The sequence below is a fragment of the Tessaracoccus yangjingae genome, from assembly GCF_055326235.1.
Map to the genome: position 1 here is coordinate 454825 of NZ_JBUZNN010000001.1, position 55174 is coordinate 509998.

Here is a 55174-nt window from a genome sequence, read left to right on the forward strand (position 1 = left end):
GATACCAACAAGCGAAAACACCCCCTCCCCCTCCCCCTTTCTTTTTCCCCCCCCCCCGGTGCTGTGTGCGCTCAGGTGTGCGTCGGCTCAGGCGCCTGTGGCGGGGAGGCCCGGGCGGGGGTGGGCAGGCGGGACAGGCACCATCACGGCGGGAGGGGGAGTCCGCGTCGGTGGGGGCGCCGGGCTGGTGCTCGGGCGAGCGGTCGGCTCAGGCGTGGGCGTGGGTGTGGGTGTGGGTGTGGGCAGGGGGGCCTCGGTGATGAGAACGGTCTGGGACGGATGCCCCACCGCGTGCTCCACGATGACGGGGTCCAAGCTGTCGTGCGTGAGGCTGACCGTCGTCTCCGCCGAGTAGCAGCCGGGCGCGCTCAGCCTCGCCGCGGCCAGGCCCGCGAGCTCCAGCCCCTGCGTCCCCCAGGGCAGGTCCAGGTCCCGGTAGCTCCCCACGACGGGGGCGCCGGTCCAGTCCACGCCAGCACAGGTGGCGGCCCCGTCGGCCTCGCGGGGGCGGACGGGCCCGACGAGGCTGCCGGAGACGCGCACCCGCAGCTGTGATCCGTCAGGCACCTCGAGCCCCGGCACGCCGGCCAGGCGGACGGTGTCCGAGGCCTCGACCCCCTGCGCGGCGAAGCCGTTCGGGCTCAGCTCGGTGCTGACCTCGGGAGCGACCACGAGGCTGGTCTCGGGCAGCTGGGGCCAGGACGGGGGCGGGGGAGTGGTGACGAACTCCGCCGGCTCCAGGGTCTCGACCCACGTGTAGTACCCCGCCCCCGGGAAGCTCAGCTCCTCGCTGTGCACCTCGGCGCCGCCGTCGTCGCCGTAGCGGCCCGTGAAGCGGGCGGTGCCGACGCGTGGGGCGTGTGCCGGGTCGGCCGCGGTGAGCTCATCGAGCGAGGCGAAGGGCCCGTACAGCGTGGTCGTGCCCGCGAACGGCGCGCCGGGGCGACCGCCCGACACCGTCACGATGTCCACCGCCGGCCGTCCCGCCACCGCGACCACGTCGCGGGTCCGCGTGGTGACCATCGGGGTGAAGAGGGGCTCCAGGGTGGCGGTCTCCGACGCCGACACCGTCCGAGTGGGCGGTGCCACCAGGAGGCGCTGCACGGTGCGCTCCGCGGGCACGAAGACCCGGGGGGCCGGGCCGGCGAGGCCTGCGAAGGAGATCTCCACACCGCCCGAGGTGGGGTCCGCCCCGGGGAGCGGAAGCGCCACGTCTATGGAGACGACGTCTCCTCCCGTGCGGGCCGGGGACGAGACGACCGACATCGAGCCCGTGCCCCGCGCGCTCAGGGCGACTCCCGGCACGCTGTTGCCCGACCGCGACACCACCGAGGCGAGCAGCCGTCCGGTGGGGTCCTCAAGGGTGGGGAGCCTGTCCCACACGAGCCTGGCTGTGTAGGGGCCGGCGTAGAGCGACGCCTCGCGGGTCAGCCGGTCGAACTCGGCGCGGGCCGACGGATGGGCGGCCACCACCGCAGCCCACCGGGCCCCCTCCCGTGCGGTCTGCTCCGCCCCGCCGACGGTCCGGAGCCGGACGAAGTGCTCGACGGCCGAGCCGGTGTCCGCCGAGGGCGCCTGACCGGTCTGCATGAGGACCCAGGCCAGGTCCGCCAGCTCGTCGGCGCTCGCGGCGACGGTGCCGTTCCCGTGCGGGAGGAGGGACCCGGCGGCCAGCCCCGTCTGCTTGATCAGCGGGCCGCCCACGGCGGCCTCGGTCCATCCGGTTGCCCGGCGTGGGGGAGCCGACATCAGGTCGGCGCAGTAGGCGGTGGTCTGGCCCATGCGATAGGCCCCGTACCAGTCGCGGCCCGTCCTCGGCATCGTCACGGTGTGGCCGGAGCCCTCCCGTGGACCGTCCTGTGGGCCGGCGAGGGCGGGGTCCGGCCGGATGAGCGCCATGAGCAGCAGGGAGATGAGGAGGACGGGGGCGAGGTACCGGCGCATGTCGTGGGCTTCCTGGGAGTCTGGGGATGTCGGCCCCACTGTGGTCACCGGCCGACGCGATTTCCCGTGCGGCAGGCAACCTGTGGACAACCACCCAAGGCGTTACAGATGCCGTCCTGATAAGGGACGATGCTGGCACCCCCCCCGTGAGACCGGTGCTCGCCGCCGGCGCGATGCGGGCATCGCGCCGAGCCTGGGGTAGACTCCTCCCCAGCACTCGGATCGTTCTGCTTCGAGTCCCCGAGCTTCATTTTCCTGATGCCATCGCGCTGCGGACCTTTCCGCGCCGGGCAGAACCGCTGCATCGCCCCCACATGGGAGTACCTTTCATGACCACCCTGTCCTTCGGCGCGCTCGGCGTGCCCTCCTCTCTCAGCGCAGTCCTCGAGGGCCGCGACATCACCACCCCCACGCCGATCCAGGCCGCGACCCTGCCGGATTCGCTCAGCGGCCGCGACGTCCTCGGCCGCGGACGCACCGGCTCCGGCAAGACCTACGCGTTCCTGCTGCCCCTGGTGGCACGCCTCGCCGCGTCGTCGACCCGTCGCGCGCCCAAGCGTCCCCGGGCCATGATCCTGGCGCCCACCCGCGAGCTCGCGATCCAGATCGACGAGGCCCTCGCGCCGCTCGCCCTGACCGCCGGCCTCACCTCGCGCACCATCTTCGGCGGCGTGAACCAGAAGCCGCAGGCGGCCGCCCTGACCAGGGGCGTCGACGTCATCGTCGCGTGCCCCGGCCGGCTCGAGGACCTGATCGCCCAGGGCGTCGCCTCGCTGGCCGGCGTCGAGATCACCATCATCGACGAGGCCGACCACATGGCCGACCTCGGCTTCCTCCCGTCCGTGCGGCGCCTGCTCGCGCAGACCCCGAAGACGGGGCAGCGGATGCTCTTCTCCGCCACCCTGGACAACGCCGTGGGCACCCTGGTGAACCAGTTCATGCACGACCCGGTGGTTCACGAGGCGGACTCAGCCGAGTCGCCGGTGGCCACCATGACGCACCACGTGCTGCACGTGGCGGACGCGCAGCACCTGCCGGTGCTCATCGACCTCGCCGCCGCGCCCGGACGCTCCGTGGTGTTCACCCGCACCAAGCACCGCGCCAAGAAGATCGCCCGGCAGCTCAACGCCGCCGGGATCCCCGCCGTCGAGCTGCAGGGCAACATGAGCCAGAACGCGCGCGAGCGCTCGATGGCCGCCTTCCATTCGGGGACGGCGCAGACCCTGGTCGCCACCGATGTCGCGGCCCGCGGCATCCACGTCGACGACGTGGGCCTCGTCATCCACGCGGACCCGCCGGTGGAGCACAAGGCCTACACGCACCGCTCGGGCCGCACCGCCCGCGCCGGGGCGGAGGGCACCGTCGTGACGCTCATGCTCGACGAGCAGCGCTCCGACGTGCGGACCCTCACCCGCAAGGCCGGCGTGAACCCCACCGTCACGCGCGCCGACGAGCGCCACCCGGTGCTGCAGGAGATCGCGCCCGGCGAGCGGTCGTTCCCCGGCGGCATCGTGAAGCCCGAGGTCCCGCAGCAGCAGGGCGGGGGAGGCCGACGTGGCGCGGCCGCGCCCCGTCCGCGCACCGGATCCGAGCGTCCCCAGGGTGGCCGCGGTCAGCGCCCCCAGGGCCAGCGCGGCGAGCGCCCCTCGGAGGGCCGGTCCCGGCGGCCTGCCGCGGCGGCCGCCGCCTCGTCGGGTGGCGTGGCGCGGTTCTCCGCCGAGAGCGGCCGTCGCAGGAGCCGCTAGCACCAGGAACCGATCGGCATCGATCACGATTCCGAGCCGTCCCGAGCCGCCCGGCCCGCGTCCACACGCGGGCCGGGCGCTTCGCATTGTCCGGCCCGGGACCCACCGATGCAGTGACGTATCCTGGAAGGCTCACGGCCCCTCTGCCGCGACCCTCCCGCCACCCGAGGACCCATGCTGCAGCTCGAGAACGTCCGCAAGTCGTACACCACCGGCGACTTCACCCAGGTCGCCCTGGACGACGTCTCGATCGCCTTCCGTGACAACGAGTTCGTCGCGATCCTCGGTCCGTCGGGCTCCGGCAAGACCACGCTGCTCAATGTCGTCGGCGGCCTGGACCACTACGACTCGGGCAACCTCGTCATCGACGGCATCCCCACCGACGAGTACCGCGACCGCGACTGGGACACCTACCGCAACAACCGCATCGGGTTCGTGTTCCAGGCCTACAACCTCATCCCGCACCAGAGCGTCCTCTCCAACGTGGAGCTGGCCCTCACTCTTGCGGGCGTCGCGCCGTCGGAGAGGAAGCGCCGGGCGCTGGCCGCGCTGACCGAGGTGGGGCTGGCCGACCACGTGCACAAGCGCCCCAACCAGCTCTCCGGCGGACAGATGCAGCGCGTCGCCATCGCCCGCGCGTTGATCAACGACCCGGAGATCCTCCTGGCCGACGAGCCCACCGGCGCCCTCGACTCGGCCACCAGCGTGCAGATCATGGCCCTGCTGACCGACATCGCCCGCGACCGCCTCGTCATCATGGTCACCCACAACCCCGATCTCGCCGAGGAGCACGCCACCCGCACCGTCCAGCTCCGCGACGGCGTCGTCTTCTCCGACACCGACCCGTACCACCCCGAGCCCCAGGAGGAGAAGGGACGCCCCGCGAGGCGCACCGCCATGAGCTTCCTCACCGCCATCGCGTTGTCCTTCAACAACCTGATGACGAAGAAGGGCCGCACCCTGATGACGTCGTTCGCCGGCAGCATCGGCATCATCGGCATCGCCGCGATCCTCGCGCTCGCCAACGGCGTGGGCCTCTACATCAAGGGCGTCGAGGAGGACACACTCTCCCTGTATCCGCTGTCCATCGAGCGGCAGGGCTTCGACCTCACCGCACTGCTGGGAGGCGGGTCGGCCGACGGGACCGACGACGACGCCCCCGAGCCGGGCGCGGGCGAGGTGCCCGAGGCCCAGAGAGTCTCCAGGATGCTGGGAGGCGTCGGCACCAACGACCTCGCCTCCCTCAAGGAGTACTTCGACGACGGCGACAGCGGGATCGAGGCCTACGTCAACTCCATCGAGTACAGCTACGACATCACCCCGCGGATCTACTCCGAGGCGGGCGGCAGCCCCCGCCAGGTCAACCCCGACACCACCTTCAACTCCGTCGGGCTGGACCCCACCTCCACCGTCACCTCGCTGATGGGCCCCGGCGCGGGATCCGGGGTGTTCCACGAGCTGGTCGAGGACCTGTCGCTGGTGCAGACCCACTACGACGTGGTGGCCGGGCGCTGGCCCGACGACGCGCTCGAGACCGTGGTGGTGTTGAGCCCCAGCGGCAAGGTCAGCGACCTCACGCTCTACGCCATGGGTCTGCGCGACCCCGCCGAGCTCGACTCGATGGTCACCCAGCTCGCCAACAAGGAGCCCATCACCGAGCCCGGCGCCCCGATCACCGTCACCTACGACGACCTGCTCGCCACCACCTTCCGGCTCGTCAACGTGCCAGACCTCTACAGCTACGACGACGAGTTCGGCGTGTGGACCGACCGGAGCTCCGACGAGAGCGTCGTGGCCGCCGTCGTCGACGCCGCCGACACGCTGAAGGTGGTCGGCGTGGTGCAGGCGGCCGAGGACAGCACGATCCTCCAGTCGGGCATCTACTACACGCCGGCGCTGACCAGGCATGTCATCGAGAACGCGGCCGACAGCGCGATCGTCGCCGACCAGCTGGCCCGCGCCGACGTCAACGTGCTCACCGGCCGCAGCTTCGCCGACGACCAGGCCGCCGCCGAGGACATGGACCTCTCGCAGCTCATCAGCGTCGACGAGGAGGCCATCACCAAGGCCTTCACATTCGACGCCGATGCCCTCGAGATCGACACCTCCGCGCTGGAGGACCTGAGCCTACCCGAGCTGTCCTTCGACGCCTCGTCCCTGCCGGCGCTGGACCTCGGCGCACTCCTGGGGGAGCTCGACCTGGCCTCCGTCGTCGCCGCGCCCGACATGGGCGCCGAAGCGGGCCAGGTGGTGAGCTGGACCACGTCGCTGGCCACCTCGTTCGCGGTCTTCGTCGCCGAGAACCAGCTGGATCCGGCGGACACGCAGGCCAACTTCCGGCTCTTCCTCGAGTCTCCCGCCGGGCAACAGCTGCTCGTCGGCACGGTCCGGGAACCCGAACCCCTCGACGCCGAAACGGTCGCCGCCCTGCTGGAGGCCCTGCTCGGCTTCGCCCCGGCGCCCGCACAGCCTGGTGAGGATGCCTCCACCCCGCCGGCCGAGGATCCCCCGTCCCAGCCGGCCGAGGATCCCTCGTCCCAGCCGGCCGAGGATCCCTCGTCCCAGCCGGCCGAGGATCCCTCGTCCCAGCCGGCCGAGGATCCCTCGTCCCAGCCGGCCGAGGATCCCTCCGCCGAGCCCGACCCCGCGCCCAGCAACCCGCCCACCGCCGCGGCCAGGGTCGCCGAGTTCCTGGCGACGGAGCAGGGCCAGGCCGCCCTGGCGGCCACCGGCGGGCTCGTCGACCCGGCAGGGCTGGAGGCCGCCGCGCAGGCCTTCGACGGGTTCGTCGCTCAGGCGTTCCCCGCCGGGGAGCAGCCCGAGGTCCCCGACGTCGCGGCACTGGTGCGGGCCTTCCTCGCCTCGCCCCAGGGGCTGGAACTCCTGACGAGCCTGGGGGCGGCGCCCGCCGGGCAGGCCCCGGCCGCAGAGTCGCAAGGGGAGGAGGCCGGGTTGCTCACGCAGCTGGTGCGCGGCTACCTCGCCTACACCGTCGACGCCAGCCTCCCCATCGACGAGGTGGAGGCCAACCTCGACGGCTTCCTCTCCTCGACGCAGGGCGCAGCCCTCCTCGCCCAGGCGTCGGGCCTGATCGACACCGACGCGCTCACCGCCCAGCTGCAGGGCGCGATGGGCTCCTACGTCGAGGGCGTGATGGGCGCGGTGACCGGCACGCTCTCCACGCAGCTCGCCGACGCGCTGGGCACCCAGATCTCCAGCGCCATCGAGGGCTCGATGGGCCGGCTCAGCGAGAACATGGCCGACGCCATGGGCATCGACGAGGCGGCCTTCGCCGAGGCCTTCCAGCTCAACCGCGACCAGGAGGAGCTGACCCAGCTGCTGATGGCGATGACCGCACGGCAGCTGAGCTCCTACGAAGGCAACCTGCGCACGCTCGGCTACGGCGACCTCGCCGACCCGTCCACCATCCAGATCTTCCCCAAGGACTTCGAGTCCAAGGAGCAGGTGCTGAGCATCCTCGACGCCTACAACGCCAGCGCCAGGCAGGCGGGCGACGAGGATCGGGTCATCACCTATACCGACCTCGTGGGGGCGCTGATGGGCTCGGTCACCGACATCATCAACACCATCAGCTACGTGCTGGTGGCGTTCGTGGCGATCTCGCTGGTGGTCAGCTCGATCATGATCGGCGTGATCACCTACATCTCGGTGCTGGAGCGGAAGAAGGAGATCGGCATCCTGCGCTCCATCGGCGCGAGCAAGCGCGACATCAGGCGGGTGTTCAACGCCGAGACCCTCATCGTCGGGTTCGTGGCGGGCCTGCTCGGCGTGGTGGCCACGTTCCTGCTGACGATCCCCGCCAACGCCATCGTCGAGGCCAGGTTCGACGTGCCGAACGTGGCCCAGCTGCCGTGGCAGGCCGCCATCATCCTGGTGCTGGTCAGCATGGGGCTGACCGCGCTGGCCGGGCTGATCCCGGCGTCGGCCGCCTCGCGCAAGGACCCCGTCGAGGCGCTGCGGAGCGAGTGAGCGCGTGGAGAGCCGGCCACCGGCCGTGCTGGAGGCGGGCCCACCGCCTGCGCCGCCTAAACGGGTCGCGGGCGCCGTCGGGGCTGATTTCGTCCCTGGGGCGGCGCGGGCTAGACTGTGCCAGTTGCCTTGGGTCTGTGCCCTTTCGAGGGGACCTTTCCCGGGTTTCAACCATGGCTTCCTCTCTCTCGAGTTGGGGGCTGCCTCCTGGCAAAATCCAGGGGGTTTCGTTTCTAGTTCCGCCAGGCCTCATGCATGGGAACCGGTGGAGCAAGGAGAAGTAATGATCCAGCAGGAGTCGCGACTGAAGGTCGCCGACAACACTGGTGCCAAGGAGATCTTGTGCATCCGTGTGCTCGGTGGCTCGAAGCGCCGCTACGCCTACCTCGGCGACACGATCGTCGCCACCGTCAAGGACGCGATCCCTGGCGGTAACGTCAAGAAGGGCGACGTGGTCAAGGCCGTCGTCGTCCGTACCGTCAAGGAGCGTCGCCGCGCCGACGGTTCCTACATCAAGTTCGACGAGAACGCCGCCGTCATCCTGAAGAACGACGGGGAGCCCCGCGGCACCCGCATCTTCGGCCCGGTGGCCCGTGAGCTGCGTGAGAAGAAGTTCATGCGCATCGTCTCGCTCGCACCGGAGGTGATCTGACATGGCATCGCTCCACGTCAAGAAGGGTGACCGCGTCAAGGTCATCTCGGGCAAGGACAAGGGCGTCATCGCCGAAGTCATCGCCGTGGACCCGGCGGCCGAGCGCGTCACCGTGCAGGGCGTCAACCTGGTGAAGAAGCACCGTCGCGAGTCGCAGACCGCGGCCGGCCGCAAGGTCGAGGGTGGCATCATCACCGTCGAGGCTCCCATCCACGTGTCCAACGTTCAGCTCGTGGTCAAGGTGGACGGCAAGGAGGTCGTCACGCGCGTGGGTTACAAGCGCGTCGACGTCACCAAGCGCCGCCCCGACGGCACCGAGTACACCGCCCAGCGCTCCGTGCGGGTCGCCCGCAAGACCGGTGAGGAGATCTGATGACCGCCACCGCAGCCCCCGCCGCGATGCCGCGCCTGAAGGCCAAGTACCGCGAGACCATCGTTCCCGCCCTGCAGGACGAGTTCAGCTACGCCAACGTCATGCAGATCCCCGGTCTGGTCAAGATCGTGGTCAACATGGGCGTGGGTGAGGCCGCGCGCGACTCGAAGATCATCGAGGGCGCCATCAAGGACCTCACCGCCATCACCGGCCAGAAGCCGTCGGTGACGAAGGCCCGCAAGTCCATCGCCCAGTTCAAGCTGCGCGAGGGTCAGCCCATCGGCTGCCACGTCACGCTGCGTGGGGACCGGATGTGGGAGTTCGCCGACCGTCTTCTGACGCTCGCGCTCCCGCGCATCCGTGACTTCCGCGGCCTCAACGGCAGCCAGTTCGACGGCAACGGCAACTACACCTTCGGCCTCTCGGAGCAGGTCATGTTCCTGGAGATCGACCAGGACCGGATCGACCGCGTCCGCGGCATGGACATCACGTTCGTGACCTCCGCGGACAACGACGCCGAGGGTCGTGCGCTCCTCAAGCACCTCGGCTTCCCGTTCAAGGCCGTCGACGACGCCAAGAAGCAGAAGACCAAGCGCGGCCCCGCGTTCTACGCCAAGAAGAAGAAGTGAGCTGAGCCATGGCAAAGACAGCACTCAAGGTCAAGCAGGCCCGGAAGCCGAAGTTCGGTGTGCGCGCCTACACCCGCTGCCAGAAGTGCGGGAGGCCCCACTCGGTCTACCGCAAGTTCGGCCTCTGCCGCATCTGCCTGCGCGACATGGCGCACGCGGGCGAACTGCCCGGCGTGACCAAGTCGTCCTGGTGATCCCGGACCCACTCTTCCTTCTGAATTTCAAGTTGCGACAGGTCCCTGACGGGAAACCGGCGCGAGAAAGAGGCAACAAGTCATGACAATGACTGATCCAATTGCAGACATGCTGACGCGTGTGCGCAACGCCAACCAGGCGTTCCAGGATTCGACGTCCATGCCCTCGTCGAAGATCAAGGTGCGTATCGCCGAGATCCTCAAGACCAACGGCTACATCTCGGACTTCGAGCTGACCCAGGTCGAGGGCCAGGTGGGCGACGTGCTCAAGGTCACCCTCAAGTACGGCGAATCCCGTGAGCGCTCCATCGTGGGTCTCCGTCGAATCAGCAAGCCCGGCCTGCGCGTCTACGCGAAGTCCACCGAGTTGCCGAAGGTGCTGGGTGGTCTCGGTATCGCCATCATCTCGACCTCTCAGGGCCTGCTGACCGACCGCGACGCAAAAGCCAAGTCCGTGGGCGGCGAAGTACTCGCCTACGTCTGGTGACCGGGCGATAGGTAAGGAGAAACAGATATGTCACGTATTGGCAGGCTCCCCATCGCCATCCCGACCGGCGTCGATGTGAAGCTCGACGGCCGTCAGGTCGACGTCAAGGGCCCGAAGGGCTCGCTGACGCTCACCGTCGCGGAACCGATCACCATCGAGAAGCAGGAAGACGGCCAGCTCGCCGTCGCCCGTCCCAACGACGAGCGGCTCAGCCGGTCCCTTCATGGCCTCACCCGCACCCTGGTCAGCAACATGATCCAGGGCGTCACCGAGGGCTATGAGAAGAAGCTGGAGATCGTCGGTGTGGGTTACCGCGTGATCTTCAAGAGCCCGCAGCAGCTCGAGTTCGCGCTCGGCTTCTCGCACCCCGTGATCGTGAACGCCCCCGAGGGCATCACCTTCGCCGTCGAGGCCCCGACCCGGTTCAGTGTCCAGGGCATCGACAAGCAGCTTGTTGGCGAGACCGCGGCCAACATCCGCAAGCTCCGCAAGCCCGAGCCGTACAAGGGCAAGGGCGTCCGCTACGCGGGCGAGCACGTCCGCCGCAAGGCTGGAAAGGCTGGTAAGTGATGGCCATCTCGCTCAGCAACCGCAAGTCGCTGGCTCCCAAGACGGCGTCCCGCGCCCGACGGCAGCTGCGTGCGCGCAAGAAGATCAACGGCTCGGCCGAGCGTCCCCGTCTCGTCGTCACCCGGTCGTCGCGTCACCTGTTCGTTCAGGTCATCGACGACGTCCAGGGCCAGACGTTGGCGTCCGCGTCCACCATGGAGGCCGACGTGCGCGGCGCCGAGGCGGACAAGTCGGAGAAGGCGCGCAAGGTCGGCGCCCTGATCGCCGAGCGTGCCAAGGCAGCCGGCATCGAGCAGGTCGTCTTCGACCGTGCGGGCAACAAGTACCACGGGCGCATCGCGGCTCTCGCCGACGCGGCCCGCGAGGCCGGGCTCGGCTTCTAACGACGAAAGGAAAGGTTTTTCACGATGAGTGAGACCCAGCAGCGCCGCGGTGGCGGCGCGACCGGTGAGCGTCGTGGCCGTGACGATCGTCGTGGCCAGGCTCCCAAGGAAGAAAGCAAGTACCTCGAGCGGGTGGTGACCATCAACCGCGTCGCCAAGGTCGTCCAGGGTGGTCGTCGCTTCAGCTTCACCGCACTGGTGGTCGTCGGAGACGGCGAGGGCATGGTGGGCGTCGGATACGGCAAGGCGAAGGAGGTGCCGGCCGCCATCGCCAAGGGTGTGGAGGAGGCCAAGAAGCACTTCTTCCGCGTGCCGCTGATCCAGCGCACCATCCCGCACCCGGTGCAGGGCGAGAAGGCGGCCGGCGTGGTCATGCTGCGCCCGGCCTCCCCGGGTACCGGCGTCATCGCCGGCGGCTCGGCCCGCGCGGTCCTCGAGTGCGCCGGCGTGCACGACGTGCTCGCCAAGTCGCTCGGCTCCTCCAACGCCATCAACGTGGTGCATGCCACCGTCGAGGCGCTCCAGCAGCTCGAAGAGCCGGAGGCCGTGGCCAGGCGCCGCGGGCTGCCGGTCGAGGACGTCGCTCCGGCGGCACTCCTCCGCGCTGCCAAGGAAGAGGTGACCCACTGATGGCGGAGCTGAAGATCACCCAGGCAAAGTCTGGGGTGGGTGGAAAGCAGTACCAGCGTGACACGCTGCGTACGCTCGGTCTGGGCAAGATCGGCGCCTCGGTGGTCCGTGAGGACCGCCCCGAGGTGCTCGGCATGATCCGCACCGTCGCCCATCTCGTTACCGTGGAAGAGGTGAAGTGAGATGACGCTCAAGCTGCATCATCTGCGTCCCGCCCCCGGCGCCAAGACGGCTAAGACCCGTGTCGGCCGTGGTGAGGGATCGAAGGGCAAGACCGCCGGTCGCGGCACGAAGGGCACGGGGGCCCGCAAGAACGTCCCCCAGAACTTCGAGGGCGGCCAGATGCCGTTGCACATGCGCCTGCCGAAGCTCAAGGGCTTCAAGAACCCGTTCCGGGTGGAGTTCCAGGTGGTCAACGTCGGCCGTATCGCCGAGTTGTTCCCCGAGGGTGGCACCGTCGAGGTCGCAGACCTCGTCGAGGCCGGCGCCGTGCGCTCCGGCAACCTGGTCAAGGTGCTCGGCACCGGCGACGTGGCGGTGGCGCTCAACGTGTCCGCCCACGCGTTCTCCGGCTCCGCCAAGGCGAAGCTCGAGGCTGCCGGCGGCTCGGTGACCGAGCTCTGAGTTCGGTCCTCACACCAGCAACACCACCGACGGGGTGGGCCCGGAGTCACTCCGGGCCCACCCCGTCGGTCATTCCACGCCGCGGACCGTCGGCCGGGGACGTTTTGGTGCCCGTGCGGCGCTTGATAGGCTTCCCTGGTTGCCGTGCCGAGAGTGCACAGTGCCGTGTAGTTTCCGAAATCGAAAGTAGGGTCGGATGATCTCCGCCTTGGCCAACGCGTTGAAGACACCGGACCTTCGCAAGAAGATCTTCTTCACGCTGGGCATCATCGCCGTGTTCCGTCTCGGATCGACGATCCCGTCGCCCAACGTGAGCATCTCCCGGATCGACCAGTGCCTCGCGCTCGCCTCGCAGGGCGACTCTGCGGGCATCTACTCGATGATCAACCTGTTCTCGGGTGGGGCGCTGCTGCAGCTGACGATCTTCGCGCTCGGCATCATGCCCTACATCACCGCCTCGATCATCCTCCAGCTTCTCACCGTGGTGATCCCGAAGCTGGAGGCTCTGAAGAAGGAGGGCGGCACCGGGCAGCAGAAGATCACCGAGTACACGCGCTACCTCACCCTGGTGCTGGCCGTCCTGAACGCCACCGCGTTCGTCACTCTGGCGCGCACGGGTCAGCTGTTCCAGGGCTGCGACGGGATCCTCTACAGCGACGAGCTGCTTCCGCTGGTCACCATGGTGATGATCATGACCGCCGGCACCGCCGTCATCATGTGGATGGGTGAGCTCATCACCGAGCGCGGCATCGGCAACGGCATGTCCATCATGATCTTCACGCAGATCGCGGCCAGCTTCCCCGCCGGACTCTGGTCCATCAAGCAGAGCCACGAGGGCGTCACCGGGTGGTTCCTCTTCTTCCTCGTCATCGGCATCGGGCTCCTCGTGATGCTGGGCATCATCTGGGTCGAGCAGGGCCAGCGCCGGATCCCGGTTCAGTACGCCAAGCGCATGGTGGGGCGCCGCCTCGTGGGCGGGTCCACCACCTACATCCCTCTGAAGGTCAACCAGTCCGGCGTCATCCCGGTGATCTTCGCCTCGTCGATGCTGTATCTGCCCGTGCTGTTCGCGACGTTCCGCCCCGAGGGAGTGGTGTCGGAATGGATCCAGGCCAACTTCACCGGACAGGGCGGGCAGTCCTGGATCTACAACCTGGTGCAGTTCTTCCTGATCATCGCGTTCTGCTACTTCTACGTCTCGATCACCTTCAACCCGGAGGAGGTCTCGGACAACATGAAGAAGTACGGCGGCTTCATTCCCGGCATCCGGGCGGGCAAGCCCACCGAGCGCTACCTCGCCTACGTGCTGTCGCGGCTGACGGCCCCCGGGTCCCTCTACCTGGCCACGATCGCCCTGATCCCCACCATCGCCTTCATGGCCGTGGGCGCCCAGCAGAACTTCCCGTTCGGCGGTACCTCCATCCTCATCATCGTCGGCGTGGCGCTGGACACGGTGAAGAAGATCGAGAGCCAGCTCCAGCAGCGCAACTATGAGGGCTTCCTGCGGTGAGGCTGCTGATCATGGGGGCCCCCGGGGCGGGCAAGGGGACGCAGGCCACGGCGCTGGCGGAGCGCTACGGCGTGCCTGCCATCTCCACCGGTGACATCTTCCGGCACAACATCAGGAACCAGACCCCGCTCGGGATCAAGGTCAAGGAGATCATCGACGCGGGGGAGTACGTCCCCGACGACGTGACCGAGGAGATCGTCGCCGACCGGCTGGCGGACCCGGACTGCGAGCCCGGCTTCCTCCTCGACGGGTTCCCCCGGACGATGCACCAGGTCTTCTTCCTCGACCGGTACCTCGCGGAGCGCGGTCAGCAGTTGGACGCCGTGGTCTCCCTGCACGTCGAGCCGGAGGCCCTGGTCATGCGGCTGCTGGCGCGGGCCGAGATGGAGGGCCGCGCGGACGACAACGCCGACACCATCCGCCGCCGCATGGAGGTCTACGCCGGCCAGACCGCGCCGCTGCTCTTCCACTACGAGAACAAGGGCCTCCTCGTCGACGTCGAGGGTACGGGCACCGTCGACGAGGTGCGCCAGCGCATGTTCGACATGGTCGACGCCCACGCGGGTGCCACCCGGTGATCATCGAGGTCAAGTCCACCGCCGAGCTGAGGTTGATGCGCAAGGCCGGGCTGGTCGTCGCCGAGGGCCTGGAGGCCATGTGCGGGGCCGCCGCGGCGGGCGTCACGACGGCTGAGCTGGACGCCATCGGCCGCGAGGTCCTCGCCCGCAACGGGGCCGAGTCCTCCTTCCTCGACTACGGGTCCATGTGGGGCAACGGGTTCCCGGGCGTGGCCTGCATCTCCGTCAACGACGAACTGGTCCACGGCGTGCCCGGGGAGCGGGTCCTCCGCGAGGGCGACCTGGTCTCCATCGACTTCGGGGCGATCGTGCAGGGGTGGCACGGCGACGCCGCGCGCTCCATCGTCATCGGCGCCCCCAGCCCTGAGGACCTGGCGCTCATCGACGCCACCCGCGAGGCCATGTGGGCCGGTGCGCGGGCCATGCGGGCCGGCGGCCGGGTGGGCGACGTGTCCCGGGCCATCGAGGACTACGTCAAGTCCCTGCCCGTCCGGTATGCGACGCTGCGCGAGTACACCGGGCACGGCATCGGCTCCGAGATGCACATGGAGCCGGATGTGCCGAACTGGTACCGCCGTCGGCCCACCCCGAAGCTGGCCGTGGGGATGGCGCTGGCCATCGAGCCGATGCTCACCACCGGGCTGCACCAGACCGTCGAGCTCGACGACGGGTGGACCGTCGTGAGCCGCGACGCGTCGCGGGGCTCGCACTGGGAGAACACGGTGGCCGTCACCGAGCACGGGCTGTGGGTGCTCACGGAGCCCGACGGTGGTGCCGAGCGCCTCGGGGACCTGTTCGGCCCGCTCGCCGACTGACGGGTGCACGCGCGCCTCCACCGGCGCCTCCCCTGCTTGGCGGCCCAGCCTATGATGGCGGCATGGCGCTCCCTCCGTCCTCGAAGTACCTGCAACGCGCGGCCGATCCGGTCGACGAGACGGAGCGCGAGTCCCTCACCGCCAGGCTCAACGCGGCCTACGGCGACGGACGGATCTCGCACGACGAGTACGCGCAGTCGATGGACGTGGTCTACGCGGCCCGTACCCTGGGGGACCTCGTCCCGGTCATCGAGCACCTGCCTGCGGCCGCCGTCGACGTGCCGGCCATCGTGCAGCAGGGAGGGCCGCCGGCCGGCCGGGTCACGGAGGCCCGGAACCTGATCCCGCTGGCCGTCGGCGTGGGCGTCGTGGGTGTGGCGCTCGTCGCCATCCTCATGCTGCTCCTGGTGGTCACCTTCCTCTGAGCGGGCGGGGTGACGGGAATGCGCCGGGCCGGGGGAGGCCGCTGATGGACGGGTGGCACATCGAACCGCCGGAGCCCAGGCCCTCCCGCCCCATGAAGCTGGGGATCGCCGTGCTCGCGCTGGCGGTCGTGGTGTCGCTGGTGGGCGTGACCTACACCGTCGTGACGGGCGCCGTCCCCGCCGTCGAGGCTGGCCCGGGGGCGCCCGAGGCGCCGCTGGCGGGCCCCGGCGGGTGGACCCTCCCGGACCGCCAGTGGCCACCGCTGCCCCCGCCGGACCCGGCGTCTCCGTGGGCGGCCGCCCAGCAGACCCCGCTCGACGGCGTGGCCCCGGTGACCCTGCGGGGTTGCCCTCCGCCCGCGACCACCCCAACCGAGGAGGCGTGGCGCGCGGCGGTGACGGCCCAATGGGACTGCGTCCACGCGGCCTGGGAGCCGGTCCTGCTCGACCTCGGCTGGCCCACCACACGTCCCGCCGTGGAGTTCTTCACCGGCGAGGGCTCGGAGAGCGGCTGCGGGTACCTGGAGGCTCCCGCCTTCTACTGTTCATCGGGCGACGGCGTGGCGCACTTCGGCGAGGGCCACCTGCGCATGGCCCAGTCCTGGGACCTCGCGGTCAACGAGATGGTCAACCACGAGTACGGCCACCACCTCCAGCACCTCGCAGGCATCACCGACGTCAAGCTCTCCCTCCCACCCGACAGCGGCCTGGAGCGCCGCTCCGAGCTCCAGGCGATCTGCTGGTCGGCGATGATGACCGCCCACAACGACTCGGTGGGGCTCAACGAGACCACCTACGCATCCTGGTTGTCGCGGCTGGACAGCATGCTGGTGGACGGGGTGCACGGCAGCAGGGAGTCGATCCAGCACTGGGGGCTGAGGGGGCTGTACGCGCACACGGCCGGAGACTGCAACGCCTGGGTAGCGCCGCCGGAGGCGGTGGCATGAGCACAGGCCCCGGCTGGCAGCGTCCGCGGATGGGCGGTCCTCAGCGGTGGGCACCCCCGCCCGCGCAGCGGTGGGGACCCCCGCTCCCGCAGCGGTGGGCGCCCCCGCCCCCGCCGCGGCGCTCCGGGGGTGCCGGGGTGGTCCTCCTCGTCCTCCTCCTGCTCGGAGGGGTGGGCCTCTTCGCGGCGGCGGCCTTGTTCGGGGCCGTCTCCGAGCTGGCCTCACCAGAGCCGCCGGCGGTGGTCCAGCCCGAGGCCACACCCTCCGACGAGGCGCCCCCGCCGCCCGACGAGCCCACCACCGAGCCGGGCGAGCCCACCGTCGAGCCGGCGCCCCCCTCGGAGCCGGCCGCCCCGCCGACCCCCCCGGTGGACGAGGTGGGACTCCCGGCGCGTGAATGGCCGCCCATCCCGGGGCCGACGTCGACCAACCCGGACTGGGTGACCCTCCAGCAGAGCGCCCTGTATGCGCCGCCCATCCCCACGTTGGCCGGCTGCCCCGCGCCGGGCGTGGTGGTGAACATGGCGGAGCTGGAGGCTGCAGCCGGAGCCCAGGTGGCCTGCCTGCAGGCCGCGTGGAAGCCCACGCTGGCGAACCTGGGCTACAGCACGCAGGACATCCCGGTGTTCTTCTACGCGGGGGAGCGGGTGGAGACCCCGTGCGGCGAGGTCTACGCCCCGGCGCTGTACTGCTCGGCGCAGGGCGGCGCCATCTACTTCGGCGAGGCCACGCTGAACGGGGCCGCCTGGCACGCCTTCGGCGTCAAGGACATGGCCGGCCACGAGTACGGACACCACCTCCAGTCGGAGGCGGGGATGTTCCTGGCCGAGTACTCCGTGGGCGGCGACAACGAATCGGCGCGGAGGCTGGAGCTCCAGGCCACCTGCTTCGGCTACGCGATGATCGCCCACGACCCGTCGTTCACGATGACCCGCGGCGTCTTCGACTCCTTCGAGCCCTACCTGAGGGCCGTCGTCGAGGACGGCATCCACGGGTCCAAGGACTCCGTGGCGACGTGGGGCCTCAGGGGCCTGTATTCGTCGTCGCTGGGCAACTGCAACACCTGGACGGCGCTGCCGGGCGACGTGGACTGAGAATCAGGGGTGGCGCCGGCCCGCGTCGGAGGCCAGCGCGAACGTGCCCTGCGCCCTGCGGACGCCCAACACGGGGTGGTCCGGGAGCAGGTCGCGCAGGAACTCGTAGTCGCGCAGCACGTAGGCGGCCCTGAGGTCGCCCCCCGCCGCGCGGGCGGAGGCGAGCCCCCACCAGTCCGCGATGTCGCCCCAGCCCGGGGCCGCGAGCGAACCGCCGAACTGGCGCACGGCCAGTGACGAGGTCAACGCGGCGAACCTCAGCCGGTGCTCCAGCGGCCATCCCGCCAGGGTGCCGAGGACGATCGACGCGGCGAAGACGTCGCCCGCCCCGGTGGGGTCGATCGCCTCCGTCGTGACTGCGGGGCAGTAGGCCTCCTCTCCGGACTCCTGATCGATCGCGAAGGAGCCGTTGACGCCGTCGGTCACCACCGCCAGCGGCACCAGCTCTGCCAGCCTGCGCACGGCGTCGGTGGGCCGGTCGGTGCGCGTGTAGCGCATGGCCTCGACGGCGTTGGGCGTGAAGGCGTGGCACTCGTCGAGGAGACGCAGCACCGACGGGTCCCACACCCCGGTCTCGTCGAACCCGACGTCGGCGAAGAGGAGCGTGCCGCGCTCCTTGAGGCGGTGCCACCACGGCGCCGCGTCCTTGAGGTCGACGGCGGCCGCCCGCGCCGCAGGGGCGGCCAGCAGGTTGGGCTCGAGCGATTCGGGCAGCGGATGCATGTGGGTGACCATGCCCCGGTCGTCGTGGAAGGCCATCGACACGGTGAGCGCGGAATGGAAGTTCTCGAACCGGCGCGAGGCGCTCAGGTCGATCTTCTCCTGCCCGCTCAACGTGTCCCACATCCAGTCGGCGTAGGTGTCGTCACCGAAGCCCGTGACCAGCCCCGTGCGCAGCCCCAGCCTGGCGGTCGCCGTGGCGAGGTTGGCGATGCCGCCAGGGCACGATCCCATCCCGGCGCTGCAGAGTTCCTCACCTGGCTCAGGCAGGCGCGGGAGACCGGTGAAGATGAGGTCGAAGAAGATCGTGCCGGTGGTGAGGACGTCCAGGGGCGGGTCCTGAGGGGTGCGCAGCGCCTCGAGGGGATCCCACGGCGAACACTCCTCGCACACGGTGGCGTCGTCGTCCCTGAGGTGGTCGTGCCCGGTCATGCCATGGTCCCTCTTCGCACGTCGATATGCTCGATCCTGCCACGCCACGGGGGACCGGATCGCCCGCACCGGAATCCACCCGCCCCCGTGAGCGGCAAGAAAGGGTCGCCGCCACATGAAACTCGTGATCCTCGGCGGGGGCGGCTTCCGCGTCCCCCTCGTCTACGACGCCGTGGCCACCAACGCGCTCGCCGCCGCCGGGCGCGCCGCCGTCGACATCACCGAGGTGGTGCTGTACGACTCGTCGGCCCCCCGGCTCGAGGCCATCAGCCGGGTCGTCGCGGAGCGCGCGAGGCAACTGACCGGTCCGCCCCGGCTGCGCGTCACCACCGACCTGCGCGACGCGCTGGCCGGGGCGCACTTCGTGTTCGCCGCGATCCGCGTCGGCGGCGCGGAGGGGCGCATCGTCGACGAGCGGGTCGCCCTCGAGCTGGGCCTGCTGGGCCAGGAGACGGTCGGCCCCGGAGGCCTGGCCTACGCGCTGCGGACCGTGCCCGTGATGCGTCACGTGGCCGAGGTCATCGCCGAGGTGGCCCCCCAGGCGTGGACGATCAACTTCACCAACCCGGCGGGCATCGTCACGCAGGCGATGCGCGCGGTGCTGGGGGAGCGGGTCGTGGGGATCTGTGACACCCCGATCGGCCTCGTGCGTCGGGTGTCGCGGCTGCTGGGCGTCTCCCTCGAGCACGACCGGCACCGCGTCGAGTACGACTACGTGGGCCTCAACCACCTGGGCTGGCTGCGCTCGGTGAGCGTCGACGGCGTGGACCGGCTCCCCGGGCTCCTCGCCTCGGACGACTCGCTGGAGCACATCGAGGAGGCGCGGCTCCTGGGCAAGGACTGGGTTCGGGCGATGGGAGCGCTGCCCAACGAGTACCTCTACTACTACTGGAAGACCGACGAGGCCGTCCGCTCCGTCCGCGCGGCCGGAGAGACCCGGGGCCAGTACCTCAACCGCCAGCAGGGGCGCTTCTACGAGGACGTGGCCTGCTGCGATTCGCCCCTGGCCCTCTGGCAGGAGGCCCTCCACGAGCGGGAGGCCACCTACATGGCGGAGGCCCGCGAGGGCGACGAGGCCAGGCACGACGAGGACGTGGCCGGCGGCGGCTACCAGGAGGTGGCCCTTCGCCTCATGACCGCCCTGGCCACCGGTGAGCCGGAGCGGATGATCCTGGACGTCGCCAACGGCACCGGCACGCGCCGCATCATCCCGGAGCTGCCGGGCGACGTGGTGGTGGAGGTCGGCTGCGTCGCCGACGGACAGGGCGTCCACCCCCTCCCTGTCGCCCCGCTCACCCTCCAGCAGCTGGGTCAGATGAGCAGCCTCCGCGCCTCGGAGCAGGCCATCGCGGAGGCGGCCCTGACGGGGAGCCGGGAGAAGGCCTGGGAGGGATTCTCCATCCATCCGCTGGTGGGGTCACCACGGCTCGGGAAGGCCCTCCTCGACGGCTACGCCGCGGCCCACCCGTCGATATCGGCGCTCGTCGGGGGGTAGCAGGGGATCAGGCCAGCGAACCCAGGACCGGGTTCCACTCCTCGATGGAGCGCTCGGCGATCAGCTCGGCCGTCCAGAAGGGATCCTCGTCCAGAAGCTCCTCGATCTCGGTGACCGAGTCCCCGTTGAAGATGAGCAGGGCGCCGGGGAGATCGCTGCCGACGTACGGACCGCTGGCCACCAGCGCAGAGTCGAGCAGCGACGAGAGGTAGGCCCGATGCGCCGGCCGCTCCGCGTCCAGGGCCCGGGGGTCGTCGGTGTAGGTGTACTGGACCACGAAGTAGCTCATGGTCACAGGGTAGCGATCGGCCGCCGCCCGCGACGTTTGGCCTTGCCGGGCGCGCGGCGTAGAATAGCCGATTGGTACTAACCGGCGCGCATGGGGCGGGCCGGCGCAACGAGAGAGAGTACATGGCGAAGAAAGAAGGAGCCCTCGAGCTCGAGGGCACCGTGGTCGAGGCCCTGCCCAACGCGATGTTCCGCGTGGAGTTGGCCAACGGCCACAAGGTCCTCACGACCATCAGCGGCAAGATGCGCCAGCACTACATCCGCATCCTGCCCGCGGACCGCGTCGTGGTCGAGCTGTCCCCCTACGACCTGACGCGCGGACGCATCGTCTACCGTCACAAGTGAGCGGTGCGGCACAACGCACCACCCCCAGGAGAAGGGCATCGCCGGAACCCGGCGGCGCCCTTTTTTCGTGCCCGCAGCCGACGCCCCATGCCTTGTCGGCCCGGCACTTGCGGCGGGCGTCCCCGTTTTGGTATCCCGCCCACTCGTCGCGTAGAGTGGTGCGTCGGTCGTCTGTGCCCGGACATGTCCGCATGTCCAGCATCTCCGACCAAGCTCATCCACCACAAGATTGGGCGCGTCCGCGCTCCCAGTCGCTGATTGAAAAGGTTGCTCGATGAAGGTTCAGCCGAGCGTCAAGAAGATCTGCGACAAGTGCAAGGTCATCCGCCGGCACGGTCGTGTGATGGTGATCTGCGAGAACCCTCGCCACAAGCAGCGCCAGGGCTGACCAGGGGCCTCCGGGCCACTGGTACGCAGAACACCGCGGGACGGGTCGATCGCCCACTCCGCCGACAACTTCAAACAACGTGAACGCAAGGACCCTCCCGGGTCCCCAACCCCTGGGCGAAGGCCAGGGCCCCGTCGGTGCAGCACAGCACCACAGGCGACGGGGACGCGTCACGCCACACACCTTCGCGGTCCTCGACCGGGCTCACCAGTGGGCCAGGACCGGAAACTTAAGAAAGGTAACCGCCTGATGGCACGCCTCGTTGGTGTTGACCTCCCGCGCGAAAAGCGCCTGGAAGTCGCACTCACCTACATCTTCGGCGTCGGGAAGACCCGCGCCGCCGAGACCCTCGCCGCCACTGGCATCAGTGGCGACATCCGAGTCCACCAGCTCACGGAGGACCAGCTCGTCGCCCTGCGCGACCACATCGAAGGCCAGTACGAGATCGAGGGTGACCTCCGTCGTACCGTCGCCGCCGACATCCGCCGCAAGGTCGAGATCGGCAACTACCAGGGCCGTCGCCACCGCAGTGGTCTGCCGGTCCGTGGTCAGCGCACGCGCACCAACGCGCGCACTCGCAAGGGCAAGAAGAAGGCCGTCGCTGGCAAGAAGAAGGCGCGCTAACCCGCGCCCCTCTGCAGGACTTAGGAGAAAGACTCAATGGCTACTGCAAGCCGCAAGGCGGCCGCCGCCAAGACCAAGGTGCGCCGCAAGGAAAAGAAGAATGTGCTCGCCGGCCAGGCGCATATCAAGAGCACCTTCAACAACACCATCATCTCGATCACCGATCCCACGGGTGCTGTGATCGCCTGGGCCTCCGCCGGCACCGTCGGCTTCAAGGGCTCCCGCAAGTCGACCCCGTTCGCCGCGCAGATGGCCGCCGAGGCCGCCGGCCGCCGTGCCATGGAGCACGGCATGAAGCGCGTCGACGTGTTCGTCAAGGGTCCCGGCTCCGGCCGTGAGACCGCGATCCGCTCGCTCGGGGCCGTCGGCCTCGAGGTGGGTGCCATCTCCGACGTGACCCCGACGCCGCACAACGGCTGCCGTCCGCCCAAGCGCCGTCGCGTCTGATCGCCTGAGAGAGAAGAAGGACTAGCAAGATTATGGCTCGTTACACCGGCCCTTTGACCAAGAAGTCTCGTCGACTCGGGACCGACCTGGTTGGCAACGACAAGGCCTTCGAGCGCCGTCCGTACCCCCCGGGTGTGCACGGCCGCGGCCGCACGAAGGATTCCGAGTACTCGCTGCAGCTCAAGGAGAAGCAGAAGGCCCGCTTCGCCTACGGCGTGCTGGAGAAGCAGTTCCGCCGCTACTACGAGGAGGCCGACCGTCACCCCGGCAAGACCGGTGACCGTCTGCTCCAGATCCTCGAGTCGCGTCTCGACAACGTCGTGTACCGCTCCGGCTTCGCGTCGACCCGCCGTCAGGCCCGCCAGCTCGTGGTCCACGGCCACTTCCTGGTCAACGGCCAGCGCGTGAACATCCCGTCGTACCGCGTCCGCGCGCACGACATCATCGATGTGGCCGAGAAGTCGCTGACCATGACCCCGTTCGTCATCGCCCGTGAGACCCACGGCGACCGCACGGTCCCCGCATGGCTGGAGGCCCGCCCCAACCGGATGCGCATCCTCGTGCATCAGCTCCCCGTCCGCGAGCAGATCGTGGTGGACGTCCAGGAGCAGATGATCGTCGAGCTCTACTCGAAGTAAAACCCAGGGCCGGAGATCGGCCGGAGCGATCCGGCCGGTCTCCGGCGCCACCCGGCCCTGCGGCCACATTCGCACCATCAGATAGCGGTTGGTGCGGGAAGGATCACCGAAAATGCTCATTGCACAGCGCCCCACCCTCGCCGAGGACGTCGTCTCCGAGTTCCGTTCACGGTTCGTCATCGAGCCGTTGGAGCCCGGCTTCGGCTACACCCTCGGCAACTCGCTGCGTCGCACCCTCCTGTCGTCCATCCCGGGCGCCTCCGTGACCAGCATCAAGGTCGAGGGCAACCAGCACGAGTTCTCCACCCTCACCGGCGTCGTCGAGGACGTCACCGAGATCATCCTCAACCTCAAGGGCCTCGTGCTCTCGTCGGAGGAGGACGAGCCGGTGGTCATGTACCTCCGCAAGGCCGGCGCCGGCACCGTCACCGCGGGCGACATCCAGCCCCCGGCCGGTGTGGAGATCCACAACCCGGAGCTGCACATCGCCACGCTCAACGAGAACGGCAAGCTCGAAATGGAGCTCGTCGTCGAGCGCGGACGCGGCTACGTGTCCAGCGTGCAGAACAAGAACCCTGACGCCGAGATCAGCCGCATCCCCGTGGACTCGATCTACTCCCCGGTGCTCAAGGTCACCTACAAGGTCGAGGCCACCCGTGTCGCGCAGCGCACCGACTTCGATCGCCTGATCATCGATGTGGAGACCAAGCCGTCGATCGCCCCGCGCGACGCGATGGCCTCCGCCGGCCGCACGCTGGTCGAGCTCTTCGGCCTGGCCCGCGAGCTCAACGTCGACGCCGAGGGCATCGAGATCGGCCCGTCGCCCGTCGACGAGCAGATCGCCGAGTCCCTCAACCTCCCCGTCGAGGATCTCGAGCTGTCGGTCCGGTCCTACAACTGCCTCAAGCGCGAGGGCATCCACACCGTGGGCGAGCTCGTGGCCCGCAGCGAGGAAGACCTGCTCGACATCCGCAACTTCGGCTCCAAGTCGATCGACGAGGTCAAGGAGACGCTGGCCGGCCTCGGCCTCGCGCTCCGCGACTCGAACCCCGGCTTCGATCCGATGCAGGCCATCGAGCGCTACGACGAGGACAACGACGAAGACGCTGACTTCGCCGAGACCGAGCAGTACTGACCGCCCACCGCACTATCTCTGGAGACTCTTAACTCATGCCCAAGCCAACCAAGGGCGCTCGTCTGGGCGGCAGCCCGACCCACGAGCGCATCATCCTGCGCAACCTTGCCACCCAGCTGTTCGACCACGGCCGGATCACCACCACGGAGACCCGCGCCCGCCGCGTGCAGCCGCTGGCGGAGAAGCTGCTGACGAAGGCCAAGCGGGGAGACCTGCACGCCCGTCGTCTCGTGCTCGCCTCCGTCACGGACAAGGACGTCGTCCGGCGCCTGTTCGACGAGATCGCGCCGTCGCTCGAGGGTCGTGAGGGTGGCTACACCCGCATCACCAAGATCGGCAACCGCAAGGGCGACAACGCCCCCCTCGCCGTGATCGAGATCATCACCGAGCCCGTCGTGGCCAAGCCCAAGGCCAAGAAGGCCGCGGAGCAGCCCGTGGCGACGGCCGAGGAGACCCCGGCCGCTGCCGAGGAGGCCCCGGCCGACGAGGTTGAGGTCGAGGAGACCGAGGTCGCGGAGGAGGCTCCCGCGGACGAGGCAGCCGCGGACGAGGCAGCCGTCGAGGAGACCGACGCCAAGTAAGGCGCACACCGGAAAGGGCCCCCACAGCGGGGCCCTTTCCGCATTCCCGGGGCCTGTGCCCGACGCCCCGGTTGCGGCCCGTCGGAGCGGCGCCGATAAGGTGGGGCGACATCGAAGGAGGAGACGCGATGGTGCGGAAAGCAGTTGTGGGCGCGGCCCTGGCCCTGAGCCTGCTGGTGGGCGGGTGCGCGACCGGGACCTCGAGCGTGCCGGCGACGGACAGCGGAGCGCCCGGGAGCGAGGCGTCGAAGCCGAGCGTCTCCATCGGCGCGGTGACGATCGTCTCCCACCCCTCGCTCGACCAGGTCTACGAGGGCATCCGGGAGGGACTGGCAGAGGCGGGCTACGTGGAGGGTGAGAACCTCACGCTGGACTTCCAGAATCCGCAGGGGGACCAGGCCACGCTGGCCAACATCGCCAACACCTTCGCGGCATCCGACAAGGACCTCTTCGTCGCTCTCGCCACCCCACCGGCCCAGGCCCTCGCCCAGGTGATCCAGGACCGCCCCATCGTGTTCGCCTCGGTGACCGATCCCGTCGCGGCGGGGCTCGTGGAGTCGATGGACAACCCTGGGGGCAACGTGACCGGCACGAGCGACCAGCTGCCCACCGACGAGCAGCTCGCGGTGATCCAGCGGATCATGCCCGACGTGAAGACCGTCGGCATCGTCTACTCCTCGGCCGAGGTCAACGCTCAGGTCCAGGCCGAGGCCGCCGTCGAGGCCGGGGCAGACCTCGGCATCGAGGTGAAGACGGCCACCATCACCAACTCGTCCGAGGTGCAGCAGGCCGCCGAGTCGCTCGACGTCGACGCCTACTTCGTCCTGGTCGACAACACCGTGGTCTCGGCGATGGAGTCCATGATCCAGGTGGCCGAGCAGCGGCAGCGGCTCCTCGTCACCTCGGACCCGGACTCGGTCCAGCGCGGCGCCGCGGCCGCGCTCGCCACCGACTACAAGGCCCAAGGGCTCCAGACGGCCGGCATCATCGCCCGCATCATCGAGGGCGCGGACCCGGCCGGCACGCCCGTGGAGCTGCAGGAGAGCCTGCAGCTGGTGGTCAACCCCGCGGCGGCCGAGCGCATGGGCCACACCATCCCCGACGACGTGCTGGCCGAGGCCGACACCACCTACTGACGTGGACCGCGCGCCGGCGGCCGGCGCGCCGTCACTAGGCTTAGCCACCTGCGAACCAGTTTCCAAGGAGAATCATGAAGCTCAAGGCACTCGCGATCGGCGCCGTCGGCGCCCTCGCCCTCACCGCCTGCGCCGGCACGACCCCGTCGACGTCGGCCTCCGCTGACGCCACGGCCGCGTCCAGCTCGGCCTCCGGCCCGGCCGCGCCCGAGTCGATCAAGGTGGGTGTGGCCACCATCGTGTCGCACCCGGCGCTCGACGCCGCGCAGCAGGGATTCATCGACGCGCTGGCCGAGGCGGGCTACGTCGAGGGGGAGAACGTGGAGTTCGACCTTCAGAACGCGCAGGGCGACCAGTCGACGCTGACCAACATCGCCAACACCTTCGCATCCTCGGACTACGACGGCTTCCTCGCCATCGCCACGCCCACCGCCCAGTCGCTGGCCAACGTGATCACCGATCGCCCGATCGTGTTCGCCGCCGTGACGGACCCGGTCGCCGCCGGCCTCGTCGCCTCCTGGGATGCCCCCGACGCCAACATCACCGGCGTCTCGGACCTCAACCCGATGAAGGAGCAGCTCGAGCTGATCAAGGAGGCGCTTCCCGAGGTGGCCTCCGTCGGCATCGTCTACTCCTCCGGCGAGGTCAACTCCGAGGTCCAGGTGGCCGAGGCCGAGAAGGCCGCCGCCGACATGGGCATGGAGATCAAGAAGGCGACAGTCACCAACTCCTCCGAGGTGCAGCAGGCGGCCGAGTCGCTCGACGTCGACGCCTACCTCATCCCCACCGACAACACCGTCGTCTCCGCGGCCGAGTCGCTGATCCAGGTGGCCGAGCAGAAGCAGACGCCCGTCTTCGCCTCCGACGAGTCGACGATGGAGCGCGGCGCCGCCGCCGGCCTGTCGGTCAACTACACCCAGCAGGGCAAGGACGCAGCGGCCGTCTTCCTCAAGCTCCTCGAGGGCACGCCCGCCTCCGACATCCCGGTGGAGACGCAGACCGAGTTCGACCTGTTCGTCAACCCGGCCGCGGCGGAGAAGCAGGGGCTGACCCTGCCCGAGAGCATCGTCTCGCGCGCCACCAAGCAGTTCTGACCGACGAGGCCTGAGCCCATGATCATCGCGTTCGAGATCGGACTCCTCTACGCCGTCATGGCGTTGGGGGTGTACCTCACCTACCGGGTTCTGGACTTCCCGGACCTCACGGTGGACGGCTCGTTCACGACGGGGGCGGCCACCTGCGCCATCCTCATCGTGAGCGGTGCCCCGATCGCGCTCGCGATGGCGGCGGGGGTGGTGGCCGGCATGATCGCCGGCGCCGTCACCGGGCTGCTGCACGTGTGGGGGAAGATCAACCCGCTGCTGGCGGGCATCCTCACCCAGATCGCGCTGTACTCGATCAACCTGCGCATCATGGGCAACAAGGCCAATGTGCCGCTCCTGCGGCAGGACACGCTGTTCTCCGGCCTCCGCGCCGACGGGGTGCTGGGCACGTGGGCGTCGGTGGCGATCTTCGCCGTCGTCGTCTTCGTCATCGGCGCCCTCGTCTACTGGTTCCTGGGAACCAGCTACGGCGTGGGCATGCGGGCCACGGGCGACAACGAGCTGATGGCCCAGTCCCAGGGCATCAACACCGGGACCACGAAGATCGTGGGGCTGATGCTGTCCAACGGTCTCGTGGCGCTCTGCGGCACGCTGGTGGCGCAGTACCAGGGCTTCTCCGACATCTCGATGGGCATCGGCCTCATCGTCGCCGGCCTGGCCTCGGTCATCGTCGGCCAGGCGATCTTCGGGCTCACCGCGGTGTGGCAGGCCGTCATGGCCGCGGCGCTCGGCTCGGTGCTCTACCGGGGCGTCATCCAGATCGCGCTCAACAATGGATTCAACCCCAACGACATGAAGCTCGTCTCGGCGGTGCTCGTGGTGCTCGCCCTGGTGCTTCCGGCCTGGGGGCCGCTGCGCCGGCTGCGGTCGCAGCGCAGGCGCGCCAAGGCCCTCACAGAAGGGGCGGCCGCCTGATGCTCAAGCTCGCAGGAGTCACCAAGCGCTTCTTCCCCGGCACCGTCAACGAGCGGGTCGCGCTCGACAACCTGACGCTCACGCTCCACGAGGGCGACTTCGTCACGGTCATCGGCTCCAACGGGGCGGGCAAGTCCACCATGCTCAACGTGGTCGCGGGCAGGTACCTGCCCGAGAGCGGCCGGGTACTCATCGACGACCGCGAGGTCACGAAGATGCCCGAGCACCGGCGGGCCAGGTGGGTGGCCCGCGTGTTCCAGGACCCCATGGCCGGGACGTCGCCCCACCTCACCATCGAGGAGAACCTCTCCATCGCCTTCGAGCGCGGAAAGCGTCGCGGCCTCGGGATGGCGGTGACCAAGCCGAAGCGGGCGCTGTACCGCGAGGCGCTGACCACCCTGGAGCTCGGGCTGGAGGACCGGCTGCAGATGCGCGTCGGCATGCTCTCGGGCGGTCAGCGACAGGCGCTGAGCCTGCTCATGGCCACCTACGCGCAGCCGTCGATCCTGCTGCTCGACGAGCACACCGCCGCCCTCGACCCGTCCCGGGCGGAGCTGATCACCCGCCTGACGGGGGAGGCGGTGGCCAGGCACCGGCTCACCACGCTCATGGTGACCCACAACATGCACCAGGCCATCGAGCTGGGCAACCGGCTGATCATGATGCACGAGGGCAGGGTGGTCCTCGAGGTCGACGAGGCCGCGAAGAAGAGCATCACCGCCGAGCACCTGCTCGAGGAGTTCTCCAAGATCAAGGGCGCGGCCCTCTCGGACCGCACGCTGCTGGACTGAGCCCGACACGCGCGAAGGGGCCCCGGGGATTCGTCCCCGGGGCCCTTTCGCGTGCGGCCGAGCGTCAGGCCAGAGCGGCCGAGGCCGCCTTCGCCTTGGCGAAGCGCTCGGTGACGTCGGCCCAGTTGACCACGTTCCACCAGGCGTTCACGTAGTCGCCCTTGACGTTCTTGTACTGCAGGTAGAAGGCGTGCTCCCACATGTCGAGCTGCAGCAGCGGGATCTGCCCGGCGGGCAGGTTGCCCTGCTGGTCGAACAGCTGGTTGATGTTCATCCGCTGGCCGAGGGTGTCCCACACCAGCATCGACCAGCCGGAGCCCTGGATGCCGTTGGCCACCGCGTTGAAGTGCTTCTGGAACCCCTCGAACCCGCCGAAGAACTCGTCGATCGCCGCGGCGAGCTCGCCGTCGGGGCGGTCCCCGCCCTCGGGCGACATGTTCTTCCAGAACACCGAGTGGTTGATGTGGCCGCCGAGGTGGAAGGCGGCGTCCTTGCTCAGCTTGTTGACCGCGCCCAGGTCACCCTTCTCGCGGGCGGCGGCGAGCTGCTCGAGCGCGTCGTTGATGCCCTTGACGTAGGCGGCATGGTGCTTGCTGTGGTGCAGCTCCATGATTTCGGGGGCGATGTGCGGCGCGAGAGCGCTGTAGTCGTAGTCGAGATCGGGGAGGGTGTAGGTCATAGCTCACTCCTTCAGCTGAACGGTTCGCGCCTGGGGCGCGCTGACAGTGTCATCCTATGCCGGAACGATAGTTCGTGCTTCAACTATGCCGGGGAGTCCGGGGATCGCTCGGTCATCACGCCAGGTCGGCGGCGCGTCGGCCCCTGATCGTCACCCGTGGGCGTGGGTCAGTCGAGGCAGAACTCGTTGCCCTCGGGGTCGCGCATGACGATGAACCCGTGGCTCATGGGCGGGTCCGGCTCGAACCTCTCGACGCGCGTCGCGCCCAGGGCGACGAGGCGTGCCGCCTCCACCTCGAGGGCCGCCATCCGCTCCTCGCCGCGGAGGCCGGGCGCGGCTCGCACGTCGATGTGGAGCCGGTTCTTCGCCGTCTTGGGCTCCGGCACCTTCTGGATGTAGATGCGGGGGCGCACGCCGTCGGGATCGACGATCACGAAGGCGTCGTCCCAGCGCTCCTCGGGGAGGCCGGTGGCGGCGAGGAACTCGAGCCAGGCGGCGACCGTGTCCTCCGTCGATCCCATGCTCCCACCGGGGGGCGGATCGACGGCGTAGCCGAGCACCTCGATCCAGAACAGGCCGAGCGTCCGGGGGGACGCGGCGTCGAACGTCAGCTGCAGGGCGGGCTTGTGCATGCTGCTCCCTTCCACGGGCTCAGCCTGCCACGCCGCGCGGGCGTCGGGGAGGTTTCAGGAGGCCGAAGGGGCGGTTCCCGAGCGCCCTGGGGAGACCTCGAGGATGCGGAAGCCCTTGGCGGAGGCCACCCTCTCCGTGGGGTAGCCCTGGTCGATGAGCCAGCTCTGCAGCGAGTCTCCGCCCAGGTTCTTGCTCACCACCATCCGGGCCACGCCGTCGGGCGCGAGCCGCGGCAGCCAGGTGAGGAGGAGGGCGTGGAGGGCGTCCTTGCCGATGCGGATGGGGGGATTGGACCAGATCTGGGCGTAGGCGGTGTCCGGGGGCACGGCCTCGGGCGCGGTGGCCCGGACGCGGTCCGCGACGCCCGCCTCGGCGGCGTTGACCGCGGTGAGCTCCACGGCGAGCGCGTTGACGTCGACGGCGTCGACGGTGACCGCGGGCCCGGCCACGGCCAGGCCCACCGCGATGGGGCCGAAGCCGCATCCGAGGTCGAGGAGATGCCTGTGCTGGGGCGGCTCGAAGGTGCGCAGCAGGATGGCGGTCCCCGGGTCCAGCCGCGACCCCGAGAACACCCCTCCCGCCGTGGTGAAGGTGAGGTCGTGGCCGAAGATGGTGGCGGTGATCCGGCGCGTGTTGACCGGACCCTCAGGGGTGTGGAAGTAGTGGCTCACGCGTCCTCCAGGGTGCGCACGGCCCGGGAGGCGACGGCGCGGGCGGCGAGGTCCTCGTCGGCGGGGTAGCCGACCTCCTCCAGGGTCAGGCCGCGGGCCGGCATCACCAGCACCTCGCCGTGCCGCGCGCGCGAGGATGCCACCTGCCCCAGCCAGGCGAGGTCGCGCCGGCCCGCCGCGACGGCCGACAGCGCCCCGACGAGGGAGCGGACCATCGAGTGGCAGAAGGCGTCGGCGAGGAGATGGATCTCGATCGTGCCGTCGTCCAGCCTGGTGGCGCTGAGCTCCCGGAGATCGCGGATGGTGGTGGCCCCGTCGCGTGGCTTGCAGAAGGGCGCGAAGTCCCGCAGGCCCAGGAGTGTCGCGGCGGCCCCGTTGAACGCCTCCAGGTCCAGGCCGTGGCGCAGCGGCACGACGTGGCGGCGCATGAGCGGGTCCGGGGGGGTGTCGGCGGCGATCACGCGGTAGCAGTAGCGGCGCCAGAGCGCGGAGAAGCGGGCGTCGAACCCCTCGGGTGCGCGGCGGACGGACTTGACCGTCACATCCCTGGGGAGTGCCCGGCGGAGCCGGCGGTAGAGCTCGGCGACGACGGCCGCGTCCTCCGGGAGGGGGACGTCGACGTGGCAGACCTGGCCGCGGGCGTGCACGCCCGCGTCGGTGCGGCCGGCGACCACCAGCGTGGGCTGCCCGGGAAGGCGGAGGAGCTGGCCGATCCTCTCCTCGAGGACCTCCTGCACGGTCCGCAGCCCCGGCTGGGTGGCCCAGCCGTGGAACTCGGTGCCGTCGTAGGCGAGGTCAATCCTGAGCCGCATCAACCCTCCGGTAGGTCAGGTCGAAGACGTGACGCCCGGCCGCCAGCCCTCTCGACTCGTACTTGGTCAGCGGGCGCTCCGCCAGGCGGGGCGCCCAGCCGTCGTGCTCGTTGACGAGCCCCGGGGCGTCGTCGAGGTGCTCCCGCATCCACAGCGCGTAGTCCTCCCAGTCCGTCGCGAGCCGCCACAGGCCGCCCGGTACGAGCTTGGCCGTGACCACGTCGGCGAAGTCCGGGCCCACGAGGCGCCGCTTGTGGTGGCGCTTCTTGTGCCACGGGTCGGCGAAGAAGGTCCAGAGCTCGCTGACGGAGCCGTCCTCGAAGAGCTGCTCCAGGCCCTGGGCGCCGTCGGCGACGACCATCCGCACGTTGGTCAGCCCGGCGCGGTCGATCTTCCCGAGCGTGGAGGCGACGGCGGGCTCGAACACCTCGAACGCCACCACGTTGGCCCCGGGGCGGCCCGCGGCCATGGGCACGAGCGAGTCGCCGGCGCCGGAGCCGATCTCCACGATGATCGGGGCCCGGCGCCCGAACTCGTCCGCCCAGTCGACGGTGGCGCCCTCGGCGATGGAGGTGGAGAGCTCGCCGCGGGGCACCTCGACGACGTAGGCGCCCCGGTGCCGCTCCCAGGACCTGGCCTGGGACTCGTTCATGCGGGCGCTCCGACGCACGAAGCTCACCACGTCGCGGTGCAGGCGGGGAGGCAACGGATCCACCGGACCACTCTAGTGGCCTCGGGCCGCCCGCCCCACGGGCCCTGGCCCAGGCGCATACGCTTGTCAGTGTCGGCCGCGCTACAAGGAGAAACATGCGCACACTGCTCAACATCATCTGGGTCGTCTTCGGCGGGTTCTGGCTCGCCCTCGGCTACTTCGTCGCCGGCGTGATCGCCTGCATCTTCATCATCACCATCCCGGCCGGCGTCGCGTCCTTCAGGATGGCCAACTACGTGCTGTGGCCGTTCGGCCGCAGCGTCACGAGGCGACCCGAGGCCGGCGCCGGCTCGGCGATCATGAACGTGCTGTGGTTCGTCATCGCCGGATGGTGGCTCGCCCTGGCGCACGTGGCCGCCGCCCTGGCGCAGACCCTCACCATCGTCGGCATCGCCAACGCCTACGTGAGCCTCAAGATGATCCCCGTCACGTGCTTCCCGTTCGGCAAGCAGATCGTGGACAACGGCACCATCTTCTGACACCCGCCCTCACAGGTCGGGGTGGTTCCACCGCCCCGGCCTGGCGAGGGTGCCGGTGGTCACGGCCACCCCGGACGGGTCCAGGGAGGCGACGGCGACGAGCAGGCTGAGGGTGGGGTAGCCGTGCGGGCGGTTGTCGCGGATGATCGCGCGGTCGTCGGTGGCCTCCAGCCCGGCCGACTCCGCCAGGACCCCCAGCCACGCCTCCCACCAGGGGCCGGACGCCCCGTCATCTGTGGGGGTGGCGGCGAACGCCGGGAGCCACGACGCGATCCTCGGCGTGCCCGGGTCGTCGACGTCGTCGTGGGCCACCATGTGCGTGCCCGGGCTGAGGTCCGCGATCCTCGGCTCCCCGCCCTCCCATGACGTGACCCGCGCGCCGGCAGCGTGGGCCTCCACCAGGTTGAACCCGAGCGTGGTCAGGGGACTGGGCAGGGGGAGCCCGGCAAGCGAGTCCAGCACGAGCGACCCCCGCGAGGTGGGCACCGGCACGTCCGCGCCGCCGGCCCTGTTGAGGAGCACCGACAGGCGCGCGTCGTCGGCGGCCAGCCAGGCGCCGCCGGCCAGCTCGTCGAGCACCCCGCGGACGCGGGGGAGGTGTGGCCACCACGCGCCCAACGGGCGCCAGGGGCGTGCCGGGTCCTCGTCGCGGACCGCCAGCACGCGGACAGGGCCCGTGCCCGGCTCGGGCACCCGGATCACCACTGTGCACATGCCTGGAACAGTACCCTCGGCGCGAACCCCGATCGGCTGTGCCGCGGGCCCCCTGCCTGGGAGAATCGGGCGCATGGTCATCGTCGTGGGAGTCACGGGCGGCATCGCCGCCTACAAGGCAGTTCAGCTCGTCCGCCTCTTCGTGCTCGACGGGCACGAGGTGCACGTCGTCCCCACCGACGACGCGCTCCGGTTCGTCGGGCGGCCCACGTGGGAGGCCATCTCGCGCAACCGGGTGACCACCTCCGTGCACGACGACGTGCCCGAGGTCCGCCACGTGGCGCTCGGCCGGCGCGCGGACCTGGTGGTGGTCGCGCCCGCCACCGCCAACACCATCGCCGCCATGGCGGCCGGGCTCGCCTCAGACCTGCTCGGCACCACGCTGCTCGCCACCGGCGCGCCGGTGCTCATCGCGCCCGCCATGCACACCGAGATGTGGTTGCACCCGGCGACGGCGGCCAACGTGGCCACCCTCGCCGCGCGGGGCGTACACATCGTCGGGCCCGCCGACGGCCCCCTCACCGGCGGCGACTCCGGGCCTGGCCGGATGAGCGAGCCGGAGGACATCCATGCGGCCGCCGTGCGGCTCCTGACCCCAGCGCCGGCGGACCTCGGCGGCGTGACGGTGGCCGTCTCGGCAGGCGGGACCCGGGAGCCGATCGACCCGGTGCGCTACCTGGGCAACCGCTCCAGCGGCCGCCAGGGGGTGGCGCTCGCCGTCGCCGCGGCCGACCGTGGGGCGCGCGTGCTGCTCGCCGCCTGCAACATCGACGGCGAGGTCCTCCGGGACGCACGGCGGCCTGGGGTGGAGATCGTGGAGGCGGGCTCGGCCGCCGAACTGTCCGCGGTGATGCGCGAGCTCGCCGAGGCGGCCGACCTGGTGATCATGGCCGCAGCCGTGGCCGACTACCGCGTGGCCGAGGTCTCCGACGGCAAGCTCACCAAGGAGGCGGGCGCCCCACCGGTGCTCACCCTGGTCGAGAACGAGGACATCGTCGCGGGGCTGGCGGCCCGGCGGCGCCCCGGGCAGCTGGTCGTGGCGTTCGCGGCCGAGACGGCCACCGGCGAGGAGCTGCTGCGGCGGGCGGTCAGGAAGCGCAGGCGCAAGGACGTGGACCTGCTCGCCGTCAACGAGGTGGGCTGGGACAAGGGCTTCGAGGTGGCGGAGAACCGGCTGCTGTTCCTCGACGCCCGCGACGAGGTGATCGCGGAGGCCTCCGGCAGCAAGCGGGACGTGGCCGACGCGCTGCTCGACGCGGCCCGTGGACTCCTCGGACGCGGACCGGCCGCGCGCCCCTGAGCGGGACGCGCGGCCGGCACGGCGCCTGGTGCTACTGCTTCGGCCAGAGCTCCTGAGGCATCAGCTCGTAGCCGTGGAACTCGCGGGTGAAGCTGCCCGTGCCCTGCGCGACGCCGCGCAGGTCGATGGGGTAGCTGACAAGCTCGCTCTGTGGGACGAGGGCCTCGATGGTGGCGTGGCCGTGGCCGTCGAGGTCGCTGCCCTGCACCTGGGCCCGCCTGCCGGCGAGATCGGTCAGGACGGCGCCCATGAACGAGTCGCCGGCCGTGACCCTGACCCGGTCGATGGGCTCCAGCAGCCCCACCTTCCCGGGGCCGGCGGCGTCGCGGAGGGCGAGCTGGCCGGCCACCTGGAACGCCATGTCGGAGGAGTCCACGGAGTGCGACTTGCCGTCGTACAGGGTGACCCGCACGTCCACCATGGGCATCCCGAACGTGGTGCCGTGCGCGAGTTGCTGCTCGAGGCCCTTCTCCACGGAGCCGATGTAGGCGCGCGGGACCGAGCCGCCTACCACCTTGTCCACGAACTCGAAGCCGCCGCCGCGGGGGAGAGGCTCCACCTCGATGTCGCAGACGGCGAACTGGCCGTGCCCGCCGGACTGCTTGACGTGGCGGCCCTTCCCCTTCGACGGCGACACGAACGTCTCCCGCAGCGCCACCCGCACCGGCTCCTCCTGGAAGCCCACCTGGTAGCGCTCGCGGAGCCGCGACAGCAGCAGGTCCTTGTGGGCCTGCCCCATGACCCAGAGCAGCTGCTGCTCGGTGTCGGCGTTGCGCTCGAGGTGCACCGTCGGGTCCTCCAGCGCGAGGCGGTGCAGCGCCGAGGCGAGCTTGTCCTCGTCGCCGCGGCTGGCGGCGTGGATGGCCACCGGCAGCTGCGGCGAGGGCAGCGCCCACGGCGGCAGCAGCGCCGGCCGGACCGGATCGGAGAGGGTGTCCCCGGTCTCGGCCTTCGAGAGCCGGGTGACCGCGACGATCTCACCCGCGATCGCCACGGGCTTCGCGACGATCTCGCCGCCGAGCGTGACGCTCATCGGCCCGATGCGCTCGTCGTCGTCGTGATCGGGGTGCATGGGATCGGCCTCGCCGCCGAACAGCTCACGGTGGCCGGAGACGTGGACCACGTCGTCGACCTTGAGCGAGCCGCTGAAGATGCGCACCAGGCTGGTGCGGCCGGCGAAGTTGTCCGACGTGGTGCGGATCACCTGCGCCACGAGCGGGCCGTCCGGGTCGCACGACGGCGCCGGGAGCGTGGCGCCGTTGGGGGTGGTGATCGGCGGGATGTGGTGCGACGCGGGGGCGGGGAACCCGCGCTCGATCCAGCGCAGCAGCTCCTCCGTGCCCTTGTCCGACGTGGTGTGGGCCGGGAGCACGGGGAAGAACCTGCCCGACTCGACGGCGGCCAGCAGCGCCGCGTGCACCTCCTCAGCCGCGAGCTCCTCGCCCTCGAGGTAGCGCTCCATCAGGTCCTCGTCCTGCACCTCGGTGATGATCGCCTCGAGGAGCGGCGCCCGGCGGTCGTCGATCAGCGCCAGCTCCTCTTCGGTGGCGTCCCGCGACACCCGGCTTCCCGACGAGTAGTCGTGGGCGCGCTTGTTGAGCAGCGACAGGTTGCCGACGTTCTCCCCTCCGATGTCGAGGGGGATGAGCGCCGGGATGATGTTCTCGCCGAACGTGTCCTGGACCACGGAGACCATGAGGTCGAAGTCTGCGCGGCCCTGGTCCAGCTTGGTGATGGCGATGATGCGGGGCATCTCGACGTCCGCGCACTCGTGCCAGAGGGCGATGGTGCCGGCGTCGATGTCCTCGCCGGCCGCGACGACGAAGATCGCCGCGTCGGCGGCCCGGAGGCCCGCCCGCAGCTCGCCGACGTACTCCGCGTGCCCGGGGGCGTCGAGGAGGTTGATCTGCACGTCGTTGGTCGGGATCGAGGCCAGCGTCAGCGATGCCCCCCTCTCGGGGGTGTCTTTCTCGCCGCGGTAGCCCTCGATGCGGGCGCGCAGAAGATGTTCGAACAGGGTTGTCTTTCCCGAGCCGCTGGACCCCACGAGGACGACGTTGCGGACGTCACTGGGTGCCGAGACGGCGATCTGGGGACTCGTCTTTGAGGCCATGGCCTTACGTTAGACCCCTCGTGAGCGCAGAATGGGCGGACCCCCGCAAATCGCCCTCGTGGCGCGGGGCGCCGGCACCGGAGCTGATTTGCCCGCCCACGCCGCCTCGACGTAAGCTAGGCAGCTGTTGCGCGCATTCTGCGACCCTGCCCTGGCACGGTCGGCGGGCAACCCCCATCAGTTAGCAAACCGAATGGAAGTGGGATTGTGTCAACGTACACCCCAAAGCCGGGCGAGATCGTCCGGGACTGGCATGTCATCGATGCCGACAACGTGATCCTTGGGCGCCTCGCCGTCCAGATCGCCAACCTCCTGCGTGGCAAGCACAAGCCGCAGTTCGCGCCGCACGTGGACACCGGTGACTTCGTCGTCGTCGTCAACGCGTCCAAGATCGCTCTCTCCGGCAGCAAGCGCACCGATTCCATGCGTTACACGCACTCCGGCCGCCCGGGCGGGCTCCGCACCGTCCCCATCGGCGAGATGCTGGAGAAGGATCCCCGTCGCGCCGTCGAGCGCGCTGTGTGGGGGATGCTCCCGAAGAACAAGCTCAGCCGTCAGATGATGAGCAAGCTCAAGGTCTACTCGGGCCCCGAGCACCCCCACGCCGCCCAGCGGCCGCAGCCGTACGCGATCACCCAGATCGCCCAGTGAGCGAGAGCGAGACGCACATGACCACCACTGACATCGACGAGACCACCGCCGACGAGATCACCCCCTTCGTCGACGACGAGAACCGCGAGATCGCGTACCGCTCCGACGCCAACCCGGCCGCCGCCGCCGGCTCCGACGTGCGCCCCGCCGTCGTCGCCCCCGGTGCCGCCACCGGCCGTCGCAAGGAGGCCATCGCCCGCGTGCGCATCGTCCCCGGCACCGGCACGTGGACGATCAACGGCCGCACCCTCGAGGACTACTTCCCCAACAAGGTGCACCAGCAGCTGGTGAGCGACCCGTTCGTCGTCGCCGGCGTCAACGGCTCCTACGACGTGATCGCCCGCATCCACGGCGGCGGCATCACCGGTCAGGCCGGCGCGCTGCGCCTCGGCGTGGCCCGCTGCCTCAACGGGATCGACACCGAGGCCTCGCGCCCGGGCCTCAAGAAGGCCGGCATGCTGACCCGCGACGCCCGCATCAAGGAGCGCAAGAAGGCTGGTCTCAAGAAGGCCCGCAAGGCTCCTCAGTACAGCAAGCGCTGACCCCAGCCGCTTCGGAAACGCCCATCCCCTCGACGGGGGTGGGCGTTTTCCGCTTCCCGGGGCGATTCGTCGGGCCGGTTTGGCCGACTGTATTGTCTCGTGCGTGGCACGACTCTTTGGTACCGACGGCGTCCGTGGCGTCGCGAACAGCGAACTGACCGCCGAGCTGGCGCTCGACCTCTCCGTCGCGGCGGCGCACATCCTGGGTGAGGCCGGCGCCTTCGCCGGGCACCGCCCCGTGGCCCTCGTCGGCCGCGACCCTCGCGCGAGCGGCGAGTTCCTCGAGGCGGCCGTCATCGCGGGCCTTGCCTCTGCCGGCGTCGACGTGGTGCGCCTCGGCGTGCTGCCCACCCCCGGGGTGGCCCATCTGGTCAACGCGTTCGACGCGGACCTGGGCGTGATGATCTCCGCGTCCCACAACCCCATGCCCGACAACGGCATCAAGTTCTTCTCCAAGGGCGGGGTGAAGCTCGACGACTATCTCGAGGACGCCATCGAGGCCCGGATGGGCGAGGACTGGGACCGCCCCGTCGGCGGCGACGTGGGCCGCATCCGCAGCGACATGGGCGCCGTCGAGGGGTACGTGGCGCACCTGGTGGGCTCGCTGGGGGAGGACGCCTCGCTCGAGGGGCTCACCGTGGTGGTGGACTGCGCCAACGGCGCGGCCGCGGCCACCGCGCCCGAGGCGTTCGCCGCCCAGGGCGCGCGCGTCATCGCCATCCACGCCGAGCCGGACGGCCTCAACATCAACCGCGACTGCGGCTCGACGCACCTGGAGGACCTCATCGCGCGCGTCCGGGCGGAGGGGGCGGACCTCGGTATCGCCCTCGACGGGGACGCCGACCGCTGCCTGGCGGTGGACCACGAGGGCAACGTCGTGGACGGGGACCACATCCTGGCCATCCTCGCGATCGCCATGAAGGAGGAGCACCGCCTCCACTCGGACACGCTGGTGGCCACCGTCATGAGCAACCTGGGCCTCATCAACGCGATGCGCGCGCACGGCATCCGGGTGGACCAGACGAAGGTGGGGGACCGCTACGTCCTGGAGTCGATGAACGCCAACGGGTTCGCGCTCGGCGGGGAGCAGTCCGGGCACGTGATCATCAACGAGTTCGCCAACACCGGCGACGGCACCCTGACGGGCCTGCATCTGGCGGCCCGGATGGTCAAGACCGGCCGCACGCTGAAGGACCTGGCCTCAGTGATGACCGTGCTCCCGCAGGTCATCATCAACGTGCGCGGCGTGGACAAGCTGCGAGCCGGCATCGACACCGGGGTGCAGCAGGCCGTCGCCGCCGCGTCGCGGGAGCTGGGCGACACCGGCCGCGTGCTGCTGCGGCCCTCCGGCACCGAGCCGGTGGTCCGCGTCATGGTCGAGGCGCCCTCGGACGAACAGGCGCGCCGCATCGCCGACACGCTGGCGGAGAAGGTCAAGACGCGTCTCGCGCTCTGAGTCCTCAGCCATCACCAGCCGGTATCCTGGGCGGCACCCAACTGGATAAGGACCGTCCGATGCTCGCTGACCCTGTCGATCAACGCACGCTGCTCACGCTCGCGGATCTCGATGCCGAGGTGGCAAGGGTCCAGCACACGGCCAGGTCGCTGCCGCAGCACAAGGCCATCGCCGAGCTGATGGCCTCCCGGCAGCAGGCCACCGACGAGCTCATCTTCGCGGTGACCGAGGTGGACGACCTGCAGGTGGCGGTGGCCAAGGCCGAGGCGGACCTTGCACCGGTGCGCGCCCGCCTCGAGCGCGACGAGAGGCGCATCGTCGACGGCTCGGTCACGGACGGCAAGATCCTGCGCTCGCTGCAGGACGAGGTGGAGCACCTCAAGCGCCGGATCTCCGACCTCGAGGACGACGAGCTGGAGTGCATGGCCCGCCTGGAGGACGCGGCGGCCCGCCGCGACCGCATCGCGGCCCGCAAGACGGAGATCGAGACGCGCCTGCGCAGCGAGGTGGCCCTCCGCGACGAGCAGGTGGCCCGCCTCAGCCAGGAGGCCAAGGACCTGAGCGTGACCCGCGCGCCCATCGCGGCCCTGGTGCCCGCCCCGCTGCTGGCGGTCTACGAGAAGTACCGGGCGTCCTCCGGCCTGGGCGCCGCGGCGCTGAAGGCGGGACGCTGCAGCGGCTGCCAGCTCCAGCTGAACGTCTCCGACCTCGACACCTACCGCCGGGCGCCGGCGAACATGGTGCTGCGCTGCGCCGAGTGCGACCGGATACTGGTGCGCACCGAGGAGTCCGGTCTCTGATGCCCTCGACGCACCTTGACATCCGCGATATCCCGGCCGAGGTGCGCGAGGCGCTGATCACGCTGCAGAAGCGGCTGGACCTGCCCCGATCGTTCCCCCGCGAGGTGCTCGCCGAGGCCGAGGTGGCCGCCCAGCTTCCGCCCTCGGCACACGTCGACCGCACCGACATCGAGCTCGTCACCATCGACCCGGCCAGCTCGACCGACCTGGACCAGGCTCTGCAGATCGAGCGCGACGGCGACGGATACCTCGTGCGCTATGCCATCTCCGACGTGGCCCACTTCGTGCGCCCGGGCACCGCGCTGGAGGCCGAGACGCACCGGCGCGGGCAGACGCTCTACGCCCCCAGCGCCCGCGTGCCCCTGCACCCGGCGGTGCTGGCCGAGGGCGCGGCGTCGCTCCTGGCCGACGGCGCCCCCCGCCCCGCGATGCTCTGGGAGCACCGTCTCGACGCGTCCGGGCAGCTCATCGACGTCTCCCTCACCAGGGCCATGGTGCTGAGCCGGGCCAAGCTCAACTACGAAGGCGTGCAGCGCGACCTGGACCGCGGCGAGCCGCACCCCAGCGTCGCGCTGCTGCCCGAGGTGGGCGAGCTCCGCCGTCGGCTCGAGATCGAACGCGGCGGCGTCTCGCTCAACCTGCCCGAGCAGGAGATCGTGGAGCACGACGGCTCATGGGAGCTGGAGTTCCGGCACATGGTCCCGGTGGAGGACCACAATGCCCAGATCTCCCTGCTGACCGGCTTCGCCGCGGCCCGCATCATGCTCGACGGCGGGATCGGCATCCTGCGGACCCTGCCGCCCGCCGAGGACTGGTCGCTGGAGAAGCTCCGCCGCGCGGCGGGAACCCTGGGCGTGCCCTGGCCCCGGTCGATGAGCTACCCCGAGTTCGTGCGGTCGCTCTCCCCGGACAACCCGCGCGAGCTGGCCGTGCTCACCCGGTGCACCATGCTGTTCCGCGGCGCCGGCTACCTCGCCTTCGACGGCGAGGTCCCGGACGCCCACCTCGAGCACTCGGCGCTCGCCGCCCCGTACGCGCACACCACGGCCCCGCTGCGTCGCCTCGTCGACCGCTACGTCCTCGAGGTGTGCCACAGCCTCCTCAACGGGCTCGAGGTGCCGGGATGGGCCCGCGACGGCCTGCACGCGCTGCCGGCCGAGATGGCCGAGTCCGGGCGGGTGGCGCGGGCCTACGAGAACGGCGTGCTGGACCTCGCCGAGGCGCTGGTGCTGCGCGCCGACGTGGGCCGGATCCTGGTGGGCGTGGTCACCGACGTCCACCCCAAGACGGGCATGGGCACGGTGCAGGTGCCGGACCCCGCCGTCGAGCTGCGGGTGAAGGCGTCCCAGAAGGAGGTGGGCTCCGAGATCCGGGTCCGCGTCGACAAAGTGGACGTGAGGTCCGGCAAGGTGGTGCTGTCGCGGCCGAACTGATCCCCGCGCTAGGATGGTGGGCGGACGAGTCGGCCAGATGATCGCGGCCACTTCGGTGGCTGAGGAAAGTCCGGACTCCACAGAGCAGAGTGGTGGGTAACGCCCACCCGGGGTGACCCGCGGGACAGTGCCACAGAAAACAGACCGCCTGGAGACAGGTAAGGGTGAAACGGTGGTGTAAGAGACCACCAGCGCTCCGGGTGACCGGAGCGGCTCGGTAAACCCCACTCGGAGCAAGACCAAGAAGGCCGGCCCAGGCCGGCCGCGGACGCCACTTGAGCGCTGCTCGCGCGAGGCATCCGGGTAGGTTGCATGAGCCCGTCGGCGACGGCGGGCCTAGATAGATGATCATCCGTCGACAGAATCCGGCTTACCGGCCGACTCGTCCGCCAGCAGCACAGGTTCCCGCCCCGCCCGGCAGCCACTAGGGTTGCCGTGTGACAGCGGAGGCAGCACCCACCACCGAGCTGGCGGACTACCGCCGCCGGGCGGCGGGCGGCTGGGACGAGCTGACCTCCGGGGCCAGGCCGGACCAGCTGCTGCTGCACGGCGTGATCGAGTCGCTCGGCCTGCCTGGGCTGCAGGCCGCGGGCCGCGAGATCCAGCGCCTCGTCGAGGACGAGGGCATCCTCTACGGCGGCGAGTCGCGGCGGAGCTGGGTGGTCGACCCCCTCCCCCTGATCCTCGGCGCCGACGAATGGGACGCCCTCGAGGCGGGACTGAAGCAGCGCACCCGCCTCCTTGGGCTGGTGCTGCGCGACCTTTACGGCGAACAACGCCTGCTGTCCTCCGGCGCCCTGCCCGCGGAGATCGTCTGGGGCCACCAGGGGTTCCTGCACCAGGCCAGCGGCATCCACATGCCCGGGCACGCCTGGCTGCCGCTGGCCGCCGTCGACCTCGGCCGCGACCGTACCGGCGCCTGGACCGTCCTGGCCGACCGCACCGACGCTCCGTCGGGCATGGGCTACGTCATGGCCAACCGGCGGCTGACGTCGCGGGTGATGGCGGACCTCCACCACGACGCCCGGCCCGCGCGGCTGCGCAGCTACTTCTCCGCGATGCGCGCCGGCCTCCAGCAGCTGGCCCCGCGGGCCGGACACACCCCCAAGGGCGTGCTCCTGTGGGCCGGCGCGGGCGGCGAGACCGCCTACGAGCAGGGCTTCCTCGCCACCCTCCTCGGCTACGCGCTGGTGGAGGCCGAGGACCTCGTGCTCCGCGACGGGCAGGTGTGGGTCAACTCGCCCGAGGGCAGGGCGCTGGTCGACGTCATCCTCCGCCGCGTCGACTCGAACCTGTGCGACCCCCTGGAGTTCCGCAGCGACTCCCAGCTCGGTGTGGCGGGCCTGCTGGAGGCCACCAGGCTGGGCAACGTCGCCAGCCTCAACCCGCTCGGCAGCGGCGTGCTGGAGAACCCGGCGCTCCTCGGCCTCCTGCCCGCGCTCGCGCCGCAGCTGCTGGGGGAGGAGCTGCTCCTGCCCTCGGCACAGACGTGGTGGTGCGGAGACGACGCGCAGCGCAGCCACGTCCTGACCAACCTTGACACCTTGCTGCTCAAGCCCCTGAGCCGCGGCCTCGGCGCCGCGACCCTCGCGGGGTGGGAGCTGGCGGCGGCGCAGAAGGACCAGCTCGCCGCCCGCATCGCGGCGGAGCCCTGGGCCTGGTGCGGCCAGGACCCGCTGGACCTCTCCACCACGCCGGTGGTCACCGACGACGCCCTCGAGCCCCGGCGCGTGGTGCTGCGCTGTTTCGCGGCCCAGGTGGACCACTCCCACGAGATCCTCGCCGGCGGGCTCGCCCGCGTGGCCCGCGACGACCGGTTCCGGATCACCACCATGAGCGGGGCACTCACCAAGGACGTCTGGGTGCTGGACCCGGAGGACGTTCAGGAGACCTGGACCCCCACGTTCGACGGCGGCCCCATCGCCATCCAGCGCGTCGCCACCCTGGCCCCGCGTGTCGCGGACAACCTCTACTGGTTCGGGCGCTACACCGAGCGCGCCGACGGCACCGTGCGGCTGCTTCGCCTCGCCGTCGACCTCGCGCACGACCACGGCCGCAGCCCCGCCTCGCGCGGCGGTCAGGTCCTCGCCGCCGTGCTGGCGGCGGGGGAGGGGATCACCGACCTGGACCTGTCCAGCCGCGACGTGGGCGGTGCGCTGAAGCGGTTGCGCCCCGCCGTGGTCGACGGCTCCGCCCGCGGATCCGTCGCGCACGCCGTCCGCCGCCTGACCGAGGCCGCCCAGGAGGTGCCGGACATCATGTCCGGCGACCTCTGGCACGTGCTCAGCCAGCTCAGCAGGCTCCTCGGCGAGGCAGGCAGGCGCCGCGACCTCGCCGGCGTGCTCGACGACCTGGTGGCCGGCACCCTGGCAATCGCCGGCATCAACAACGAGAGCCTCACCCGCGACGTGACCTGGGCCTTCGTCGACGCCGGAGTCAGGATCGAGCGGGCCCAGCGGATGCTGGCCGTCGTCGAGCACACCCTCGGCGCGGACCGGGCCGCCGTCGTGGAGAACCAGCTCGCCGACGCCGTCCTCGAGATGGGCGAATCCCTCATCACGCAGCGCCGCCGGTCCGCCTCGGGCGAGGGCCCGCGCAGGCCCGCCCTGGCCGCCACCCAGCTGCTCATCTGCGACCGCTCCAACCCCCGCTCGGTGGCCTACCAGCTCGACCGGCTCGTCGAGGACCTGCGGCTGATCGGCGACGAGGAGCTGGCCGCCCGCGCCGCGGACCTGGTCGCGGTGTTCGTCAGCGCGGACGTCGTGGGGCTGTTCGCCGGCCCCCGGGCCCTGGTGGCGGGCTTCGCCCGGACCGAGCTGTCGGAGCTGCGGGCCGTCTCCGACGAGCTCACGCGGAGGCACCTCACCAGGTCCGCCCCGCGGCGCGCCACGCTCAGCGAGTGGAGCGCGGGGACGATGCTGGGGGAGGACGCATGAGGCAACTCCCGGAGAACCTGGCGCCCCGCCGCTACTTCGTCAAGCACCGCACCAGCTACGAGTACCCCGAGGCCGTGACCCTGTGCTACGAGCGGGGGTTCCTCACCCCCCGAGACACCGCCTCGCAGCGGGTCCGCGCCCACGGCACCCAGGTGCTGCCCCACCCCCTGCTCCAGACCGAGCACGTGGACCGGTTCGGCAACACCAGCCACTACCTGGAGATCCACTACCCCCACACGCACCTCGACGTGGTCAAGGAGGCCATCGTCGACGTGGCCTGGCCCGAGGTGGACGTGGAGTCGCTCAACCAGTGGACGCTCGCCTCGGCGCAGCGCGCCACGGTGGGCAACGCCGCGTTCCGGCTCGACCGGGCGATGTTCGCCCTGCCGTCGAAGCACGTGGCCGTGGCGTCGCGGGAGAAGCTGGCCTCCTACGCCGAGACGATCCTCGCGCCCGGCCTGGGCTTCGGGGAGGCGCTCGTGGAGCTGACGATGGGCATCCGCCGCGACTTCGCCTACCGGCCGGGCGTCACGTCCGTGCGCACCACCGTCGACGAGCTGCTCAAGCTGCGGGCCGGCGTGTGCCAGGACTTCGCCCACCTGGGGATCGCCATCCTGCGGTCCCTGGGGGTGCCCGCCCGCTACGTCTCGGGCTACATCGAGACGGTGCCGGCGCCCGGTCAGGCCAAGCTGGAGGGGGCGGACGCGTCCCACGCCTGGATCTCCGTGCTGGCGCCCAACGGCACCTGGGTGGACGTGGACCCCACGAACGGGCAGTTCGCGGACTCCCGCTACATCGTCACCGCGTGGGGCCGCGACTTCGCCGACGTCAGCCCGCTCCGCGGCGTGATCGTGACCGAGGCCGCCACGTCGAGGCTGTCGGTGGGCGTGGACGTGCTACCCATGGACGGCGACGAGGCCCCTCAGGTGAGCGTCCTGAAGCTGAAGTTGTCGTCGTAGGGCAGGTCCCCGTCCACCGTCGCGTCCACCGTGAGGCGGCTGAGCGTGGTGCGGCCCGCCAGCGTGGTCATGAACGCGGTGTCCGCGGCGTCGCGGCCGGTGCAGATGCGCACCATCGACGTGCGGGGCGCGAGCCCGGTGGCGTCCAGCAGGTACCAGGTGCCGTTCCAGTAGGCCTCGACGACGGCGTGGAAGTCCATCGGGACCAGGCCGGGCGCGTAGACCGACACCAGGCGCGCTGGCATGTTCACGCCCCGGAGGAAGGCGACCACCAGGTGGGCGGAGTCGCGGCAGACGCCGGCCCGGCTGAGGTATGTCTCGAGGGCGCCGTCGACGACGCGGCTGGAGCCCGGCCGGTAGATCACCTTGGTGCGCACCCACTGCGTGACCGCGCTCATCAGCTCGAACCCGGTCAGGCCCGCGAAGTGCGTGTGGCTGAGGTTGGCCAGCCGGTCCGAGTCGCAGTACCGCGACGGCCGGGTGTAGAGGATCTCGTCGATGCCCTGCATGGGCGACTCGGGGGCCGGCGCGAGGACGTCTGCCGTGTAGTCCACCGTCAGGGGGCCGACGGGGACGCCGCGCAGGCGGTGCAGGCGGCTCCCGGAGGGGGCGATCAGCTCCTCGGCCTCCACCTCTTCGTCGCCGGCGCGGAACGTGAGCGTCTCCTCGACCTCCGGATAGTCGGTGCTGACGGCGACGGAGAACACCAGGTCCGCCGGCGCGCCGACGGTCACCTCCAGACGGCTGGAGACGTGGCGCACGCTCATGCGGCCCAACCCGGGAGGGTCAGGACCTCGGCGCCGGTCTCGGTGACCACCAGGCTGTGCTCCCACTGCGCCACGCGCGACCTGTCCGTGGTGACCACGGTCCAGTCGTCGTCCCACTGGTCGGTCTCGTGCGTGCCCAGGGTGAGCATGGGCTCGATGGTGAAGGTCATGCCGGGCTGCATGACGGTGTCCATCCGCGGCTCGTCGTAGTGCAGGATCACCAGGCCCGAATGGAACGTGGTGTGCACCCCGTGGCCGGTGTAGTCCCGCACCACCCCGTAGCCGAACCGCTTGGCGTAGGACTCGATCACCCGCCCGATGACGGAGATCGGGCGCCCCGGGCGGACCGCCTTGATGGCGCGGTTGAGCGCCTCCTGCGTGCGCTCGGTGAGGAGCCGGGACTCCTCGTCGACGTCGCCGCAGAAGAACGTGCCGCAGTTGTCCCCGTGCACGCCGTCCTTGAAGGCGGTCACGTCGATCTTGACCAGGTCCCCGTCCTCCAACGGGCGCAGGTCCGGGATGCCGTGGCAGACCACCTCGTTGACGGAGGTGCAGATGGACTTCGGGAAGCCGCGGTAGCCGAGCGCCGACGGGTAGGCGCCGTGGTCCAGCATGTACTCGTGCGCGACGGCGTCGAGCGCGTCGGTGGTGACCCCGGGGGCGATGGCCTTGGCGGCCTCGTACATGGCCTCCGCCGCGATCCGGCCCGCCACCCGCATCTTCTCGATCACCTCGGGCGGCTGCACGTGTGAGCCCGTGTAACGCTTCGGCGCGGGCCGGCCCACGTACTCGGGGCGGGGGATGCTGCGCGGCACGTCGCGCTGGGGGGTGATGTCGTGCGGGGTCACTGGGTTCACAGTGGTCAAGTCTACGTAAGGCCCGGCTACCCGTCGAAGCGCAGGGAGTTGAGCGACACGTCCACCTCGGCCCGGTTCTCGTCATGGCCGATGGTCACGCACGAGACGTAGACGGCGAAGCGGTCCTTGTCGTCTGTGGGCACCAGGATGATGTCCACCACGTCGCCCTCGATGTCCTGGTCCGCCATGTTGCCGACGAAGATGTTGGACGTCAGCCGCCATCCGATCCGGTCCGAGACCACGTAGTCCTCGTTGATGAGCAGCTCGCGCCGCTCGAAGCCCAGGAACATGCCGGAGGAGGCCATGCAGGTGACGAACTGCTCGGCGGCGGTGCTCATCACGGGCGAGAACCCGTCGGAGACCTTGATGTAGCCGACGTTGACGTTGCTCATCCACCCGAGGGCGATGTCTCGGGTCATGCCGTTGGACTCGTAGAGCCAGTCGATCCACGCGGAGTTCTGTTCCCAGCGCGAGCCCGACGGCGGCTCGATCGACAGGCCTCCGCCGTGCAGCCGCCCGTCGCGGATCTCGCTGCGGGGGTAGTCGTCGGCGGTGGGGCACTCGATGGGCTGCCCGAAGCCGGTCTCGATGGGCGTGGGGCTGGGCGTCTCGGTGGGCACCAGTTCGTTCCACTGGGTGCCGGTGGGGCGGGCGGAGCGGTTGTCCTCCGGGGTGGCGGCGAAGGGGTTGGACCCGGCGGGGAACATGATGATGGCCGCGATGACCCCGCCGATGACCACCAGGGCGATCAGCAGCCACAGCGCCGCGCCCGGCCCCCTGCGGGGGGAGTGCCCGGTCTCCATCCAGCGCTGCCCGTCCCAGTAGCGCCGGCCCTGCGGCGCCGTCGGGTCTGCGTACCAGCCGGGCTCTGCCATGGGCCAATAGTAGGCGCTGGTCAGGCGGTATCCACCCGCGCGCGGGCCCGGGCGGGCGGCCCCGCCCGGGCGCCGCCGCGGGAGCGGGCGCGGTGGGCTGTTTCCGCGCGGTTCGTCATGCGGCTGAAACAAAGTGCGGGCAGACTGGGCGCCATGGATAGGCAGACTGAGTTCGTCCTGCGTTCGATGGAGGAGCGGGGGATCCGGTTCGTCAGGCTCTGGTTCACCGACGTGCTGGGCTCGCTGAAGTCCGTAGCCATCGCCCCCGCCGAGGTGGAGGGCGCCATCTCCGAGGGCGTGGGCTTCGACGGCTCGGCCATCGAGGGCTTCGCGCGCGTCTTCGAGTCGGACATGGTGGCGCACCCTGACCCGTCGACGTATCAGGTGCTGCCGTGGCGGCAGGCAGGCCGGTCCACGGCCAGGATGCTGTGCGACATCAAGCTGCCCGACGGCTCCCCGAGCTTCGCCGATCCCCGCTACGTGCTCAAGCGTGCGCTGCAGAAGGCCGGGCAGATGGGCTTCACGTTCTACATCCATCCCGAGATCGAGTTCTTCCTGCTCCGATCGCTCACCCCGCCGGTGCCCCTGGACGACGGCGGATACTTCGACCACACCACCCTGGGTGACGGCACCGACTTCCGCCGCGACGCCATCACCATGCTGGAGCAGATGGGCATCTCGGTGGAGTTCAGCCACCACGAGGCTGCGCCCGGGCAGCACGAGATCGACCTGCGCTACGCGGACGCGCTGACCATGGCGGACAACGTGATGACCTTCCGGGTGGTGATCCGCGAGGTGGCGGTCAGCCAGGGGATCCACGCGTCGTTCATGCCCAAGCCGTTCTCCGAGCACGCGGGCTCCGGCATGCACACGCACATGTCGCTCTTCGAGGGCGACACCAACGCCTTCTACGACGCCTCGGACGAGTACAACCTGTCGAAGACCGCCAAGCAGTTCATCGCGGGCCTCATGCGGCACGCGCCGGAGATCACCGCGGTGACCAACCAGTGGGTCAACTCCTACAAGCGACTGGTGGGCGGCGGCGAGGCGCCGTCGTACGCGTGCTGGGGGCGCGCCAACCGCTCGGCGCTCATCCGGATCCCGCAGTTCACCCCGGGCAAGACGTCGTCGGCGCGCATCGAGTACCGGGCCGTCGACGCGGCGGTCAACCCCTACCTCGCCTACGCCGTGCTGCTCAACGCCGGGCTCAAGGGCATCGAGGAGGAGTACGAGCTCCCGGAGGAGACCGAGGACGAGGTGTGGCGCCTCACGGACCGCGAGCGCCAGGCCATCGGGATCCAGGAGCTGCCCCGCAACCTCGACGAGGCGCTGCGCCTGATGGAGGACAGCGAGCTGGTGGCCGAGACCCTCGGCGAGCACGTCTTCGAGTACTTCCTGCGCAACAAGCACGAGGAGTTCTCCGCCTACCGCAAGCAGGTCACGCCGTGGGAGCTGGAGCGCCACATCCGCGTGATGTGACGCGGGCCGTCGGTGTCGCGGCTAGAGGGGGAAGGCGCGGGCCGCCTCGTCGGCGTGCACGCCTGAGGCGCTGAGCTGGGCCTCGTCCCACGGGATGCGCCCGACGGCGAGGCCAACAAACGTGTCCGGGGTCATCTCCACCACGTTGGGCGGGGTGCCCCTCGTGTGCCTGGGCCCGGTGTCGAAGCCGATCTGGACCGCCGCGAACGGGGGGACCCGCACCTCGATCGACGCCCCCGGATGCCGCTCGCCCAGCAGCCCGCATCCCGCCCGGCAGACCGCGGCCGTGAGGTCGCGGCCGAGGGGGGCGGGGTCTGCGGCGGCGCGCAGCAGGAGCCCGGTGAGGTCCGGCCGGCGCCTGGACAGTTCGGCGTCGAGCGAAGGATCGGGGCCGAGGCGCTCCCGCAGTGCCGCGACGACCGTCGGGGTGGGCTTGAACATGGTGGCCCCAGGATAACCAGTGCCTGGACGCGCCTCCCGCGGCGGAGGCGCCGGCCTCCGGTTCCGAGTGCGCCGAGCCGCCTGCGGGTGACGCCCGCGCGCCGGGCCGGGCGTCGATACTCTGAGCGGGTGACCAGGTACCAGTCGCAGACCGGCGAGTTCGCCCGGCGCGGATTCGACTCCGCGACGGCCAGCGCGCGCGTCTGGGAGCGGTGGCAGCAGCGGATCGACGGCGAGCCGCCGGTGGACCTCGACGTGTTCGAGCCCGTGGCGGACCGCGACCTCGCCCTCCACTCACTGGACCGCATCGCCGAGGCCGCGCCCCACCTGATCGCCCGCGTCGCCGTCGACGAGGGTTGGCTGCACCGCCTCGTCATGGTGCTGGGCGGATCGACGGCGCTCGCCCAGACCTTGGTGCGGCATCCCGAGGAGATCGAGGCCCTCCGGGAGCCGCCCCGCCGCCGGGGCCGCGCCGGCTGGCAGGAGTTCTTCGCGGCCCGAGTGGGGCTGGAGGACGGTGTGGCGCGCGGACCCGCGGACGCGCTCAGGCTGGCGAACCGGGTGGCGCTCGTCGAGATCGCCGTGCGCGACCTCACCGCGCCGGACTCCCTGGCCCTCGCCGACGAGGTGGCGGAGGAGCTTGCGCACGTGGCCGACGCGGTGCTCGAGATGTCGCTGGCGCACGCGCGCGCCGAGGTGCCGGGGTGGGAGAAGGCCCGGCTGGCCGTCCTCGCGCTCGGTAAGACCGGGGCGCAGGAGCTCAACTACATCTCCGACGTCGACGTGATCTACATCGCCGAGCCGGCCGAGGGCATCGGCGCCGACGAGGCGTTGACCGTGGCCACCAGGCTGGCGGCCGCGCAGGCCCGGCTGTGCTCCGCGCACACCGCCGAGGGCACCATCTGGCAGGTCGACGCGGCGCTCCGGCCCGAGGGCAAGGCGGGCCCGCTGGTGCGGACGCTGGCGAGCTGCCGCACGTACTACGAGAAGTGGGCGAAGAACTGGGAGTTCCAGGCCATGCTGAAGGCCAGGCCCGCCGCCGGTGACCAGGCGCTCGGCCAGGATTTCGTCGACATGGTGTGGCCGATGGTGTGGCAGGCGGGGGAGCGGCCCGAGTTCCTCGCCGAGGTCCGCGCCATGCGCGAGCGGGTGATCTCGCTGATCCCGGCCAAGCAGGCCGACAAGGAGATCAAGCTCGGCTCGGGCGGCCTCCGCGACACCGAGTTCTCCGTGCAGCTCCTGCAGCTCGTGCACGGCAGGGCCGACGAGCGGCTCAGGGTCCGGGGCACCTTCACCGGGCTGACGGCGCTGGTGGGGAGCGGCTACATCGGGCGCGCCGACGGAGCGGAGATGGCGGCGGCCTACCGGTTCCAGCGGGTGCTGGAGCACAGGGTCCAGCTGAGGCGGCTGCGGCGCACCCACCTGGTGCCCGACGACGAGCTGGCCGTGCGCCACATCGCCCGTTCCCTCGGCCTCAGCGGCGAGGAGCTGCAGGCGCGGTGGCGGGACTCCACCCGCCGCGTCCGGCGGCTGCAGCAGCGGATCTTCTTCTCGCCCCTGCTCGACGCGGTCAGCCACGTGCCCACCGACGGCCTCAAGCTCACCCCCGACGCCGCCAAGACCCGGATGCGGGCCCTCGGGTTCGCCGACCCCCAGGCGGCCCTCGGGCACATCCAGGCGCTCACCCGCGGGACGGACCGCGGCGCCGAGATCCAGCGCCAGCTGCTCCCGGCGATGCTCGAGTGGTTCGCCGAGGGCCCCAACCCGGACTTCGGCCTCCTCTCCTTCCGGCAGCTCTCCGAGGCACTGGGCAGCAGCGCCTGGTACCTGCGGGCGCTGCGCGACGAGGGCTACATGGCACACCGGCTGGCCCGGATCGCGTCGTCGAGCCGCTACGTGGTGAACCTGCTCAAGCGGGCGCCGCACCACATCCACATGCTGGCCGGCAACGACGAGCTCCGTCCCCGCGCGGCCGAGGAGCTGACCGAGGCGATGGGCCGGGCGGCCAGCCGCCAGGACGACCTCGACAAGGCCATCGCGTCGGTGCGCGCGCTGCGGAGGGCCGAGCTCTGCCGGATCGCGCTGAGCGACGTCCTCGGCGACGCCGACCTCGCCACCGTGGAGGTGGCGCTCAGCGACCTGGCCTCGGCCACCATCGACGCCGGCCTGGTCCTCGCGCGCCGCCGGGTGGACGCCCCCGAGGTGGGCGTCATCGCCCTAGGGCGGTGGGGCGGCCGCGAGATGTCGTACTCCTCGGACGCCGACTGCATGTTCGTGGTCCCCGACGGCGTCGAGGGCGAGGACCTCACGCGTGCCACCGAGCTGGTGCGGCACCTCGCCGACATCATCGGCAAGCCCGGCCCCGACCCGGCGCTGGTGGTCGACACCGACCTCCGCCCCGAGGGCAAGGGCGGGCCGCAGGTGCGCACCGTCTCCTCGTACGCCACCTACTACGCCAAGTGGGCCTCCACGTGGGAGGCACAGATGCTGCTGCGCGCCCGGCCCGGCGCTGGGGAGCTGCGGCTGGCGGAGGAGGTGCTGGACGGCCTGGCCGGCTTCCGCTACCCCGTCGGCGGGCTGAGGCCCGAGCAGGTCACCGAGATCCGCAAGCTGAAGTCGCGGATGGAGACCGAGCGCATCCCGAAGGGGGTGCCCCGGGACCGGCACCTCAAGCTGGGCCCCGGAGGCCTGTCCGATGTGGAGTGGACCATCCAGCTGCTGCAGCTGCAGCACGCGCACGCGCACCCCGGGCTGCGGACCACCTCCACCCTGGGGGCCCTGCGCCTGCTGGCCCGGCTCGAGCTGCTGGAGGAGGCGCAGGCCGTCCGGCTGGAGGAGGCCTGGGTGCGGGCGAGCCGGCTGCGCGACGCGATCATGCTCGTGCGCGGCCGTGCGAGCGACGCCCTCCCGTCGGATGTCCGCGAGCTGGCCGCGACCTCGGTGCTGCTCGGCTACGGCCCCAGGGAGTCGTCGCAGCTGGTCGACGACACCCGCCGGCTGATGCGCCGCGCCTCGGACGTGGTGGGCTCCGTGTTCTGGAAGGGCTGAAAGCCGCCCGCGAGCGTGGTGCTACCATCGACCCAAACGTGTTCCGGGGTCGGTGTAAGTCCGAACCGGCGGTGATAGTCCGCGACCCCCGCGGCCCAGCCGGGCCAAAGGGTTGACTCGGTGGAACTCCGAGACCGACAGTCAGAGTCTGGATGGGAGGAACACGCGTGTGCGACGGCGCGCGCACGTTTCCGTGCGCGCATGCATGCCGTCGTCCCTGCGCGTACCCCGGACCTGACTGAAGGACCGGGACGATGACCATCCAGGAGCGGCGGCGGGCGCGCACACTCGCGCATCTCGGCGTGTGGTCCGCCTACCCCGCCCGCACCAGGCCCACCGCTGGGCGGTGGAAGACCACAATGGCGGCGTTCGCCGTCGTGCTGCTCCTCTGGTGGGGCGTCACCGCCACCGGCCTGATCGCCCCCCTGTACCTGCCCAACCCGGTCGACGTCGTCTCGCGCATGGTCACCCAGGCCACCACAGGCGTGGCGTTGCGCTACCTGGCGCCCACCCTGGGTGCCGCGCTGCTCGGCGCAGTCCTCGCCGTCGCCGTGGCCATCCCGCTGGGGATCGTGATCACGCACTCGCGGCTGCTGGCCGCGGTGATCGAGCCGTTCGTCGCCGTCTCGCAGACCGTCCCGCTCGTGGCCATCGCGCCGCTGCTGGTGCTGTGGATCGGCTACGGCACCGTGCCGATCGCCGTGCTGTGCGCCATCATCGCGTTCTTCCCCATGGTGACCACCACCGTCGTGGGGCTCCGGTCCCTCGACATGCGCGTGGTCGAGAACGCGCTCCTCGACGGCGCCTCGGCCCGGCAGCGGCTGTGGCACGTCGAGGGCCCCATGGCGGCCCCCGCCATCCTCGCCGGCGTCCGCGGCGGCGTGGTGCTCACCATGACCGGCGCCGTCGTCGGCGAACTCGTGATGGGCGGAGCCGGCCTCGGCACGCTCCTCACCCTCACCCGGGAGGCGGCCGACACGGCGGGGCTGTTCGCCGTCGTCGCCTGGATCAGCCTCACCTCCCTCACCCTGCACGGCCTCGTCCACGTCGCAGAACGCGCCGCGGTCGCCCGACTCCAAGGAGAATCCACATGATCACCCGACGTTCCCTCATCCTCGGCGGCCTCGCCGTCGCCGGCGCCACGGGACTCGCCGCCTGCTCGGCCGGGCCGCAGACCACCCCCACACCCACGCCCAGCGGGAGCATGCTCGCCGACGGCGTGCTCACCGTTGGCCTCACCTACATCCCCAACGTGCAGTTCAGCGCCTTCTACCTCGGCGTGAGGGAGGGGCTGTTCGCCAAGCAGGGGCTCGACGTGACGCTGCGGCACCACGGCCAGCAGGAGGACGTGTTCGGCGCCGTGCTGGCCCGCGAGGAGCACGTCGTGTTCGCCTCCGCCGACGAGGCCATGGTGGCCGCGGCCAACGGCCAGGACCTGCGCACGTTCGCCACCAGCTACCAGACCTACCCGCTCGAGGTGATGGGCGGCGCCGGACTCGGCCTCTCGGCCGAGGAGGGCCTGGCGGTGCTCGCCGGCCGGAGCCTCGGCATCCCCGGCCACTTCGGGTCCAGCTACTACGCGGCGCTGGCCGCGATGCACGAGGCGGGGCTCACCGAGGCGGACGTGAAGCTGATGGACATCGGCTACACGCAGCTTTCGGCGCTGGCCGCCCGGCAGGTGGACTTCATCATGGGCTTCCGCAACAACGAGCTGGTTCAGCTCCAGGCGCAGGGGGAGCAGGTGATCTCGATCCCCATCTCGGATCCGGCGTCGCCGCGCCTGGTGGGGCCGAGCCTCGTCACCGTCGGCACCGAGGTGTCCGACGACGTGCTGGCGGCTGTCGCGGCCGGCATGCGGGAGGCGCAGGAGGCCGTGATCGCGGATCCGGAGGCCGCGCTGGACGCCACCGCCGAGCAGGTGCCCGCGCTCGCCGACCCGGCGCAGCGGGAGTCCGCCGCGAAGGTGCTGGAGGCGACCACAGGACTCTGGACCAGGGACGGGAAGGTCGACGTGTCGCTCGACACCGCGGCGTTCGGGCGGATGGCCGACTTCCTCGTCGAGGTGGGCGTCATCGAGCAGGCCCCGGCGAACCCGTACGTGGATCTCGCCTAGGGTGGTGGCCATGCGCGGAATCGTGGTGCGGGATGACGGGGTGGCCCTCGAGGAGGGCTGCGAGGAGCTGCTGAGC

58 protein-coding genes, 1 other RNA gene and 1 riboswitch (1 of these 60 cut by a window edge) are annotated in these 55174 nt (G+C 70.8%); of the genes, 45 read left to right on the forward strand and 14 right to left on the reverse strand.

What is annotated here, in order from left to right; all coding sequences use genetic code 11:
* Positions 1-87 precede the first annotated feature (87 nt).
* Entirely contained in the window at positions 88-1944 is a 1857-nt protein-coding gene (locus tag ACZK5D_RS02115; protein WP_463664073.1) for a hypothetical protein, read from the reverse strand.
* Between the two features lie 329 nt (positions 1945-2273).
* Between ACZK5D_RS02115 and ACZK5D_RS02120 the strand changes: the two genes are divergently transcribed.
* From ACZK5D_RS02120 to ACZK5D_RS02205, 18 genes are all read left to right on the forward strand, one after another.
* A complete protein-coding gene (locus ACZK5D_RS02120; RefSeq protein WP_463664074.1) occupies positions 2274-3689 on the forward strand; it encodes a DEAD/DEAH box helicase in 1416 nt (471 codons plus the stop codon).
* A gap of 174 nt (positions 3690-3863) precedes the next feature.
* Positions 3864-7679, forward strand: coding sequence for an ATP-binding cassette domain-containing protein (locus ACZK5D_RS02125; protein ID WP_463664075.1), 3816 nt, complete (start codon positions 3864-3866; stop codon positions 7677-7679).
* A 283-nt stretch (positions 7680-7962) separates the two neighbouring features.
* On the forward strand, positions 7963-8331 hold the full coding sequence (gene rplN, locus ACZK5D_RS02130) for a 50S ribosomal protein L14 (protein ID WP_068749476.1): 369 nt from the start codon (positions 7963-7965) through the stop codon (positions 8329-8331).
* A 1-nt stretch (position 8332) separates the two neighbouring features.
* On the forward strand, positions 8333-8704 hold the full coding sequence (gene rplX / locus ACZK5D_RS02135; protein ID WP_458994506.1) for a 50S ribosomal protein L24: 372 nt from the start codon (positions 8333-8335) through the stop codon (positions 8702-8704).
* Positions 8704-9333 carry a 50S ribosomal protein L5 gene (gene rplE / locus ACZK5D_RS02140; protein WP_463664076.1) on the forward strand — a complete coding sequence of 210 codons (630 nt, stop codon included), beginning with the start codon at positions 8704-8706 and terminating at the stop codon, positions 9331-9333. Before rplX ends, rplE begins: the two co-directional genes overlap by 1 nt.
* 8 nt (positions 9334-9341) lie before the next feature.
* Entirely contained in the window at positions 9342-9527 is a 186-nt protein-coding gene (locus tag ACZK5D_RS02145; protein WP_182782385.1) for a type Z 30S ribosomal protein S14, read from the forward strand.
* Between the two features lie 82 nt (positions 9528-9609).
* Positions 9610-10014 carry a 30S ribosomal protein S8 gene (gene rpsH / locus ACZK5D_RS02150; protein WP_458994504.1) on the forward strand — a complete coding sequence of 135 codons (405 nt, stop codon included), beginning with the start codon at positions 9610-9612 and terminating at the stop codon, positions 10012-10014.
* A 27-nt stretch (positions 10015-10041) separates the two neighbouring features.
* Positions 10042-10584 carry a 50S ribosomal protein L6 gene (gene rplF, locus ACZK5D_RS02155; protein ID WP_458994503.1) on the forward strand — a complete coding sequence of 181 codons (543 nt, stop codon included), beginning with the start codon at positions 10042-10044 and terminating at the stop codon, positions 10582-10584.
* Positions 10584-10967, forward strand: a complete 384-nt coding sequence (gene rplR, locus ACZK5D_RS02160; RefSeq protein ID WP_458994502.1) for a 50S ribosomal protein L18 — start codon at positions 10584-10586, stop codon at positions 10965-10967. Before rplF ends, rplR begins: the two co-directional genes overlap by 1 nt.
* A gap of 24 nt (positions 10968-10991) precedes the next feature.
* Positions 10992-11597 carry a 30S ribosomal protein S5 gene (gene rpsE / locus ACZK5D_RS02165; RefSeq protein ID WP_458994501.1) on the forward strand — a complete coding sequence of 202 codons (606 nt, stop codon included), beginning with the start codon at positions 10992-10994 and terminating at the stop codon, positions 11595-11597.
* Positions 11597-11779, forward strand: a complete 183-nt coding sequence (gene rpmD / locus ACZK5D_RS02170) for a 50S ribosomal protein L30 (protein ID WP_458994500.1) — start codon at positions 11597-11599, stop codon at positions 11777-11779. Before rpsE ends, rpmD begins: the two co-directional genes overlap by 1 nt.
* Position 11780: 1 nt before the next feature.
* The gene (gene rplO / locus ACZK5D_RS02175) at positions 11781-12221 is read left to right on the forward strand and encodes a 50S ribosomal protein L15 (protein WP_458994499.1); all 441 of its coding nucleotides are present in this window, start codon (positions 11781-11783) and stop codon (positions 12219-12221) included.
* A 196-nt stretch (positions 12222-12417) separates the two neighbouring features.
* Complete coding sequence (secY, locus tag ACZK5D_RS02180; protein WP_463664077.1) at positions 12418-13731, forward strand: preprotein translocase subunit SecY; 1314 nt, start codon at positions 12418-12420, stop codon at positions 13729-13731.
* Positions 13728-14309 (forward strand): adenylate kinase, encoded by a 582-nt coding sequence (locus ACZK5D_RS02185; protein WP_458994497.1) that lies wholly within the window; start codon positions 13728-13730, stop codon positions 14307-14309. The genes secY and ACZK5D_RS02185 overlap by 4 nt, the downstream gene beginning before the upstream one ends.
* On the forward strand, positions 14306-15124 hold the full coding sequence (gene map, locus ACZK5D_RS02190) for a type I methionyl aminopeptidase (protein ID WP_463664078.1): 819 nt from the start codon (positions 14306-14308) through the stop codon (positions 15122-15124). The genes ACZK5D_RS02185 and map (ACZK5D_RS02190) overlap by 4 nt, the downstream gene beginning before the upstream one ends.
* A 62-nt stretch (positions 15125-15186) precedes the next feature.
* Positions 15187-15549 carry a DUF1707 SHOCT-like domain-containing protein gene (locus tag ACZK5D_RS02195; protein WP_458994495.1) on the forward strand — a complete coding sequence of 121 codons (363 nt, stop codon included), beginning with the start codon at positions 15187-15189 and terminating at the stop codon, positions 15547-15549.
* A gap of 44 nt (positions 15550-15593) precedes the next feature.
* Positions 15594-16496, forward strand: coding sequence for a neutral zinc metallopeptidase (locus ACZK5D_RS02200; protein WP_463664079.1), 903 nt, complete (start codon positions 15594-15596; stop codon positions 16494-16496).
* Positions 16493-17590: a neutral zinc metallopeptidase gene (locus ACZK5D_RS02205; protein WP_463664080.1), complete on the forward strand. Its 1098-nt coding sequence runs from the start codon at positions 16493-16495 to the stop codon at positions 17588-17590. Before ACZK5D_RS02200 ends, ACZK5D_RS02205 begins: the two co-directional genes overlap by 4 nt.
* 3 nt (positions 17591-17593) lie before the next feature.
* On the opposite strand, the gene ACZK5D_RS02210 is transcribed toward ACZK5D_RS02205, so the two are convergent.
* On the reverse strand, positions 17594-18742 hold the full coding sequence (locus tag ACZK5D_RS02210; RefSeq protein ID WP_458994492.1) for a carbohydrate kinase family protein: 1149 nt from the start codon (positions 18740-18742) through the stop codon (positions 17594-17596).
* Positions 18743-18857: 115 nt separating this feature from the next.
* Here ACZK5D_RS02210 and ACZK5D_RS02215 point away from each other — a divergent pair, with 115 nt between their 5' ends.
* Entirely contained in the window at positions 18858-20237 is a 1380-nt protein-coding gene (locus tag ACZK5D_RS02215; protein WP_463664081.1) for a family 4 glycosyl hydrolase, read from the forward strand.
* A gap of 7 nt (positions 20238-20244) precedes the next feature.
* Here ACZK5D_RS02215 and ACZK5D_RS02220 read toward each other — a convergent pair whose 3' ends face one another.
* Positions 20245-20526, reverse strand: coding sequence for a YciI family protein (locus ACZK5D_RS02220; protein WP_458994490.1), 282 nt, complete (start codon positions 20524-20526; stop codon positions 20245-20247).
* A gap of 122 nt (positions 20527-20648) precedes the next feature.
* Between ACZK5D_RS02220 and infA the strand changes: the two genes are divergently transcribed.
* The 11 genes from infA to ACZK5D_RS02275 all read left to right on the forward strand — a co-directional run bounded on the left by infA (position 20649) and on the right by ACZK5D_RS02275 (position 28628).
* Positions 20649-20870, forward strand: a complete 222-nt coding sequence (gene infA, locus ACZK5D_RS02225) for a translation initiation factor IF-1 (RefSeq protein WP_068749455.1) — start codon at positions 20649-20651, stop codon at positions 20868-20870.
* Positions 20871-21144: 274 nt separating this feature from the next.
* Positions 21145-21258 (forward strand): 50S ribosomal protein L36, encoded by a 114-nt coding sequence (rpmJ, locus tag ACZK5D_RS02230; protein WP_020575560.1) that lies wholly within the window; start codon positions 21145-21147, stop codon positions 21256-21258.
* Between the two features lie 249 nt (positions 21259-21507).
* Positions 21508-21882 carry a 30S ribosomal protein S13 gene (gene rpsM, locus ACZK5D_RS02235; RefSeq protein WP_458994489.1) on the forward strand — a complete coding sequence of 125 codons (375 nt, stop codon included), beginning with the start codon at positions 21508-21510 and terminating at the stop codon, positions 21880-21882.
* Between the two features lie 36 nt (positions 21883-21918).
* Complete coding sequence (gene rpsK, locus ACZK5D_RS02240) at positions 21919-22329, forward strand: 30S ribosomal protein S11 (RefSeq protein WP_458994488.1); 411 nt, start codon at positions 21919-21921, stop codon at positions 22327-22329.
* Between the two features lie 32 nt (positions 22330-22361).
* Complete coding sequence (rpsD, locus tag ACZK5D_RS02245; RefSeq protein ID WP_458994487.1) at positions 22362-22967, forward strand: 30S ribosomal protein S4; 606 nt, start codon at positions 22362-22364, stop codon at positions 22965-22967.
* Between the two features lie 112 nt (positions 22968-23079).
* Entirely contained in the window at positions 23080-24102 is a 1023-nt protein-coding gene (locus tag ACZK5D_RS02250) for a DNA-directed RNA polymerase subunit alpha (protein WP_458994486.1), read from the forward strand.
* 35 nt (positions 24103-24137) lie between these two features.
* Positions 24138-24683, forward strand: coding sequence for a 50S ribosomal protein L17 (rplQ, locus tag ACZK5D_RS02255; protein ID WP_463664082.1), 546 nt, complete (start codon positions 24138-24140; stop codon positions 24681-24683).
* A 128-nt stretch (positions 24684-24811) separates the two neighbouring features.
* Positions 24812-25819 (forward strand): ABC transporter substrate-binding protein, encoded by a 1008-nt coding sequence (locus tag ACZK5D_RS02260; RefSeq protein WP_463664083.1) that lies wholly within the window; start codon positions 24812-24814, stop codon positions 25817-25819.
* 74 nt (positions 25820-25893) lie between these two features.
* Complete coding sequence (locus ACZK5D_RS02265; RefSeq protein WP_463664084.1) at positions 25894-26913, forward strand: ABC transporter substrate-binding protein; 1020 nt, start codon at positions 25894-25896, stop codon at positions 26911-26913.
* 18 nt (positions 26914-26931) lie between these two features.
* Entirely contained in the window at positions 26932-27837 is a 906-nt protein-coding gene (locus ACZK5D_RS02270; RefSeq protein ID WP_463664085.1) for an ABC transporter permease, read from the forward strand.
* Positions 27837-28628, forward strand: coding sequence for an ABC transporter ATP-binding protein (locus ACZK5D_RS02275; protein ID WP_458994481.1), 792 nt, complete (start codon positions 27837-27839; stop codon positions 28626-28628). The genes ACZK5D_RS02270 and ACZK5D_RS02275 overlap by 1 nt, the downstream gene beginning before the upstream one ends.
* Before the next feature lie 64 nt (positions 28629-28692).
* On the opposite strand, the gene ACZK5D_RS02280 is transcribed toward ACZK5D_RS02275, so the two are convergent.
* From ACZK5D_RS02280 to trmB, 5 genes are all read right to left on the reverse strand, one after another.
* The gene (locus tag ACZK5D_RS02280) at positions 28693-29307 is read right to left on the reverse strand and encodes a superoxide dismutase (protein ID WP_463664086.1); all 615 of its coding nucleotides are present in this window, start codon (positions 29305-29307) and stop codon (positions 28693-28695) included.
* A gap of 167 nt (positions 29308-29474) precedes the next feature.
* A complete protein-coding gene (locus tag ACZK5D_RS02285) occupies positions 29475-29939 on the reverse strand; it encodes a VOC family protein (protein WP_458994479.1) in 465 nt (154 codons plus the stop codon).
* A gap of 54 nt (positions 29940-29993) precedes the next feature.
* Entirely contained in the window at positions 29994-30611 is a 618-nt protein-coding gene (locus ACZK5D_RS02290; protein ID WP_463664087.1) for a class I SAM-dependent methyltransferase, read from the reverse strand.
* Positions 30608-31426, reverse strand: a complete 819-nt coding sequence (truA, locus tag ACZK5D_RS02295; protein WP_463664088.1) for a tRNA pseudouridine(38-40) synthase TruA — start codon at positions 31424-31426, stop codon at positions 30608-30610. Before truA ends, ACZK5D_RS02290 begins: the two co-directional genes overlap by 4 nt.
* Positions 31407-32138, reverse strand: coding sequence for a tRNA (guanosine(46)-N7)-methyltransferase TrmB (gene trmB / locus ACZK5D_RS02300; RefSeq protein WP_463664089.1), 732 nt, complete (start codon positions 32136-32138; stop codon positions 31407-31409). Before trmB ends, truA begins: the two co-directional genes overlap by 20 nt.
* A 92-nt stretch (positions 32139-32230) precedes the next feature.
* Between trmB and ACZK5D_RS02305 the strand changes: the two genes are divergently transcribed.
* Positions 32231-32614 (forward strand): YccF domain-containing protein, encoded by a 384-nt coding sequence (locus ACZK5D_RS02305; protein WP_458994475.1) that lies wholly within the window; start codon positions 32231-32233, stop codon positions 32612-32614.
* Between the two features lie 9 nt (positions 32615-32623).
* On the opposite strand, the gene ACZK5D_RS02310 is transcribed toward ACZK5D_RS02305, so the two are convergent.
* Entirely contained in the window at positions 32624-33328 is a 705-nt protein-coding gene (locus ACZK5D_RS02310; RefSeq protein WP_463664090.1) for an NRDE family protein, read from the reverse strand.
* Positions 33329-33401: 73 nt separating this feature from the next.
* Between ACZK5D_RS02310 and coaBC the strand changes: the two genes are divergently transcribed.
* Entirely contained in the window at positions 33402-34628 is a 1227-nt protein-coding gene (gene coaBC, locus ACZK5D_RS02315; RefSeq protein ID WP_463664091.1) for a bifunctional phosphopantothenoylcysteine decarboxylase/phosphopantothenate--cysteine ligase CoaBC, read from the forward strand.
* 31 nt (positions 34629-34659) lie between these two features.
* On the opposite strand, the gene ACZK5D_RS02320 is transcribed toward coaBC, so the two are convergent.
* Positions 34660-36741, reverse strand: a complete 2082-nt coding sequence (locus ACZK5D_RS02320; RefSeq protein WP_463664092.1) for an elongation factor G-like protein EF-G2 — start codon at positions 36739-36741, stop codon at positions 34660-34662.
* 207 nt (positions 36742-36948) lie between these two features.
* On the opposite strand from ACZK5D_RS02320, the gene rplM reads away from it, so the two are divergent.
* The 8 genes from rplM (at position 36949) to ACZK5D_RS02360 (ending at position 45518) form a co-directional block, all read left to right on the forward strand.
* A complete protein-coding gene (rplM, locus tag ACZK5D_RS02325) occupies positions 36949-37392 on the forward strand; it encodes a 50S ribosomal protein L13 (RefSeq protein ID WP_463664093.1) in 444 nt (147 codons plus the stop codon).
* A gap of 17 nt (positions 37393-37409) precedes the next feature.
* Complete coding sequence (rpsI, locus tag ACZK5D_RS02330; RefSeq protein WP_458994470.1) at positions 37410-37934, forward strand: 30S ribosomal protein S9; 525 nt, start codon at positions 37410-37412, stop codon at positions 37932-37934.
* Positions 37935-38037: 103 nt separating this feature from the next.
* A complete protein-coding gene (glmM, locus tag ACZK5D_RS02335; protein WP_463664094.1) occupies positions 38038-39390 on the forward strand; it encodes a phosphoglucosamine mutase in 1353 nt (450 codons plus the stop codon).
* Between the two features lie 59 nt (positions 39391-39449).
* Complete coding sequence (locus tag ACZK5D_RS02340) at positions 39450-40190, forward strand: zinc ribbon domain-containing protein (RefSeq protein WP_463664095.1); 741 nt, start codon at positions 39450-39452, stop codon at positions 40188-40190.
* On the forward strand, positions 40190-41623 hold the full coding sequence (locus tag ACZK5D_RS02345) for an RNB domain-containing ribonuclease (RefSeq protein WP_463664096.1): 1434 nt from the start codon (positions 40190-40192) through the stop codon (positions 41621-41623). Before ACZK5D_RS02340 ends, ACZK5D_RS02345 begins: the two co-directional genes overlap by 1 nt.
* A 25-nt stretch (positions 41624-41648) precedes the next feature.
* An RNA gene (rnpB, locus tag ACZK5D_RS02350) (RNase P RNA component class A) lies at positions 41649-42012 on the forward strand.
* Between the two features lie 48 nt (positions 42013-42060).
* The gene (locus ACZK5D_RS02355; protein WP_463664097.1) at positions 42061-44559 is read left to right on the forward strand and encodes a circularly permuted type 2 ATP-grasp protein; all 2499 of its coding nucleotides are present in this window, start codon (positions 42061-42063) and stop codon (positions 44557-44559) included.
* Positions 44556-45518: a transglutaminase family protein gene (locus ACZK5D_RS02360; protein WP_463664098.1), complete on the forward strand. Its 963-nt coding sequence runs from the start codon at positions 44556-44558 to the stop codon at positions 45516-45518. Before ACZK5D_RS02355 ends, ACZK5D_RS02360 begins: the two co-directional genes overlap by 4 nt.
* Here ACZK5D_RS02360 and ACZK5D_RS02365 read toward each other — a convergent pair.
* From ACZK5D_RS02365 to ACZK5D_RS02375, 3 genes are read right to left on the reverse strand one after another with little or no spacing between them, the layout of a single operon-like run.
* The gene (locus tag ACZK5D_RS02365) at positions 45482-46285 is read right to left on the reverse strand and encodes a transglutaminase-like domain-containing protein (protein WP_463664099.1); all 804 of its coding nucleotides are present in this window, start codon (positions 46283-46285) and stop codon (positions 45482-45484) included. The genes ACZK5D_RS02360 and ACZK5D_RS02365 overlap by 37 nt on opposite strands.
* Positions 46282-47142 carry a type I methionyl aminopeptidase gene (map, locus tag ACZK5D_RS02370; RefSeq protein WP_458994464.1) on the reverse strand — a complete coding sequence of 287 codons (861 nt, stop codon included), beginning with the start codon at positions 47140-47142 and terminating at the stop codon, positions 46282-46284. Before map (ACZK5D_RS02370) ends, ACZK5D_RS02365 begins: the two co-directional genes overlap by 4 nt.
* Positions 47143-47168: 26 nt before the next feature.
* Entirely contained in the window at positions 47169-48017 is an 849-nt protein-coding gene (locus tag ACZK5D_RS02375) for a DUF2510 domain-containing protein (RefSeq protein ID WP_458994463.1), read from the reverse strand.
* Positions 48018-48203: 186 nt separating this feature from the next.
* On the opposite strand from ACZK5D_RS02375, the gene ACZK5D_RS02380 reads away from it, so the two are divergent.
* The gene (locus tag ACZK5D_RS02380) at positions 48204-49496 is read left to right on the forward strand and encodes a glutamine synthetase family protein (RefSeq protein ID WP_458996565.1); all 1293 of its coding nucleotides are present in this window, start codon (positions 48204-48206) and stop codon (positions 49494-49496) included.
* A gap of 21 nt (positions 49497-49517) precedes the next feature.
* On the opposite strand, the gene ACZK5D_RS02385 is transcribed toward ACZK5D_RS02380, so the two are convergent.
* Positions 49518-49937, reverse strand: a complete 420-nt coding sequence (locus ACZK5D_RS02385) for a sterol carrier family protein (protein WP_463664100.1) — start codon at positions 49935-49937, stop codon at positions 49518-49520.
* Positions 49938-50066: 129 nt separating this feature from the next.
* Here ACZK5D_RS02385 and ACZK5D_RS02390 point away from each other — a divergent pair, with 129 nt between their 5' ends.
* The 4 genes from ACZK5D_RS02390 to ACZK5D_RS02405 form a co-directional block, all read left to right on the forward strand.
* Positions 50067-52985: a bifunctional [glutamine synthetase] adenylyltransferase/[glutamine synthetase]-adenylyl-L-tyrosine phosphorylase gene (locus ACZK5D_RS02390; RefSeq protein ID WP_463664101.1), complete on the forward strand. Its 2919-nt coding sequence runs from the start codon at positions 50067-50069 to the stop codon at positions 52983-52985.
* 35 nt (positions 52986-53020) lie between these two features.
* A riboswitch (FMN riboswitch) is annotated at positions 53021-53153 on the forward strand.
* An 86-nt stretch (positions 53154-53239) separates the two neighbouring features.
* Entirely contained in the window at positions 53240-54079 is an 840-nt protein-coding gene (locus ACZK5D_RS02395) for an ABC transporter permease (RefSeq protein WP_463664102.1), read from the forward strand.
* Positions 54076-55098, forward strand: coding sequence for an ABC transporter substrate-binding protein (locus ACZK5D_RS02400; RefSeq protein ID WP_463664103.1), 1023 nt, complete (start codon positions 54076-54078; stop codon positions 55096-55098). The genes ACZK5D_RS02395 and ACZK5D_RS02400 overlap by 4 nt, the downstream gene beginning before the upstream one ends.
* 10 nt (positions 55099-55108) lie before the next feature.
* On the forward strand, positions 55109-55174 hold the beginning of the coding sequence (locus tag ACZK5D_RS02405; protein ID WP_463664104.1) for an MDR family oxidoreductase. Its footprint extends 900 nt past the window's final position; the window shows 66 of its 966 coding nt (coding positions 1-66); its start codon is at positions 55109-55111; its stop codon lies beyond the right edge, outside the window.

Coding starts and splice junctions, on each gene's coding strand:
- rplX (WP_458994506.1), top strand. CDS start 8,333: ATGGCATCGCTCCACGTCAAGAAGGGTGACCGCGTCAAGGTCATCTCG.
- ACZK5D_RS02265 (WP_463664084.1), top strand. CDS start 25,894: ATGAAGCTCAAGGCACTCGCGATCGGCGCCGTCGGCGCCCTCGCCCTC.
- rpmJ (WP_020575560.1), top strand. CDS start 21,145: ATGAAGGTTCAGCCGAGCGTCAAGAAGATCTGCGACAAGTGCAAGGTC.
- ACZK5D_RS02220 (WP_458994490.1), bottom strand. CDS start 20,526: ATGAGCTACTTCGTGGTCCAGTACACCTACACCGACGACCCCCGGGCC.
- ACZK5D_RS02215 (WP_463664081.1), top strand. CDS start 18,858: ATGAAACTCGTGATCCTCGGCGGGGGCGGCTTCCGCGTCCCCCTCGTC.
- rpsD (WP_458994487.1), top strand. CDS start 22,362: ATGGCTCGTTACACCGGCCCTTTGACCAAGAAGTCTCGTCGACTCGGG.
- ACZK5D_RS02205 (WP_463664080.1), top strand. CDS start 16,493: ATGAGCACAGGCCCCGGCTGGCAGCGTCCGCGGATGGGCGGTCCTCAG.
- ACZK5D_RS02380 (WP_458996565.1), top strand. CDS start 48,204: ATGGAGGAGCGGGGGATCCGGTTCGTCAGGCTCTGGTTCACCGACGTG.
- ACZK5D_RS02360 (WP_463664098.1), top strand. CDS start 44,556: ATGAGGCAACTCCCGGAGAACCTGGCGCCCCGCCGCTACTTCGTCAAG.
- ACZK5D_RS02345 (WP_463664096.1), top strand. CDS start 40,190: ATGCCCTCGACGCACCTTGACATCCGCGATATCCCGGCCGAGGTGCGC.
- ACZK5D_RS02125 (WP_463664075.1), top strand. CDS start 3,864: ATGCTGCAGCTCGAGAACGTCCGCAAGTCGTACACCACCGGCGACTTC.
- rplR (WP_458994502.1), top strand. CDS start 10,584: ATGGCCATCTCGCTCAGCAACCGCAAGTCGCTGGCTCCCAAGACGGCG.
- ACZK5D_RS02365 (WP_463664099.1), bottom strand. CDS start 46,285: ATGAGCGTGCGCCACGTCTCCAGCCGTCTGGAGGTGACCGTCGGCGCG.
- ACZK5D_RS02210 (WP_458994492.1), bottom strand. CDS start 18,742: ATGACCGGGCACGACCACCTCAGGGACGACGACGCCACCGTGTGCGAG.
- ACZK5D_RS02305 (WP_458994475.1), top strand. CDS start 32,231: ATGCGCACACTGCTCAACATCATCTGGGTCGTCTTCGGCGGGTTCTGG.
- ACZK5D_RS02340 (WP_463664095.1), top strand. CDS start 39,450: ATGCTCGCTGACCCTGTCGATCAACGCACGCTGCTCACGCTCGCGGAT.
- ACZK5D_RS02270 (WP_463664085.1), top strand. CDS start 26,932: ATGATCATCGCGTTCGAGATCGGACTCCTCTACGCCGTCATGGCGTTG.
- ACZK5D_RS02285 (WP_458994479.1), bottom strand. CDS start 29,939: ATGCACAAGCCCGCCCTGCAGCTGACGTTCGACGCCGCGTCCCCCCGG.
- ACZK5D_RS02115 (WP_463664073.1), bottom strand. CDS start 1,944: ATGCGCCGGTACCTCGCCCCCGTCCTCCTCATCTCCCTGCTGCTCATG.
- rpsE (WP_458994501.1), top strand. CDS start 10,992: ATGAGTGAGACCCAGCAGCGCCGCGGTGGCGGCGCGACCGGTGAGCGT.
- ACZK5D_RS02275 (WP_458994481.1), top strand. CDS start 27,837: ATGCTCAAGCTCGCAGGAGTCACCAAGCGCTTCTTCCCCGGCACCGTC.
- ACZK5D_RS02320 (WP_463664092.1), bottom strand. CDS start 36,741: ATGGCCTCAAAGACGAGTCCCCAGATCGCCGTCTCGGCACCCAGTGAC.
- rpsM (WP_458994489.1), top strand. CDS start 21,508: ATGGCACGCCTCGTTGGTGTTGACCTCCCGCGCGAAAAGCGCCTGGAA.
- ACZK5D_RS02375 (WP_458994463.1), bottom strand. CDS start 48,017: ATGGCAGAGCCCGGCTGGTACGCAGACCCGACGGCGCCGCAGGGCCGG.
- ACZK5D_RS02280 (WP_463664086.1), bottom strand. CDS start 29,307: ATGACCTACACCCTCCCCGATCTCGACTACGACTACAGCGCTCTCGCG.
- rplE (WP_463664076.1), top strand. CDS start 8,704: ATGACCGCCACCGCAGCCCCCGCCGCGATGCCGCGCCTGAAGGCCAAG.
- rplQ (WP_463664082.1), top strand. CDS start 24,138: ATGCCCAAGCCAACCAAGGGCGCTCGTCTGGGCGGCAGCCCGACCCAC.
- ACZK5D_RS02120 (WP_463664074.1), top strand. CDS start 2,274: ATGACCACCCTGTCCTTCGGCGCGCTCGGCGTGCCCTCCTCTCTCAGC.
- ACZK5D_RS02310 (WP_463664090.1), bottom strand. CDS start 33,328: ATGTGCACAGTGGTGATCCGGGTGCCCGAGCCGGGCACGGGCCCTGTC.
- rpmD (WP_458994500.1), top strand. CDS start 11,597: ATGGCGGAGCTGAAGATCACCCAGGCAAAGTCTGGGGTGGGTGGAAAG.
- ACZK5D_RS02260 (WP_463664083.1), top strand. CDS start 24,812: ATGGTGCGGAAAGCAGTTGTGGGCGCGGCCCTGGCCCTGAGCCTGCTG.
- rplF (WP_458994503.1), top strand. CDS start 10,042: ATGTCACGTATTGGCAGGCTCCCCATCGCCATCCCGACCGGCGTCGAT.
- rpsH (WP_458994504.1), top strand. CDS start 9,610: ATGACAATGACTGATCCAATTGCAGACATGCTGACGCGTGTGCGCAAC.
- ACZK5D_RS02250 (WP_458994486.1), top strand. CDS start 23,080: ATGCTCATTGCACAGCGCCCCACCCTCGCCGAGGACGTCGTCTCCGAG.
- secY (WP_463664077.1), top strand. CDS start 12,418: ATGATCTCCGCCTTGGCCAACGCGTTGAAGACACCGGACCTTCGCAAG.
- rplO (WP_458994499.1), top strand. CDS start 11,781: ATGACGCTCAAGCTGCATCATCTGCGTCCCGCCCCCGGCGCCAAGACG.
- ACZK5D_RS02195 (WP_458994495.1), top strand. CDS start 15,187: ATGGCGCTCCCTCCGTCCTCGAAGTACCTGCAACGCGCGGCCGATCCG.
- ACZK5D_RS02385 (WP_463664100.1), bottom strand. CDS start 49,937: ATGTTCAAGCCCACCCCGACGGTCGTCGCGGCACTGCGGGAGCGCCTC.
- rpsK (WP_458994488.1), top strand. CDS start 21,919: ATGGCTACTGCAAGCCGCAAGGCGGCCGCCGCCAAGACCAAGGTGCGC.
- ACZK5D_RS02145 (WP_182782385.1), top strand. CDS start 9,342: ATGGCAAAGACAGCACTCAAGGTCAAGCAGGCCCGGAAGCCGAAGTTC.
- ACZK5D_RS02200 (WP_463664079.1), top strand. CDS start 15,594: ATGGACGGGTGGCACATCGAACCGCCGGAGCCCAGGCCCTCCCGCCCC.
- rplN (WP_068749476.1), top strand. CDS start 7,963: ATGATCCAGCAGGAGTCGCGACTGAAGGTCGCCGACAACACTGGTGCC.
- rpsI (WP_458994470.1), top strand. CDS start 37,410: ATGACCACCACTGACATCGACGAGACCACCGCCGACGAGATCACCCCC.
- ACZK5D_RS02395 (WP_463664102.1), top strand. CDS start 53,240: ATGACCATCCAGGAGCGGCGGCGGGCGCGCACACTCGCGCATCTCGGC.
- infA (WP_068749455.1), top strand. CDS start 20,649: ATGGCGAAGAAAGAAGGAGCCCTCGAGCTCGAGGGCACCGTGGTCGAG.
- coaBC (WP_463664091.1), top strand. CDS start 33,402: ATGGTCATCGTCGTGGGAGTCACGGGCGGCATCGCCGCCTACAAGGCA.
- ACZK5D_RS02400 (WP_463664103.1), top strand. CDS start 54,076: ATGATCACCCGACGTTCCCTCATCCTCGGCGGCCTCGCCGTCGCCGGC.